The organism is Mesorhizobium sp. M0491, assembly GCF_040321265.1.
In the GTDB taxonomy this organism is placed as follows: Bacteria; Pseudomonadota; Alphaproteobacteria; order Rhizobiales; family Rhizobiaceae; genus Mesorhizobium.
Genome location: NZ_JAMYRE010000019.1, coordinates 1 through 57671 on the forward strand (window position 1 = coordinate 1; position 57671 = coordinate 57671).

At 63.3% G+C, this 57671-nt stretch carries 40 protein-coding genes (1 of these 40 running past the window's edge); 8 read left to right on the top strand and 32 right to left on the bottom strand.

Annotated features, from left to right (window positions below; all coding sequences use genetic code 11):
• Positions 1-1947, bottom strand: a 1947-nt coding sequence (locus NKI69_RS23275) for an Ig-like domain-containing protein (protein ID WP_352722591.1), incomplete at its 3' end; no start/stop codon positions are given.
• Between the two features lie 366 nt (positions 1948-2313).
• On the opposite strand from NKI69_RS23275, the gene NKI69_RS23280 reads away from it, so the two are divergent.
• Complete coding sequence (locus NKI69_RS23280; RefSeq protein WP_502895290.1) at positions 2314-3204, top strand: transglutaminase-like cysteine peptidase; 891 nt, start codon at positions 2314-2316, stop codon at positions 3202-3204.
• Positions 3205-3227: 23 nt separating this feature from the next.
• On the opposite strand, the gene NKI69_RS23285 is transcribed toward NKI69_RS23280, so the two are convergent.
• The 12 genes from NKI69_RS23285 to NKI69_RS23340 form a co-directional block, all read right to left on the bottom strand.
• Positions 3228-3866 (bottom strand): ribbon-helix-helix domain-containing protein, encoded by a 639-nt coding sequence (locus NKI69_RS23285; protein ID WP_128304952.1) that lies wholly within the window; start codon positions 3864-3866, stop codon positions 3228-3230.
• A complete protein-coding gene (locus NKI69_RS23290) occupies positions 3856-5145 on the bottom strand; it encodes an HlyD family type I secretion periplasmic adaptor subunit (RefSeq protein WP_352441934.1) in 1290 nt (429 codons plus the stop codon). Before NKI69_RS23290 ends, NKI69_RS23285 begins: the two co-directional genes overlap by 11 nt.
• 42 nt (positions 5146-5187) lie before the next feature.
• Positions 5188-7320: a type I secretion system permease/ATPase gene (locus tag NKI69_RS23295; protein WP_023809953.1), complete on the bottom strand. Its 2133-nt coding sequence runs from the start codon at positions 7318-7320 to the stop codon at positions 5188-5190.
• Positions 7321-7359: 39 nt separating this feature from the next.
• Positions 7360-8808: a TolC family protein gene (locus NKI69_RS23300; protein WP_352722592.1), complete on the bottom strand. Its 1449-nt coding sequence runs from the start codon at positions 8806-8808 to the stop codon at positions 7360-7362.
• Between the two features lie 421 nt (positions 8809-9229).
• The gene (locus NKI69_RS23305) at positions 9230-9793 is read right to left on the bottom strand and encodes an invasion associated locus B family protein (RefSeq protein ID WP_196815310.1); all 564 of its coding nucleotides are present in this window, start codon (positions 9791-9793) and stop codon (positions 9230-9232) included.
• Complete coding sequence (locus tag NKI69_RS23310) at positions 9763-10224, bottom strand: DUF4189 domain-containing protein (protein ID WP_127290328.1); 462 nt, start codon at positions 10222-10224, stop codon at positions 9763-9765. The genes NKI69_RS23305 and NKI69_RS23310 overlap by 31 nt, the downstream gene beginning before the upstream one ends.
• A gap of 38 nt (positions 10225-10262) precedes the next feature.
• On the bottom strand, positions 10263-10931 hold the full coding sequence (locus NKI69_RS23315; RefSeq protein WP_352722593.1) for a hypothetical protein: 669 nt from the start codon (positions 10929-10931) through the stop codon (positions 10263-10265).
• A gap of 13 nt (positions 10932-10944) precedes the next feature.
• Positions 10945-11502, bottom strand: coding sequence for an invasion associated locus B family protein (locus NKI69_RS23320; protein WP_352722594.1), 558 nt, complete (start codon positions 11500-11502; stop codon positions 10945-10947).
• Positions 11503-11509: 7 nt separating this feature from the next.
• A complete protein-coding gene (locus tag NKI69_RS23325; protein WP_502900190.1) occupies positions 11510-15898 on the bottom strand; it encodes a YadA-like family protein in 4389 nt (1462 codons plus the stop codon).
• 534 nt (positions 15899-16432) lie between these two features.
• Entirely contained in the window at positions 16433-16948 is a 516-nt protein-coding gene (locus NKI69_RS23330) for a helix-turn-helix domain-containing protein (protein ID WP_352722596.1), read from the bottom strand.
• Positions 16949-17138: 190 nt separating this feature from the next.
• Positions 17139-17627, bottom strand: a complete 489-nt coding sequence (locus NKI69_RS23335) for a hypothetical protein (protein ID WP_352722597.1) — start codon at positions 17625-17627, stop codon at positions 17139-17141.
• 437 nt (positions 17628-18064) lie between these two features.
• Entirely contained in the window at positions 18065-18268 is a 204-nt protein-coding gene (locus NKI69_RS23340; RefSeq protein WP_164779989.1) for a hypothetical protein, read from the bottom strand.
• Between the two features lie 305 nt (positions 18269-18573).
• Here NKI69_RS23340 and NKI69_RS23345 point away from each other — a divergent pair, with 305 nt between their 5' ends.
• From NKI69_RS23345 to NKI69_RS23355, 3 genes are all read left to right on the top strand, one after another.
• Entirely contained in the window at positions 18574-20037 is a 1464-nt protein-coding gene (locus NKI69_RS23345; protein ID WP_352722598.1) for a phospholipase D-like domain-containing protein, read from the top strand.
• A gap of 110 nt (positions 20038-20147) precedes the next feature.
• Positions 20148-20996 (top strand): endonuclease/exonuclease/phosphatase family protein, encoded by an 849-nt coding sequence (locus tag NKI69_RS23350; RefSeq protein ID WP_352722599.1) that lies wholly within the window; start codon positions 20148-20150, stop codon positions 20994-20996.
• Positions 20997-21058: 62 nt separating this feature from the next.
• Positions 21059-21394, top strand: a complete 336-nt coding sequence (locus NKI69_RS23355; protein WP_127290342.1) for a hypothetical protein — start codon at positions 21059-21061, stop codon at positions 21392-21394.
• Between the two features lie 181 nt (positions 21395-21575).
• Here NKI69_RS23355 and NKI69_RS23360 read toward each other — a convergent pair whose 3' ends face one another.
• Both NKI69_RS23360 and NKI69_RS23365 read right to left on the bottom strand, forming a co-directional pair.
• The gene (locus tag NKI69_RS23360) at positions 21576-28376 is read right to left on the bottom strand and encodes an MBG domain-containing protein (protein ID WP_352722600.1); all 6801 of its coding nucleotides are present in this window, start codon (positions 28374-28376) and stop codon (positions 21576-21578) included.
• Between the two features lie 10 nt (positions 28377-28386).
• Complete coding sequence (locus tag NKI69_RS23365) at positions 28387-30177, bottom strand: ShlB/FhaC/HecB family hemolysin secretion/activation protein (RefSeq protein WP_352722601.1); 1791 nt, start codon at positions 30175-30177, stop codon at positions 28387-28389.
• A gap of 367 nt (positions 30178-30544) precedes the next feature.
• Here NKI69_RS23365 and NKI69_RS23370 point away from each other — a divergent pair, with 367 nt between their 5' ends.
• Both NKI69_RS23370 and NKI69_RS23375 read left to right on the top strand, forming a co-directional pair.
• Positions 30545-31408 carry a hypothetical protein gene (locus tag NKI69_RS23370; RefSeq protein WP_164893012.1) on the top strand — a complete coding sequence of 288 codons (864 nt, stop codon included), beginning with the start codon at positions 30545-30547 and terminating at the stop codon, positions 31406-31408.
• A 152-nt stretch (positions 31409-31560) separates the two neighbouring features.
• Positions 31561-32427: a hypothetical protein gene (locus NKI69_RS23375; RefSeq protein WP_352722602.1), complete on the top strand. Its 867-nt coding sequence runs from the start codon at positions 31561-31563 to the stop codon at positions 32425-32427.
• Between the two features lie 44 nt (positions 32428-32471).
• On the opposite strand, the gene amaB is transcribed toward NKI69_RS23375, so the two are convergent.
• From amaB to NKI69_RS23400, 5 genes are all read right to left on the bottom strand, one after another.
• Positions 32472-33986 (bottom strand): L-piperidine-6-carboxylate dehydrogenase, encoded by a 1515-nt coding sequence (gene amaB, locus NKI69_RS23380; RefSeq protein ID WP_128304940.1) that lies wholly within the window; start codon positions 33984-33986, stop codon positions 32472-32474.
• 230 nt (positions 33987-34216) lie between these two features.
• A complete protein-coding gene (locus tag NKI69_RS23385) occupies positions 34217-35491 on the bottom strand; it encodes an RNA polymerase sigma factor (protein WP_023809970.1) in 1275 nt (424 codons plus the stop codon).
• On the bottom strand, positions 35488-35862 hold the full coding sequence (locus NKI69_RS23390) for a YciI family protein (RefSeq protein ID WP_023809971.1): 375 nt from the start codon (positions 35860-35862) through the stop codon (positions 35488-35490). Before NKI69_RS23390 ends, NKI69_RS23385 begins: the two co-directional genes overlap by 4 nt.
• A 107-nt stretch (positions 35863-35969) precedes the next feature.
• Positions 35970-37076 carry a DNA topoisomerase IB gene (locus NKI69_RS23395; protein ID WP_128304939.1) on the bottom strand — a complete coding sequence of 369 codons (1107 nt, stop codon included), beginning with the start codon at positions 37074-37076 and terminating at the stop codon, positions 35970-35972.
• Between the two features lie 99 nt (positions 37077-37175).
• Positions 37176-38105, bottom strand: a complete 930-nt coding sequence (locus NKI69_RS23400) for a glycosyltransferase family 2 protein (protein ID WP_245273162.1) — start codon at positions 38103-38105, stop codon at positions 37176-37178.
• Between NKI69_RS23400 and NKI69_RS23405 the strand changes: the two genes are divergently transcribed.
• Positions 38023-38199, top strand: coding sequence for a hypothetical protein (locus tag NKI69_RS23405; RefSeq protein ID WP_245273167.1), 177 nt, complete (start codon positions 38023-38025; stop codon positions 38197-38199). The two genes, NKI69_RS23400 and NKI69_RS23405, sit on opposite strands and share 83 nt — an antisense overlap.
• A gap of 58 nt (positions 38200-38257) precedes the next feature.
• Here NKI69_RS23405 and NKI69_RS23410 read toward each other — a convergent pair whose 3' ends face one another.
• The 4 genes from NKI69_RS23410 to NKI69_RS23425 all read right to left on the bottom strand — a co-directional run bounded on the left by NKI69_RS23410 (position 38258) and on the right by NKI69_RS23425 (position 46231).
• Positions 38258-39142 (bottom strand): transglutaminase family protein, encoded by an 885-nt coding sequence (locus tag NKI69_RS23410; protein WP_023809974.1) that lies wholly within the window; start codon positions 39140-39142, stop codon positions 38258-38260.
• A gap of 3 nt (positions 39143-39145) precedes the next feature.
• On the bottom strand, positions 39146-41557 hold the full coding sequence (locus NKI69_RS23415) for a circularly permuted type 2 ATP-grasp protein (RefSeq protein WP_352722603.1): 2412 nt from the start codon (positions 41555-41557) through the stop codon (positions 39146-39148).
• Positions 41558-41563: 6 nt separating this feature from the next.
• Positions 41564-44923, bottom strand: coding sequence for a transglutaminase family protein (locus NKI69_RS23420; RefSeq protein WP_023809976.1), 3360 nt, complete (start codon positions 44921-44923; stop codon positions 41564-41566).
• Positions 44924-45034: 111 nt separating this feature from the next.
• On the bottom strand, positions 45035-46231 hold the full coding sequence (locus NKI69_RS23425; protein ID WP_023809977.1) for an acyl-CoA dehydrogenase: 1197 nt from the start codon (positions 46229-46231) through the stop codon (positions 45035-45037).
• A gap of 137 nt (positions 46232-46368) precedes the next feature.
• Between NKI69_RS23425 and NKI69_RS23430 the strand changes: the two genes are divergently transcribed.
• The gene (locus NKI69_RS23430) at positions 46369-47280 is read left to right on the top strand and encodes a LysR family transcriptional regulator (protein WP_023809978.1); all 912 of its coding nucleotides are present in this window, start codon (positions 46369-46371) and stop codon (positions 47278-47280) included.
• Here the strand turns inward: NKI69_RS23430 and NKI69_RS23435 are convergent, their stop codons facing one another.
• The 8 genes from NKI69_RS23435 to NKI69_RS23470 form a co-directional block, all read right to left on the bottom strand.
• On the bottom strand, positions 47281-49605 hold the full coding sequence (locus NKI69_RS23435) for a Tex family protein (protein ID WP_023809979.1): 2325 nt from the start codon (positions 49603-49605) through the stop codon (positions 47281-47283).
• A gap of 128 nt (positions 49606-49733) precedes the next feature.
• Entirely contained in the window at positions 49734-50915 is a 1182-nt protein-coding gene (locus NKI69_RS23440) for a serine hydrolase domain-containing protein (RefSeq protein WP_023809980.1), read from the bottom strand.
• 36 nt (positions 50916-50951) lie between these two features.
• Positions 50952-52148, bottom strand: coding sequence for a serine hydrolase domain-containing protein (locus tag NKI69_RS23445; protein ID WP_023809981.1), 1197 nt, complete (start codon positions 52146-52148; stop codon positions 50952-50954).
• Positions 52149-52216: 68 nt separating this feature from the next.
• The gene (locus tag NKI69_RS23450; RefSeq protein WP_023809982.1) at positions 52217-53251 is read right to left on the bottom strand and encodes an ABC transporter substrate-binding protein; all 1035 of its coding nucleotides are present in this window, start codon (positions 53249-53251) and stop codon (positions 52217-52219) included.
• A gap of 23 nt (positions 53252-53274) precedes the next feature.
• Complete coding sequence (locus NKI69_RS23455) at positions 53275-54075, bottom strand: ABC transporter permease (protein WP_023809983.1); 801 nt, start codon at positions 54073-54075, stop codon at positions 53275-53277.
• Positions 54068-54988 carry an ABC transporter permease gene (locus tag NKI69_RS23460; protein WP_023809984.1) on the bottom strand — a complete coding sequence of 307 codons (921 nt, stop codon included), beginning with the start codon at positions 54986-54988 and terminating at the stop codon, positions 54068-54070. The genes NKI69_RS23455 and NKI69_RS23460 overlap by 8 nt, the downstream gene beginning before the upstream one ends.
• Positions 54989-54990: 2 nt before the next feature.
• The gene (locus NKI69_RS23465; RefSeq protein WP_023809985.1) at positions 54991-56085 is read right to left on the bottom strand and encodes an ABC transporter ATP-binding protein; all 1095 of its coding nucleotides are present in this window, start codon (positions 56083-56085) and stop codon (positions 54991-54993) included.
• Positions 56086-56226: 141 nt separating this feature from the next.
• Positions 56227-57671 carry the 3' portion of an amidohydrolase gene (locus NKI69_RS23470; protein ID WP_352722604.1) on the bottom strand. Its footprint extends 235 nt past the window's final position, so 1445 of the gene's 1680 nt are visible here — the last part of the coding sequence; its start codon lies beyond the right edge, outside the window; its stop codon occupies positions 56227-56229.

Here is a 57671-nt window from a genome sequence, read left to right on the forward strand (position 1 = left end):
CGTGCCGTCCGTCAGCACGTTGCCGCTCACGATGCCGCCCTCGACAACGCTGTTGGTGTCGGCATGTGCCGTCGGAATGTCGTCGATAATTTTCACGGAGAGCGTGGCGTTGGCGCTCTGCAGATCCTGGTCGGTCAGCGTGACGGTGAAGTTCTCGAAGAGGTTGTTGGTGCCCTGGATGGGGTCATGCCCCTCGTTGTCGAGCAGTGTGTAGGTGTAGCTCACCTCACCGGTGGCGGCATTGTAGCCTGTCACCGTCAGCGTGTTGCCGAGCGTCGTCGTGAACGAGCCGCCCGTGAACACGCCATCGGTGATGAAGGCGTTGCCGTCGATCGCCAGCGAGTGGATGCCGTCGGGCGAGGAGACGGTGAAGGTGCCGGCGCCGGCCTCGGCCGTGCTTGCCGGATCGGACCCAGGCCCGCCCGGCGTGCCGATATTCAACGCCGCCTCGTTGACGACGACGTCGCCGCCGGTGGCCTCCGGCGTCAGGTCGGTGATCACAGGCGTCGAGTTGCCGATCGAAATCGTCAGCGTGGTATGCGAGGTGTCGCCGTCCCCATCCTTGATCGTGTAGGTGAACACGTCGTTGACGCCGCCGGGCGTGCCGGCAGCGCGCACATAGCTGTAGGAGCCGTCCGCCAGCAGTGTCAGCGTGCCGTAGCTGCCCTGGATCGGCGCGTTCAGCGTGGCCGCATTGTCGACATCGGTATTGGTGTTGCCGGCCTGCACGCCAACCACAGTCGCGCCATCGGCGCCCTTGGTGTCGGCAACGCCGTCCGTCGCGTTGGCGTCGCCGGCATCGGTTCCGCCAGCCAGTACATTGCCTGTCGCCGGGCCGAACTGGCCGGCCGCGATGCTGTCGGTGTCGGCGTGCGCCGTTGGCACATCGTCGACGATGGCGACGGCGAAGGTGGTGCTGGCAGTATCGCCGTCGACATCCGTGACAGTGATGGTGAAATTCTCAGGAACCGTGTCGGTGCTAGGATCATAGCCGGGTGTCTGATCCGTATGGGAAACCGATTCGGTCACCGTATAATTGTATTCGATGGCACCGGTGCTCGGATTGAAGGAGACGATCGTCAGGTAACCGTACTGCCCTGGGATGTGCTGATCGACGCCGGTGACGGTGACACCGTTGATGACGATCGAGCCAATTCCATCCGGCGCGTCGATGCTGATCGTTCCAGTGCTGGACGTTTCTTTGTCGGTCGGCGCTTCGCTACCCGGAGTTTGCGCCCCACCGCCATCGAGGCCAGTTTCACTAGCCGCTTCGGTCGGGGCAAGCAGTGACGTGGCCGTCACTGAAACCTGCCTGTCGACGATCGAGGGAAACAGCTCGCGCCGCTCCAGAAGCCCGAACTGCAGAGCCGTCGGGGGCAACAGGGCCGACAGGTCGAACCCGTCGCCGATGCCGCCGGGGGGAACCGAGAAATCTCCGCCTGCGCTTGAATTCGAACCGCCCGGGCCGGCCGACATGGAGCCGTCGGCGCCGAAGGCGACATCGACATGGCTGGCTTCGAGTGCCGCCAGCAAAGCAACGCGCGGCACCTCGACGTCGCCGATGATGAAGGTCGGCACGTTCAGGGCGCCATCCTTGACCACGATTACCGAGCCGTCGGCCTGTTCGAGCAGAAGGTTTTGGCCATCGACCTTGATGTTGTCGATGGAGGCGTTGGCGGGAAGCCTCACCACATGGCTGGCGTCGGCTACGTATTCGTGCGGCGCAGCTGCCGGCGGTGCCTTTGCTTCCGCGGGGGCTTCTGGCTTGACAGGCGCTCCGCCGCCGACATCGACCGGCACCGGTTCGGACGCTGCCGGCGCGGGCTGCGTCGAATTTGCCTGTGCGACCCGGATCTCCGCCGGCGACGCCTGATCGGCGTGTTCATTGGACGCGGAATGCTCGTTCAAGGAAGCCGAAAAACTGTCCAACTCGATATTGTTCGTCATGGCTGAAACCCCTCCGATATTTACCGGATAGAGACAGCGGCCACTTCTACTTTGCAACTGCCCCCTAATCTATTTCATATATTATGATATGCATTGCCCGGCATTTTTTACACGTGGTAAACCGCAACAATATAACCTGATATATGTTGGTTTCTGGAGGTCTGGTTGACGGATGACTAGTCGGCATCTTTTTGGTGAACCAAAGTATAAATTTGAATAAAATTTTAGACAAACTGGATAAAGACAGTTGCTGGATATTTATCCACCTTCCTTTCCAATAATTTGAGACAAGATTGGTAGCGTCCACAGTCAAAGGTGGGCGTTATGAAAAAGCAAAAAACAGTTCCGGGAAAAACCCGGCTCCAGATGCTCCTGCTGGCAATCGGGCTTGTCGGCCTGGCGGGGCCGTCATTCGCGAGCGATATCGCCGCATCCGGCTGGCCTCAGGAGAAGGTCCAGACGCCGCCCTGTCTCGGCGGTGTTTCGCTGGCGAGGCCCCAGCCCAGGCAGCCTGCGGGCGCTTACCGGATCGGTCAGGTCATCAGCAGCTATGGCCCGGCAGATGCTGACCGCGGGGATGGCTCGTCAACGGCGCGAGATGACGCCGGGATAGATCCGGTGCAGACCGCGTCGATCATTCCGGGGGTCTTCGGATCGGTTGCCTTGTCCATGCGCAATTTTCCCGTCGCGGCGCGCTGGGCGCCCGTGTACCGGGCAATCACCGCTTGTTCGGCGGGCAGCCCCTGCGAGCGCAAGAGCACAGCTTTTGCCGGCATGGTCGCCGCCGCTCAAGGCAAGGGATTCAGCGAGAAGCTGTCCTTCGTCAACAGCAGCGTAAATCGCCTGATCGCCTACAGGAAAGATAGCGTCGTCTACGGCAAGCTCGACTATTGGGCGAAGCCTTCGGAGATTCTCGAGCGGCGAGCCGGCGATTGCGAGGATTTCGCCATTCTCAAGATGACGGCCCTGCTGAGGGCCGGCATCCCGACGCAGAGCATGGCGCTTGTCGTCCTCCAGGATCGCAAGCGAGGCTTCTTTCACGCAGTGCTGTCGGTGAGCACAGGCAGCGGCACCTTCATTCTCGACAGCCTCAGCAACACTGTGGTGCGTGACAGCGATCTCCCGGATTATGTTCCGCTTTATTCGTTCAGCACGGACCGGGCCTGGATCCACGGTTCAAGACCGGGCGGAGCCCAGATGGCTGACATCAAAGGCGGTTTCGCAACCGTCGCACCTGGCGAAGGTTTTCAGCCATAAGTTCTCGTTGGATTGGTGGTGATTCAACCGCCGAAGACGAACGCCATCAGCAGCTCTGGCTCGAGCACCGGAGCCCGCACCGCATTCAATTGCCCCCGGTAACGACGGTCACCCGCACCGATGACAAAGCCGGTGGCCACCGGCGATTCGCCATTGGCATCGAGCCGCGCGAAGATGTCGGCTACGTTGAGGTCCAATGCCAGCTTGAGATCGTGCCGTGCGTCATCGCTTGGGGCTATCGGCAATTGACGTTTGACCAGTTGCTGGAACGGCGCGTTGAACGACAGGATCTTCTTCGACGATGCCAGGGCAAAGGCCGGGGACGGGCAAGCGACGAGTATGGCGTTGATGGTGTTGATCGATGCAAGCCTTCGCAAGGTCAGGTTTTCATCCGCCAATCCACGCATGCAGGCCACCCGGATCGCGGATGTCAAATTGCCTGTCTGTGCCTGGCTTTCGGCGATCTCGTCGATGAGCATGCCGATCGTGCATTTCCTGCGTTCGGCCATCTGCTTCAGCGACAACCAGAATGCCCGCTCCAAGCGGATGCCGCGTCTTATGCCGCCACGCGCCACGACCCGAAATTCAAGCCCGAAATCCTCGGCCGCGACTGGCGGAAGCAGTCGCTCGCCATCAGGATGAGGGCTGGCGCTACCGCTCACTCATCGCCTCCTCGCGCGCCTTGTTGATCGGCTTCAGGAGGTAGTGCAGGATCGTCTTGCGCCCGGTCTTGATGTCGACCGAGCAGATCATGCCGGGAATGATCGAATAGGCCTTGCCGTCTCTTTGAAGGGTCGATTTGTCCGTCGCCACGCGCACCTGATAGTAGGGTTCCCCCGTTTTCTGATCGACCAGGCTGTCGGCTGTGATGTTGGAGACCTTGCCCTCGATGCCGCCGAAGATCGAGAAATCATAGGCGGTGACCTTGATAAGGGCCTCCTGGTCGGGACGGATGAACGCGACATCCCGTGGCGAGACCCGTGCCTCCACCAGCAACGTCTCGGAGGTCGGCACGATGCCGGCGACGACGGCGCCAGGCTGGACGAAAGCGCCGACCGTGTTGAGCTCCAGCGTGTTGACGATGCCATCCACGGGAGACCGGATGTCGGTGCGCGCGACCTTGTCGGTGGCCCCCCTTATGGTTTCATCCACTACCGAAAGTTCCGCCAGCGCCTGGGTAAGGTCGTCCAACGCCTCCTGCTGCAGTTGCAAGCCGAGTTCCTCGACCTGCAGCTGGGCTTCCGTGATCGACGATTTGATCTTCTTTATTGTTTCGCCGGCCAGGTTCAGCTGGCCGTTGAGCTCGGTCTGTTCGCGCTCTACCCGGAGCTGCTCGGTCCTTGCCATCAGGCCTTTCTTGACCATCGCGTCGACCAGTTTTGCCTCCTGGTCGCTGACGACCAGGTTCTTGGTCAGACGGTCGGAATTGGCCACCGCCTCGGCCAGTTCCCTCTCGCGCTGATCGAGGCGTGACTTGAGCACGGACAGCTTGTTGTCGAAGTTCCCGCGCCGGGCAATGAGCAGCTTCTGTTCATTGTCGCAAATCTGCGGAGCGACCGACTGAATGTCCGGCGGGCACGGAAATGGGCCTGAGAGATTGCCGGCCTGTTCGTATTTCAGCCTTGCTATGCGCACTTCCAGCGCGCGCGCCTTGGCCTGCTGCTCGCCAAGGCTGGATGTGTTGAGCGTGTTGTCCAGGCGGATGATGAGATCGTTCTTCTTGACGATCTGGCCAATCGTGACTGCGATTTCCTGAACGACGCCGGCCTCGCTCGCCTGAATGATCTGGGTCTTGGAAGCGGGTATGACCTTGCCATCGCCGCGTGCGATCTCATCGACCTCGGCAAAGGACGCCCAAGCGACAAAAACGACGAAGAGCGCTCCGATGATGAATATGGACGCCGACGCAAACAGCGGCGGTCGATCTTCCCTGGCAAGCATTTCCCACGCCCCAACGCATTGGATGCAGCAATAATTGTTTTGTCAGGCGCTTGTTTTCTGCAACGCCTGTATGACTTGGTCCTTCGGTCCGTCGGCAACGATCTTGCCCCGTTCGATAACGATCAGGCGGTCGGCCAGCTCAAGCATGCTGAACCGATGTGTGGAGACGATCAGCGTCGTGTCGCGGTCGAAAGCGACTTTGAGCTGCTTGATCAACTGGCGTTCCGAGGCAAGATCCATCGAGCCCGACGGCTCATCCAGAAAGACGATTTTCGGTTTGGTCAAAAGCAGGCGTGCGATCGCCACGGTCTGCCTCTGGCCGCCGGAAAGATTGGTGCCGCGCTCGCCGACATTCATGTCGTAGCCGCGCGGGTGGCGTGAAACGAAATCGTCGACGCCGGCCGCCTTTGCAGCTTCGATGATCTGTTCGTCTGTAGCCTCGGGGCATGCCATCAGGAGGTTTTCCTTGATGGTGCCCGAGAACAGGTCGCCGGCCTGCGCAACGATGCCGACCGCGGCGCGAACCTCGGACGGGTGATACTGGCGAATGTCGATCCCATCCAGCAGCAACTCACCGGAAGTCGGCAGGAAGAGCCGGCCGATCAGCCGCCCCATCGTCGTCTTTCCCGATCCTATGCGGCCGATGATGCCGATCCGCTCCCCTGGCTTCACCGAGAAATTCAGGCCGGTCAGAACCTCGTTCTCCGAGCCGGGATAGACGAACCCGACGTTCCTGAACACCATCGCCCCCTTGCGAATGGGGCGGTTGACGAAACCCACCGTGTCAGGTCGGTCTTCCGGTTGAGCCATGATCGAATTCACCATTCTCAGCGAGAGCATGGCCTGGCGAAACCGGGACAACGTTATGGCGATCTGGCCGAGCGGCGCCACGGCCCTGCTCGCCAGCATCACCGTTCCTATGATTGCTCCTGTCGAAACATGCCCTTCCGAGAAGGCATAGGCGCCGGCCACGACCAGGGCGACGGTCACCAGCTGTTGTATGGACTGGGTGATGTTGCCCGCCGCCGCCGAAAGCTGCTTGATCTTCTCGGACGTGTTGGCGGCGTTCTTGGAGTGCTCCCCCCATTTTCGCAGCAGATACGCCTCGGCGCGCAGCGACTTGATCGTCTCCAGCGTCGAGATGGATTCGACCAGCAGTGCCTGGCGCTGCGATGCTTCGTTCATCGAGGCGGCGACGCGCTTGCCGATGCGGCGCTGGGTGACCAGGCCGACGATGACGGACATCACGAAGGCCAGCGCCGGTATGATCACCAGCCAGCCGCCAATTGCATAGATCACAAGGAGAAAGACGAAGACGAATGCCGTGTCGATGAACACGCTTATGGTGTTGGAGGTGAAGAACTCCCTGACGAATTCATATTGCGTGACCCTGTTTGCGTATTCACCGGTCGAACCGGGGCGCGCCGACAGCGACGAGTTCAGCACTTTCTCGAACAGCAGATAGGATATTCGGAGATCCGCCTTGCGCCCGGCATAGTCGATGAGGGAAGCCCTGGCCGTCTTCAAAAGCAGGTCGAACAGGATGACCGCACCGATGCCGAGAGCCAGCACCCACAGTGTCGATATTGCCTTGTTCGGCAGGATCCTGTCGTAGACGTTCATGGTGAAGATCGGCGAGGCTATGGCCAGCAGATTGATGAACACCGCCGCCAGGACGACTTTCGAATAGGTGCGCCAGAAAGCGCCCATCGTCCCCGTGAGCCAATGTCTCCGCTCGATCCTGGCCGCCGAGCCGACCGACATGGTCTCGGCGGCATTGGCGTAGGTGATCGAGAAGGAAGCGCCGCCGCTGATGTAGCTGGCGGCCAGTTCCGATCGGCCGATCGCGGTGCGGCCGTCTTCCTGGGGCGCGGTGATATACGCATCGTCTTCGCCTAGAGCGAGCAGGGCAACGGGCAATTGGCTGACGCGAAAGACGATTGCGGGCAGATCGATACGCCCCCTGAGAAAATCCCGGTGGTTGAACTCGGTGACTTCCAGGCCGATGCGTTCGGCAAGGTGCCTGATGTCGTCGACCGCAATTCGCGTGTCCGAGAGCGGCACGCCGGCAAACAGCACGGTCTCCGCGCTCGGCCTGCCGAGATATCCGGCAACGGCTGAGAAACAGGCCTTGAACGCCTCCTTGGGGGAGAGGATGTTGGGTTGCTGGTTCACGATCTGCCCGTCAGGACGCTCGCTGGACCTTGCGTCGTCTTATTTCTTCCTCACCGGAGCGAGGATGTCGAAAGGCAGGTCGCTCTTCTGCTCCGACGGCGTCCGCGCATAGGTCTCGGTGTCCGCGGTTTCCGGTGCTGCGAACTCGGTGCGTGCATAGGCTGTCGCCTGCTTTGCCGGCTGAAGGTTCATCGTTTTCAGCAACTGTCCGGTCGCGGCCAGAAGCCGGTACTGGGCAAACAGCGATGCGTAGGACGCGGTATCCGCCAGCGTTGCCGTGTTGAACCGCGTATTCTGCGCGTCGAGCACGTCGAGCAGCGAGCGCTGTCCAACCTTGAACTGCTCGCGATAGGAAGCGACCAGCTTCTCATTGGCGGCGGCTTGCTGCCTCAGGGTCTTCGCCAGATCGGCTTGCCGGAAACGGCGATCCCATGACGTGCGAACGGCTTCCTCGATTTCGCGCTGCACCTGATGCAGCGCCAGGCGCTGTTCGCTGGTGCGGCGGATCTGCTCCTGCTCGTTGGCCTTGTCGATACCACCGCGGTAGAGATTCCACCGCAGGACCACGCGCGCCTGCAGGTCGCTGGTGTCGCCATCGTCGCCGTCAATGTCAGTTCCCGCCCGGGCGCGACCTTCAGCGATGATAGAGGGGCCGAATTTAGCCCGTGCGGCATCCACGAGGGAGGCCGCCGCGTCGATGTCGCTGTTGGCCATGTGCACGCGCGGATTGCTTTCGCGCGCCAACCCTATTGCCTCGTCAAGCGAGCGCGGGAGCGCGGCCGAGACATCGCCCGGCCTCGAAGGGCTGGTCAGTGGCTTTCCGACGGTCTTGAAGAAGCGGATCTTGGCCGCTTCCAGTTCCTCGGTCGCCTCCTGCATGCGCGCCTTGGCGGCAAACAGCCGTTCCTCGGCCTGCTGCCGGTCGGCCTCGTTCAGCGCGCCGCCCGAGATGCCTTGCCGGATGTCGCCGAGAATTCCCTGATGGAAGCCGAGATTTTTCTTCGCTTCGACAACGATCGAAGCCTGCAGCATGTACTCCAGATAGTCCTGGACAACGGACAGCCCGATGAATTCGGACCGTTCCAGCACCCGGAACGAAGCGCCGTCGACGCGCGATGCCTGACGGTTCAATTCGGCCCGCCTTGCGCCGCTGTCATAAAGCGTCTGCGAAACGGTAAGATCCGTTTCAGCCGGATAGAGCGCGTCGTCTTCGATGGAAAGGGAGCGCCGGGATGAATTGTCGAGCCGGCGAACGCCAGCCGATGCCTCGACATCGACACTGGGAAGATAAAGGCCCTTGGCCTGCCGCAACTCGAACTCGATTGCTTCGCGATTTTCGATCGCCTGTCCAATCTCGGGATTGGATTCCACCGCGACAGCCATCGCCTCCTTGAGCGTAAGCGCCTGAGCACTCCCGCAGCTCAGCATGGTGGCCGCCATCAAAAGACCAAGGCGCCTGCCTATGGTCGACATGTTTGTCGTATTCATCAATCCCACCCTAAAGTTTCCCCAGCGTCCTTTTCAGAGCGCTAACCAAGCCAAGGCCTGCCCGTCGGTGGATTATTCACAAATTCACGAAATATGTGAGCGATTATTGATTTAGAGGTCGCTAAATAGCCTTTTTGGGCAACAAGGCTGCGAGATGTAGCAAAAATAGCACATAACGTCGGCTCGCTACGGTTGTATCCGGACGACGCACTCTGCGGGATAACCCAAAAAACGGCAGGTCAGTGGGCCGATATGACCTGAATCATGCCATGTGGGTATGGCGGCTGTTGATGACCCAACCTGAAGTTGAGCCATTTTCAGGTACGCCCTCTCGGCAGCCGCGTCCCAAAATACTCCGTCGCGGCGGCCGGCGTGCGCGTCATGTCGCTGATTGCGGCCAAAAGCTGGGTCAGCGCGCACCCTAATTTGCGCTCAACGCCACCATGCGGTCGAGCGCCGCGGTCAGGCCGCGAAGCGAGACCGGGAAGCTCAGCGGGGTCTCGGCGTCCGTCGTCACATTGAGCTTCAGCACCGAGCCTCCCCTCAGCTTTCCAAGCGTCGGCCGATCGACGGTAAAGACGGAGACGCAACCCGTTGGCAGGCAGGTCCTGAAGCGCTGCGGGGACAGTGGCGGTTGATCGTCGATCTGCAGCGTCACGCCCGGGTCGAGCAGGATGCCGAAGGGCAGAAGCAAGGTAGCCGTCGTCGAGCCGTCCGGGCGTGCCGCGATCTCAACGGCAAGAAGCCTCTGCCCGTTCTGCTGGACCTGGTCTTGCGCGAGCGAGCACACTCTCGCCTTCTCGCGAACCGAACAGGTCACACTCCAGTCCTGATAGACTTCACGCAGCGATGAGGGTCCATCCGGGACAGCCGCCACCTGTTGCTGGGCAGACACCGGCGACATCAACGAGAATAGAATTGCCCCACATGCGGAGACGGCCTTCGGGCCAGGCTTCATGTGCAGACCCACTCGCGGATCTTGCATTTCTCTCCCGTCGCCTCGCAGGCCTGCAAAGCGAGATCCTCCGCTTCGCGACGGGTCTCGGCCGAGTTCACGCCCCAGGGCGTGAAACGGTTCTCCACCTTGTCTGCCACGGCGAGTGCACCGCAATGCTTGTAGGGAAAGCCGGTCTCGTCGTCATCATTCCAATGGCGATGGTTGCGGAAGACGGTGACGACGTTGCAGGCCTTTCCGCCCGCGTTCTCGCAATATTTCTGTGCGATGTCCTTCGCTTCCTGCCGCTTGTCGGCGCCCCAGAAGAAGCCGTATTTGCTATCGGCCTGCGAATAGGCAATGGCCGCCCAGATGCCTTTTTCCTCCTGTTGCGGCTCCGGTGGGGCCACAAGGTCGGCCGAGACGACTTGTCCGCTCCACAACAGGGTCAAACCCAAAACTGCCAAAGCCTGCAATCTCATGGTCGGCATCCTTTCCTTAACCTCAATCGCTTCGCGTCCTACTTCGCCGCCGAAGCGAGGGAGATCACCACACAGCTTTTGCCCGTCGGCAGGAGAAGCGCTTCACCGGCATTGCCGCCGAGTTCGTAGACCTCGACTTGCCCGAGATGGTCGGTAATCTTGCTGCCCTGCGGCAGGATGGATGCGATGTCGGCGCACGGGCTGGCGAATGGCGCCACCCGCACCATCGCCCCTTCGCAACCCGTGGCGGTGGGCGATGCGAAGACGATGCCGGCGGCCGGTCCGCTATAGCGTTCCGACGCATAATCCATGCCGACAAAGGCCTGAATGGCGTGCTTGTCGGCGGCCTGGTCGTTCCACAGGGATTTGACGCTGTATTTCGTGCCGTTCGTCAGAATCTGTCCGAGCGCCGGATAGACGGTCGAGCAGGCCTGCACACCGGCCTGCTTGACATGCTCGAGGAAGGGCGTGTCCGGAAGCATGGGGGCCGCCGCAGTTTCTGCGGGTGCGGCCGTCGCGCCGCCGACCAGATTGGCGATGGCGGCATAGTTCCCTGCGGCGAAGCCAAGGCCCGCCACGACCAATCCCAGAAGTGAATATCCGGCCACGCGTGGCCAGCGCCGCCTTGGGGACTCGGCCCGCCTCTGCCGATCCGCCTCGACGGTCGCAGTGCGTTTCGCGGACGTGAACTGGTCCTGCTGGCTCATGGTGATGCCCCGGTTATTTGAGTGGTGAAAGGGCCTCTGACAGCCCCTTGAGCGTTGCGGTCACGGTGGTCGTCTGACCGTCGACCGTCGGATAGGAGATCGCCGGTGTCGCATTCTGCGATATCTGTCGGCGCATGACGGGGCCTACCGGCAACATGCCGACGCAGACCATTTCGTTGCAGCCGTTCAGGTGCACGTCGATCGGCTGCTTCTGTCCATCGAACCTCAGCGACACCAGGCCATCGCTCCTGGCGTTCGGAGCGGTGCGCAGGATCATGTACGGCTTGCCGTCCTGGGTGGCGGCAAGCGACCAGCTGAAAGCCATCTTGCCTGATGCGTCCTCGATGATCTGCGAGACGTTGCAGACCTTCTTGCGAGCCTTGAGGTTCTCGTCGCAGATCAGCGTCCAGTTATCGAATGGGCGGATGGTGCGCTGATAGTCTCCGAGCTTCACCTCGGGCGGCACCACTACGTCCGATGGCTTGATCCTGTAGGTCGACGCGGCCTGCCCGGCGGCCGGCACGAGGCCGCCGCAGAGCGCCAGGCAGGTCAGGGCAACAAGTCCTTTCATTCCTGCCTCAGTTCAAGGTGAAGCTGATGCCGGCGCCGACACCGACATGCCCACCCGCGGCCGTGCCCGACAGATTGCCCCGGATGCGGCCGTCCTCGCTGGTGTAGCCAGCGCCGAAGGCGAACGCGCCTGCGTCCCGCCACAAGCCGCCACCCGCCGCGACGCTCAGCTTTCCGGGCCGGTCGTCATAGCGCAGCGAGGCGGCCGCAAGGCCTATTGCGGCCGCCTGCCGCGCCTCGTCGCGGATGCCGCTGATGTCCGAATTGAGCTGGCTGAGCTTCTGGTCGGTATAGTCGTTGGCCTGCTGCAAGGTCGTCACCGCCACCTTGTCGGTGTAGTCGTTGGACGTATCGATAGCGTAGGCCACGCGGTTGTCCGTATAGCTCTTGCCCGCGGTCAGGCCCTGGTTCATCTGGTCGACGTTGACCGCATCGGTCCCTTTGACGCCGGGCCCGACATTGGAGATGACGACGGGCGCGTTGACGTCGCCGCCCTGCAACGTGATGGTGTTCGTCTTGTTGCCGCCCTGCGTGTCATAGGTCACCGCGTTCTGGGTAAGGTTTCCGACGCCGGCTTTCAGATCCTCGATCGCCGTGTTGGTGGCGTAGAGCTGCGAGCCGTTGATCGCATCGGTGCTGCCGGCATCGACGCGGCCGGCGGCGACATTGGTGATCGTCCGCTCGGCGCCGGCGTCGCCGACGCTGACGGTTCCGGTCGGCGTCGTCCCGGCATAAGTGTAGGTCTTGCCGTTGATGACGGTGCTGGAGGTCCCGACGGCGGTCTGTGTCACCGAACCGGAACCGAGCGCCACATCGTTGGCGTTGTTGGCCTTGGCGCCTTGGCCGAGCGCGACGGCGCCCTGCCCGGTGGCCGTCGAGCCATGTCCCGCAGCCAGGCTGTCGGTGCCGCTCGCCACACTCTCCGGCCCGATCGCCACGGCGTTGGTGCCGCCGGCGATGCTGTCGGCCAGCGTCGAGTTGGCGTGGAAATATTTGATGCCGCCGCCATTGCTGATGCTGGTCAGCGCATTGTCGACGGCCGTGAAGCCGTCATAGACGGTGGAATAGTTGTTGCCCTGGATGGTGTAGGTCGGGCCGGTGATGGAGCCGTCGGGATTGACGGTCGTGCCGCCGCCGAACAGGTTGCTGACGTTTTGCGTCACGCCGCGCAATTGCGAGACGTTGACGCCGTCGGTATCGGCCGAGCCCGCCGCGACGTTGGTGAGCTTGCGTTCGGCCCCGGCGGCGCCGATCGACACCTCGCCGACCGAGGTCTGCGAACCGGCGAGCGCAAAGGCCGTGTAGCCGGCCTGCGCGCCGACGCTGGTGATGGACTGCGCGCCGAGCGCAACGCTGTTGATGAAGGTGCTCTGGGCGCCGGCGCCGAGCGCCACCGACTGGATGCCGGACGCCAGCGAATTGGTGCCGAGCGCCAGGCCGTCGGCCAGCATCACGTGGGCGCCTTGGCCGATCGCTGTGCCGCCGGGTGCATCCTGCTCGACAGTGGCGCCATTGCCGATGCCGATGCCGTTGTCGCCGTTGACGACCGTCGTCGGGCCGACCGCGACCGATTCCGCGCCGACCGCCAGCGAGTCGCCCGCCGCCGAATTGGCATGGAAGTATTTCGTCGACGTCACCGAGACGGAGGCGATGGCGCCCTGCAGCTGCCGAAGCGTTACCGCATCCTGAGATTGCGTGCCGTCGGCCACATTGGTGATCTGCCGATACGAGGTAGCGTCGCCGACCGAAACGGCGCCGAGCAGCGTCTTGTCGGTCGTGTTGTACTGGATGAAGTTGGCTGGGCCGGCGGGCAGTTGCCCGGTAAGCGGAGCGATCGCGCGATCGGAGACCGAACCCGAGCCAAGCGCCACGCCGCCGTCGATGCTGACATTGCTGTCGCGGCCGAGCGCCAGTGCGCTGACGCCGGTGGCGGTCGCCTGGTAGCCGACGGCGGTGGAGCCGACGCCTTGTGCGAAGGAATCGGTTTGCGCCAAGCCTGCCTCGTTGGTGCGGGCGTAGCGGATGCCCACACCATTGGCGTCGGTATAGGCGGTCGACGTGTCGCCGGCGATGTTGTTGATCGTCTTGCCGAGATCGGTCACGCCACTGCCGATATTGGCGATATCGGTCGTATTCTGCGTGACCTGCTGGTTGGTGGCGAAGAGCTGCGAACCGTTGACCGCATCGGTCGAACCGCCGTTCAACTGCCCGGCCGCGACATTCTGGATCTGGCGTTCGGCGCCCGCCGAGCCGACCGAGAAGGCACCGGCCGGGGTAGCGCCGGCGAAGGTATAGTTGACGCCGCCGATCGTTGTGCCACCCACGGCGGTCGTTGCGCCCGACGCCGAATTCAGGCCGATCGCCACGTCGCCGGCATTGTTTGCCACCGCATTGGGCCCGACCGCCACGGAATCCGCTCCAAGAGCCTGCGAATCCGCCAGGGTCGAGTTGGCATGGAAATACTTGATGCCGCCGCCGACATTGATGTTGCTGAGCGTGACGCCAATGGCGTCGACGGCCTGGTTGGTGGCGAAGAGCTGAGAGCCGTTGATCGCATCGGTCGAGAGCGCGCTGACGCGCCCCGCCGCCAGGTTGGTGAGCGTGCGTTCCGCACCGACCGCGCCGATGCTGACCGTCGAGAGCGGGTTGGTGCCCTGGAAGGCGTAGGTCGTGCCGTTGACCACCCCACTGGCCGTGCCGACGGCCGTGGTGGTCACCGAGCCGGAGCCGAGCGCCACGTCGCCGGAGCTCGCCGCCGCCGTCGCGCCATTGCCGAGCGCGACATTGCCCGCGAGGCCTGCCGCGCCCGCCGTGGAACCGTTGCCCAGCGCCACCGAGCCCTGCCCGATGGCCTTGTTGCTATTGCCGATGGCAACCGCGCCATTGGCCATATTGGCAGCCGTGGCGGTCGCCGTGCCGTCGCTGTTGGCGATGTTGTTGGCGCCGCCGGTGAAGGCGCCGGTGCCGCTGGCGAAGCTCGGATCGCCTATGGCGACCGCGCCGTCGCCGTAGGCAACATTGTCGGCACCGATTGCCACTGCCTTGCCGCCGCTTGCGTACGCGCTGGTGCCGATGGCGATCGCGTCGGCGGTGTCCGCCCCGGCGGCGGTGCCGATGGCGATCGCATTGACGTCGAGTGTCACCGCGCCCGCTCCGATTGCGGTCGAGCTCGCCGCTGCCGCGAAGGACGTCGTGCCGATGGCGACGGAATCGTCGCCTTGGGCAGTGGACGAACGGCCACCGGCGAACGCACGGGCACCGGTGGCCTTGGATGTGGAGCCAAGCGAAGTGGCGTACGCTCCGCTGGCCGTGGCGCCCAATCCCAGCGCACTGGCATTTGCGGCGGTCGCCGCGGCGTTGTTACCCACAGCCGTGGTGGAGACGTCCATGGCCTGGGCTCCAGAGCCCGCCGCGACCGAGCCTACTCCGCTCGATACGGCCGAATTGCCCAGGGCCAGCGCGAATTGGCCCGAAGCCGTGGCGACGTTGCCGAACGCTGCCGAGTTTATCGCCGATGCATTTGCCTGAGGACCAACGGCTGCGGCATTGGTGCCGGCGGCCTGGGCCTGGAAGCCCACGGCTGCCGAACTGGCGCCGCCGGCCGACGTACCTATGCCGAGCGCGGTGCTGCCGACGCCGCCGGCGTTGGCACTGACGCCGGCTGCGAGAGAATTGTCTCCTATCGCATTTGCACCCGTCCCGAATGAGGAGGCGTTTATGCCGCTGGCAGCGGACGCGTTGCCGACCGCGGTGCTGGCAGAGCCGCTCGCAATCGAGGTCGCGCCCATCGCTATGGCGGACGTTCCCGTTGCCTTGCTCCCGCGCCCGATCGCAGTGGAGTCAACCTGGGACGCCGTCACATCCGTACCGATGGCGATGGCACTCTGGGCCAGCGCTCCGGTTCCGGCGCCAGTACGCGAACCGAGATAGACGGCGTTTATCGCGGTTGCGGTCGACTGGAAGCCGACAGCGATGGCATTCTGGCTGTTTGCAATGGTGTTGGTGCCTTGGGCAACGGTGTCCAGTCCCGACGAGACCGCCTGGCTCCCGATCGCAATGGCGCGCGTCCCGGTGGCTTGGGACCCCCAGCCTCCGGCGAACGACGTGGCGCCGCTGGCCAGGGAGCTGACGCCGACGGCGGTGGAGTTGCCACCCGAAGCAACGGAGAAAGTGCCGAGCGCGCTGGCGCCGGCGTTGGTGGCACTGGCGTTGACGCCGATCGCTACCGTATTGACATTATTTGAGATCGTGCCGGAGCCCAGCGCTATCGCGCCGCCGGGACCTGTGGCCGACGCAGTCCGGCCGATGGCGATCGAGTATTGCGCCGACGAAACGGACTGGAAGCCGAGCGCTATGGCCCAGGCGTTGCTGGCGGTAGAGCCATTTCCGATCGCCACGGCCTCGCCGGCGGTTGCTGACCCGCCGCCGGCCTGATATTGTGCCTGCGCGGGCGTGGCGAGGCCGAGCGCGGCGATCGCCGCCAGGCCACCGATGATGCTGGCCGGGCTGACGGATGAGGCCAGCGCCGAACGTACACTGCCACCAGCGCCCAATGTTCCCAGACCCATATTCTTGCGGCCGAGGCCCAGCACACGGTGCGCCATGCGCAGCACCGCCATCAAGCGGCGGCGCGTCGAGCGTGAGCCATGATCGGCGACCGAGATCCAGTGCCCGGCGAAATGCGCCGCGCGACGCTGAACAAGAAGCGAGCCGTTCGAAATCTGATTGTCGGTCATGGTCCCTCTCCGCTGGCCGGCACGAAATGTCTGACAATTCCGTTCCACCGCAGGAAGACATGATTCCTGCCTACGGTATTTCACGAAATTGCTGCCTTGTGAGAAAAGAGCGCAGCAAATCCACAGAGGTTAACGGCTTGTTACCTTAGCCAATGCTTTAAAACCAAGAAACCAAGCAATGAAATAAGCGTCGCCTCACCTAACCTTGGCGTTAAGCTTCCCCATCCGTGCCTGCAACGGCGTCCTCTGCCGGTATTTCTTCATCACGGTGGTAAAATGGCTCTGACTTGAAAACCCGCTGGAGTGGGCGATGTCGGCGATCGTCATGCGGCTGTCCGCAAGCAGTCTTTCAGCGAAATCCAGCCGCAGGTCGAGGACGTACTGGTGCGGCGGCATTCCGAACGTCATCGAGAAAGCCCGCACAAAATGATAGGGGGAAAGCCCGCAAACCGCGGCCATATCAGCCAGCGCCAGCTTGCGCGTAAAGTTCTCGTCCAGGAATTGCTGCACGCGGCGCGCGGCGCGGACGGAAAGCCCGCCTTTCGCGTTGAGCGTCGGCTGTCGCGAGTTGGTTCCGGAAACCGGTCCGGGGAAACCATCATCGCCCGGCATTTTTCGGCCTCCCGATACGTCCCAGATGAGGTTCAACCCAAGGCTTCCTTCCATGTTCCCCTGAAAAACAATTCGTGATTGATCGAAGCTGACCGGCATCGCCACTCATCGGATCGTTCCGGCCGGACGGCGAACAATGCGCGGACTGCATGACATTCCAGAGGACTCCTGCGGAGCTTGGGGCAGATTTGCAGCGGGACGTATTTTGAAAAACTCAGCAAGCCTTGTAGAAAATTCCGGTCTTGCGTCGCGGGCGAGCAGGCGTTGCCATTTTGCCATGGCCGGGCCCTCAGTTCTTGAGGGAAGCATGCCCGGCCCCGGTCGGCGTTCTCACAGGCAGATGGCTCCGATCCGAAGAACCGGCGAGACAGGCGACTTCGGCAATCGGCAACTCACCGCAATGCGGCGGCACGCCGAACGTTGCTATGATATGGTTGGATGAAACCCCTGCGAAGGATGCCAATTCGGCGATGACTTTTCGCACGACGTTTTCGTCGAGATATTCCCGCACGCGCCGCGCCACGTATTCCGTGATCTTGTCGCTGCCGGGCGAGGCTCTCATTCCGCGTGCGGGCCTCAGCACAATTCCGGTGGAATGCTTCTTGGCCAGGAATTTCTGCGGGACGGGATCGCGGACGGAGTATATGACACTCCTCCGCGTGGTGGCCCTCCTGGGACCTGCGCTTTCAGGAATTATGTCCAGGACATATCGAGCTGTCCGTTCTCGATTGACGCCCCGGGAATCGCCGCTGTCCCGAGCATCGTCCGTATTTTTCATGCCTGGCCTCTGCCGCTTTGTCCGCTGCCTGAAATCCCCCTTAGCCCGACCCGGACCCAGCGTAACGCACATGCCGCGGATAGTGAACAACATCCGTACGCAAAGAAAAAATTTTGTTCGGGATAAGAGGAACCAGTCACAAGGGAGGGACTGGAACATTTTTCGACACCTTCGCCGGCGCATTGGCTGACGGAGCATCAACGAAAAACCCGCCTGCGCGGCGGGTCACTGGCGCAAATCAGCACCATGGGCGAATATGTACTATAGCTGAGGTCACCGAGTCAAGAAAAAATTCCTATCGTGAAAAGCTGCGTGCGCAAAAGTTGCCAACTGCCGCGAGGCCTCTGGTTGACCTGAATTCGGGGCCCTGCTTCAGGGGACAGTTTGGCCATTTCGGCGGCCATTCAACAATGTAGAGCTACCGGATTTGCCGCCGGTCATTGCAGATCGTCGCGACGATTCTCATACAAATCCCATGTAAGTTCCACAAAACCCAGAAGAACGTCTTCCTCGCTCCACCCGGCAGCGACGGCTGCCTGAACGATCTCACGGACGAGAGGCAGCAATTGGCGTTGGCATTCTGCCGACGTGTCGGCAGCTGCGTCATCGCCAGGAGGTCCATCGAAGTTGAATTTCATCATTCGGCGCCCCCCTCGCCGTCAATCAAAGTGTTTATATCACTAAAATCATTCCTCCTGATATACAATAGAGGTGGTACCAAAGCATAAGAGGCTTCGGAGGGCCCGGGCAGAACAGGACGATGCCAGGCTCTATGCTTCCCTTGGGTCAGGTTTGTCCTTCTGAACAGGATCTATCGGGGTGCTTCAACCCATCGATCTCTGCGGCTGGTCGAACTCTTCAGCCAGGGCCGCATGCCACCATCCGGCGAATGCGCGGCACGAGCGGCTGCATTGCCTTCTGCAACCGCTCGCTGGATAGTCTCGGCATGTTGGAGACCCTGGCGACTCACTGGCCGCAAATTCTGGCGATCATCTCCGTGGTGATGGCGACGGTCGGCATCGTCCATGCCGTCATGACCAAGGAAGATGTCCGCGCCGCCACCGGCTGGGTCGGCGTGATGGTGCTGTCCCCCATCCTTGGCGTGCTGATCTATGCCATCGCCGGCATCAACCGCATCCGCCGCGCCACGATCACCGCCCAGCGCCCGTTTGCCGACGGCGCGGTGTCCGCCAAGCACGAGCGCAACGTCGCTGTCGAAGAGGCCCTGATCGTCGAGCGCTACGGGCAACGGTTCACGGGCTTGCGGACACTGGGCGACAGGGTGGCGCGCCGCACGCTCAATCCTGGAAACGCAATCGATGTGCTGGAGACCGGCGACGAGGCCTATGCCGCCATGTGCGCGGCGATCGATGGTGCCGAGCGCAGCGTCCTGCTCGAGACCTATATTTTCGACAATGACGCCGTCGGCCTGCTCTTCGTCCAGGCGCTGGCCGGCGCCGTCCAGCGCGGCGTCACCGTCCGCGTGCTGATCGATGCCGTCGGCGCCCGCTACTCGGTGCCGAGCATCCTTGGGCATTTGCGCGAGGCCAACGTCCCCGCCGATGTCTTCAACGGCAACATCGTCATGGGCCTGCGCCTGCCCTACGCCAATCTGAGGACCCACCGGAAGATCCTGGTGGTCGACGGCATCGCCGCCTTCACCGGGGGCATGAACATCCGAAAAGGCTTCTCAGCCGAATTCGCCGGCTCCAACAGCGCCAGGGACACACATTTCCGGGTGACCGGTCCGATCGTCGCCGACCTCTTTTCGGTCGCCGCCGAGGACTGGCGCTTCGCCACCAACGAGGCGCTGAAGGGGGACACCTGGCGCCTTGCCCCGCTGTCGCCATCGCCAGGCGCACCGATGATGGTGCGGGCAGTCGCTTCCGGCCCCGATGCCAGCAACGAGACCAACCACAAGCTGCTGATCGGTGCATTCTCGGTCGCCCGCAAGTCTATACGCGTGATGTCGCCCTATTTCCTGCCGGATCGGGAACTGATCAGCGCGCTGATCACCGCCGGCAGGCGCGGGGTCGAAATCGACATCGTGGTGCCGGCGGTGAACAATCTTTTCCTCGTCGACCGCGCGATGATGGCGCAGTTCGATCAGGTGCTCAAACACTATTGCCGTGTCTGGCGAACCGAGGGACCGTTCGACCATTCGAAGCTGCTTTCGATCGACGGCGTGTGGGCCTATGTCGGATCTTCCAATCTTGATGCCCGATCGCTGCGGCTGAATTTCGAGATCGACCTGGAGGTGCTCGATGCCGGCTTTGCCAGCGAGATCGAGACGCGGATCGGGTCGGCGATTGCCTCCGCCGTGCCGGTGACGCTGGAAGCCTTGCGAGCCCGGCCGTTTCTTATCAGGCTGTTCGACCGGGTATTATGGCTCGGTTCACCCTATCTCTAAGGCGGAGGTGCGCTTGAGGAACTCGTCTGTCATGGAACATACGCCGAAATTGCCTATTTTCACTGTATCCGGCTTCTGAATTGAAACCAGCGAGGACGAGCAGCACAGAGATGCACAGAATTGGACGCAGCCTCCCGGCAAGCATGCTTCTGTCCCTTCGTGACCGCCGGATGCAGAAGGCTAACGCCGCAGCACTCAAGACGACAGCCACCACCGGCACGCTGGTTGCCTCCTACAATGTCCACAAATGCATCGGCGTCGACAGGAAATTCGACCCGGAGCGGATCATCCGCGTCATCCGCGAAATCGATCCGGATGTCATTGCGCTGCAGGAAGCCGACAATCGCTTCGGCGACCGTGTCGGGCTTCTCGACCTGCCCCGGCTCGAGCGGGAAACCGGCCTGATTCCGGTGCCGATTTCGGCCACCGGCAAGGGCCATGGCTGGCATGGCAACGTCCTGCTGTTCAAGAAGGGCGTCGTTCGCGACGTGCACCAGATCAAGCTTCCGGGACTGGAGCCGCGCGGCGCGGTGGTGGCGGAGATCGACCTCGATGGAAGCCGGACGCTGCGCATCATCGCCGCCCATCTTGGCCTGCTGCGCCGCTCGCGCTCCCAGCAGGCGCGCGTCGTGCTCGACCTGATGAACAGCCCGGACGAAAGACCGACCTTGCTGCTCGGCGACCTCAACGAATGGCGGCTCGGCAACCGCTCCGCTCTCAACACGCTGCATGCGACGTTCGGCCCGCAGCCGCCGGCGGTCCCCACCTTCCCGTCGAACCTGCCGCTGCTGGCGCTCGACCGGATCATGGCCAACAGGCACGGCATGATTGCCGCCATCAACGCGCATGACACGCCGCTTTCGCGCGTTGCCTCCGACCACCTGCCGCTTACGGCCTTCGTGCGCCTGGAGAGGGTGGACGATAACGCCTTGATGTCTTCCGCGTCGCAAAGCGTGTAAAATTAGGCGGAACGCCCGGTTCTTCCGCGAGTTAACATGTCTTGAACACGCAGGAGGACGAGATGAAAAAGCTGATTCTGGCTTCCCTGTTGGCATTGGCCGCGACAGCGGCGATCACTGCGCCGACGCAAGCGGCAAGCGTGACCATCCAGTCCGACGACGGCGACCGATATTTGTCGGATGACGATTCCGATAGTGGGATCGTTATTCGCCGTCATCACCGCGATCGCTATTATGACAATCAGTATGATGGCGACCAGAATGTTCAGTATGACAATGGCGAATACCGGTACGGCGAATATCGCCGCCATCACCGGCATCATCGCTGCCATATCGAACTGGTCAAGCATTGGCGCCATCACCACAGGGTGGTCGAAGAGGTCCGCGTCTGCGGCTGATCCCGATCGGAGCAACCGGCCGGCGAAAGCCGGCCGGTTTCATCGTGCATGATCGGCTGACGAAGTAGCGCTGATGTGAGAGGTGATAATTGACCGCGTCAAATCGTGGTCGCCCGCACGCTCACCGGACCGTGGCAAAGGCGGCAAGGACGGCCGGGTCCCAAGCGGCCATGGCATTAGGTCATAGGTGATATCGCCGTTCGGATTGGCGGCGTTGGTGATGCCGCCCTGGGCGATGGGATAGCTGCCCGACAGTCTCGCCGGCAACGCGGTCAAGGCGCCAACCAGCGCGTCCCCATTTTCTACCGGACCGAGGCAACGCTGCAGACGGAAGCTGCGTCCGCCACGCCCTGGCAGAAGGCGGGACCGTCAGCCGCGGGTCTTCGACCAGCGTTTGCGCATCGCCATCCACCGGCTGCCCGGTGAAGAAAACCCGAGCCGGCCCGCCGGCAGCATGGGCATCGGCGTTGTACGCGACCGTGCTGGCCGCATCCGGTGCCGGCACCGTGTTGGGCGGCGAGACCACCAGATCGGCACCGACATAGGCCAGCTCATAGTTGGCCGAGAGGGTCAGGCTCCCCTGTTCGATGGCATAGTTGCCAGCAGGGCTAGCGTGTGTCGCCTCAGTCGAGAGCGCGCCAAGGAAGGTATCCCCGTTGACCAACCCCAGACCGCCGATCGAATAGGTGAGTGGTGGATTGGGCATGCCCTGCGGCCGGCTCTGCGCATCCGCCACTATGGTGATCGCCCGCTTGCCGATGCTGAAGTCGGCATCGGCATAGCTGATCTCGTAGTTCGCATTGGCGCTGTCGGTGAGCGTGCCCTGGCCGATCGCGTAGGCTCCGGCGTTCTCTCCCAAGGCGCGATCGAGAGCGCCGACCAACGCCACACCACTGCCGAGATCGGTGCTGGTGTAGCCATAGGAGGAGGGGTCGGCATCGCCGTAAATCTTGCCCTGGCCCGAATTGGCCGTGACTGTCACGGCACGCCTGCCAATGCTGAAATCGGCGCCGACATAGCTGATGTCGTAGTTCGAGTTGGCCGCGTTGGCGAGTGTGCCCTGCCCGATCTGATAGGCGCCGACATCTTCGCCGGTCGTGCGGTCGAGAGCGCCAACCAGCGCCGCGCCATTGCCGAGATCGGTGAAGGTGTAGCCATAGGACGACGGATCGGCATTGCCGTAGGTCTTGCCCTGACCCGAGCTGGCAGTGACGGTCACGGATCGCTTGCCGATGCTGAAACCGGCACCGACATAGGTGATGTCGTAATTGCCGTTGGCAGCATCGCTGAGGCTGCCGCGGCCAATGGCATAGGTCCCGACATTCTCGCCCTCGGCGCGATCAAGCGTGCCGGCCAGCGCTGCGCCGCTGCCGAGATCGGATACTCCGTAGCCATAAGACAGCGGATCTCCGTCCCCGTAGATCTTGCTCTGGCCCGCATCGGCCGTGACCGTGATCGCGCGCTGCGTCACCGAAAGGTCAGCGCCGATATAGCTGATGGCGTAATTGCCGTTGGCAAGCGTGCCTTGGGTGATGCTGTAGCCGCCGACATCGGATGATGCCGTGGCGGTCGTTGCCAGCGCACCGCTCAGACTGTCGCCATTGGCGAAATCGCCCGAGGTCAGCTGATAGGTCAGCGTTGGATTGTCATCGCCATAGACACGGCTCTTGGCATCGGCCGTCACCGTAATCGCGCGCTGTGCCACTGACAGGTTTCCGCCGACATAGCTGATCGCGTAGTTGCTGTTGGCGAGTGTGCCCTGCGTGATGCCGTAGCTGCCGACACCGGATGCTGTCGTTGCCGAAGTCGCCAGCGCACCGTTCAGGCTGTCGCCATTGACGAAATTGCCTGATGTCAGCTGATAGGTCAGCGCCGGGTTGGCATCGCCATAAATGCGGCTCTTGGCATCGGCCGTCACCGTGATCGCGCGCGGGGTCAACGCGAGATTGCCGCCGACATAGCTGATCGCATAATTGCTGTTGGCGAGTGTGCCTTGCGTGATGCCGTAGCTGCCGACACCGGATGCTGTCGTGGCCGTTGTAGCGAGCGCACCGGCGAGACTGTCGCCATTGACGAAATTGCCCGAGGTCAGCTGATAGGTCAGCGCCGGATTGGCGTCGCCATAGATGCGGCTCTTGGCATCGGCCGTCACCGTGATCGCCCGTTTCGTCACCGACAGATTGGCGCCGGCATAGCTGATCGCATAGTTGCTGTTGGCGAGTGTGCCTTGCGTGATGCCGTAACTGCCGACACCGGATGCTGTTGTGGCCGACGTCGCCAGCGCGCCGCTCAGGCTGTCGCCATTGACGAAATTGCCCGTGGTCAGCTGATAGGTCAGCGTTGGAATGGCATCGCCATAGATGCGGCTCTTGGCATCGGCTGTCACCGTGATGGCGCGCTTCGCCACCGACAGATTGGCGCCGACATAGCTGATCGTATAGTTGCCGTTGGCGAGTGTGCCCTGCGTGATGCCGTAGCTGCCGACACCGGATGCCGTCGTCGCCGTTGTTGCCAGTGCGCCGCTCAGGCTGTCGCCATTGACGAAATTGCCTGATGTCAGCTGATAGGTCAGAGCCGGATTGCTGTCGCCATAGATGCGGCTCTTGGCGTTGGCTGTCACCGTGATGGCGCGCGGCGTCACCGACAAATTGGCGGCGACATAGTTGATCGCATAGTTGTTGTTGTTGAGTGTGCCCTGCGCAATGCCGTAGCTGCCGACACCGGATGCCGTCGTCGCCGATGTCGTCAGAGAACCGCCCAAGCTGTCGCCACTGACGAGGCTGCCTGTTGTGAGTTGATAGGTCAGCGTCGGATTGGAGTTGCCATAGGTACGGCTCTTGGCATCGGCCGTTACCGTGATCGCGCGCTTGGCGATGGTGAAATTGGCGCCGACATAGGTGATGTCGTAGTTCGAATTGCTGGTGTTGGTGATGCTGCCCTGGTTGATGGCATAAGTCCCGGCGCTGTTCCCTGCCGTGCGGCTAAGGCTACCGACCAAGGCCGTGCCGGCGCCGAGATCCGAAACGGTGTATGCATAGGATGATGGATTGGCATCGCCATAGATCTTGCCCTGGCCCGGCGTCACCGTCACCGTCACCGCGCGCTTGCCGATGGTAAGCAGGCCCCCGCTGTTGTAGGCGAAGCCATAGCCGCTCAACGCCGCGAGGTTGCCCGCGCCGACGGTGATTGCATAGGATCCTGCTCCGGCCTGTGTATTGCCCGGCGGATTGACGGACGTGACGCTTGGGCCGCCGCTGAAGGTCGTGGCGGCGGTGTCGCCGAGATAGGCGCCGATCACGCCTGCCTGGTAGCCCGCCACTGAATAGGTCAGTGCCGGCAGGGCGGTATCGCCATAGGTTTTGGTCGCATTGCTGGATTTGAAGGTCAGTGTCGGCTGATAGGCAAAGACATAGCGGTTGCCTGTCGCACTCACCGGACCACCCGCCGACGTGTTCCAGACGGCCGTGTTGCCACTGTCCAGATTGCCGAATGTATTGCCGGTGGGATTTGCCGCATAGATCAGCCAGCGTCCGCTGGTGGCGGCGACGGCGTCACTGCCCCGGTTGTTGACGAACAGGCCAGCGGCCGAGAGCACTGGATCCGTTCCGCTGATTGTCGCATTTGCCGCAATGGTCAAATCGCCCGTCGTCTGAAGCTTCACCGAACCGGTGGTGTTCACCCCGGTCGCCATAACCCCACGGGCGCTGGAAGCACTGGCGATCGTCAGGCTTGCGCCATCGCGCAGATCGACGGAACCGGCGCTGCCGGCGACGTTGCCGATCTGGTTGCCGGCGTTGGTCAGGGTGAAGCTACCCGTGCCACCGAGAACCAGCGACGCCGCCGTCAGGCCACTAGTCTGCGTCACCACGCCATTCGACGACAGCGCCAGCGTGCCGGTGCCGACCGACAGCGCCTGGTTGAGGGCGAAGGTGGCTGCTGCGGTTTCAATCTGGCGATTGGCGAAGGACAGGCTGCCGACAGAGGTTGACCCAATCGCCGCGCTATAGGCGCTGCTCAGCGCCGACAGCGAGGCGATCGAGCCATCCGCCTCGTCGAGCCGCCAGTCGCCATAGACGTTGAGGTTCGAGACATTGCTGCCGGACAGGCCGGTCCGGAAGGTCACGCCATTCTTGGCGCCCGAGTCCGCTTCGGCAACGGTGTAAGCGAGCACCGAGTTCGAGACCGCGCCGGCCGGCAGAGCGAGATAATAGTAGCCGTTGACGCCGGTCGAGACTGTGCCGAGGTTCACGCCGCCGGAGACGACGGACACCAGCCCGGGATTCTTTGTGTAATAGGGTTGGCCGGTACCGGAAATCAGCGGCGTGTTGCCGGCATCCTTGTAAGCAATTCCGGAGATCGCCTGGACGCCATTGGGGTAGAAGCTCTTCAGATAGGGATAGAGGCCGCCAGTCCCGCCGCCAAAGGCGGCACTCAGTCCATTGGCGCCGCCATTCTGGAAGCTGGAGGTCGACAGGCCGACGACATTGACATTGGGGCCGGTGGTGCCACCGCCGATCGCAGGCTTGGCGCTGGATGTGGTGTTGTAGGGGCCGGATGTCGACGTGTCGTACGCGCCCGTGACCACGCCATCGTAAAGGTTGTTGCCGATGAACGCGCCGACATTCCATCCGCCGCTGACCGCGCCGGTCGAATAGCTGTCGGTTATCCTGCCGCCCTCGCCGACAAACGAATAGCCATAATTCGATCCGACGAGGCCGCCGACGGCCGCGCCGCCGCTGCCGATATCGACAGCGCCCATGGCATAGACGCGATCGATGGTGCCGAAATTGTTGAAGCCCACCGCGCCGCCCGCGGCATTTGTGTCGCGTGCGTTGATGACCACTGTCGAGAAGCTGTCGGAGAGTGCGCCATCGTTCTCGCCGATCAGACCGCCTGAGGTGGACCCGTATTGCGTGGTGAACAGCTGACCAGTCGAATAACTCTGGGCCACCGTGCCGGCATTGAACCCGGCAATCCCGCCAAGGGTCCTAAACCCCCGGACCGTCACATTGGTGACGCCGACATTCTGGACCAGGCCGCCCGCGCCGATATAGCCGAATAGGCCGACATACTGGGCAGCGGACTGCGTCACCGACAGGCTGTCGACGGTGTGGCCGAGCCCGTCGAACGAGCCGGTGAAGCCGTTGCCGCCGTTCTGGATGTTGCTGTTGCCGTCGGTGCCCAGCGATATGAAGCCGAGACCGCTATTCCAGCTGGACGTGGAGCTGGCATCGATATTCTTGGCCAGCGCGTAGCTGCCGGTGAGCCCGCTGTTGATCGCCTGCAGGCCGTTGACATCATAGATCAGCGTGTAGCTCTGGCCGTTGACCGACAGCGCCTGCGCACCGGGCGTGCCGGTGAAGGTCGCCGATGCGCCCAAGGCATAGGAGATCGTGCCGCCGGTGCCGCCATTGTTGGTGATGAGCGCCAGTCCGCCGACGCCGCCGATCGTGGCGTTCGCATTGAAGACGATCGAATGAGAGGCGCTGAGCGTCAGCGTGTTGGCGTTCCAGGCGATCGGCGCGGCAATGGTGATGTCGCCGGCCTGCGAACCGCCGCTGCCGGTCGAGATGGTGACGTTGGCGGTTGCGAGAAGGTTCTGCAGCGTGGTGACGTTGATGACGCTGTCATTGGTGTTGGCGGACATGCTGCCGCCGGTGTTGCCGGCAGCGTTCGATATAGTGACGTTGTAGGGATCGAGCAGCAGATCACCGGTGTTGCCGAAGCGGGCGCACAGATCGACCTCACCGGTGAAGTCGAGGCGCTGCTTGCCGGACACTTCCGCGAAGCCGCCATTGCCGCCGTCATCACCGCCGCGTGCGGAAATCTTGCCGGCGAACTTTGTTTGCGCGTCCGACCAGACGATGACCGTGCCGCCAGTGCCGTTGCCGGTCGCATCGGCACTGATTGTCGTCTTCGCATCGATCTCGGTTGTGACCGCGCGTTGCAAGGTGCCCTTGCCCTGCTTGTCACCGCCGATCCTGACGCTGCCGCCGCCATCCTTGCCCGAGGCATCGACCTTGGCGGCTTTGAGCTTCAGTTTGCGGCCGGTGACCGTGACCTTGCCGCCCTTGCCGCCGGCCTTGGCCGAAGCGTCGAGCATGCCGGTGATTTCGACCGAGCCTTCATCGCCGCCGAGCACGATGGCACCGGATTGGCCAGACACCGTGCGTGCCTCGATGACACCGGACATGTTGACGGCTTGGCGTGCGGCATCGCGCACCGCAGCCGCCTTGAGTTCGACCAGCCCGCCATCGGCACTGATCAAGCCGGAATTGCTGACCAGCGCATTGCTGCCGTCAGCCTTGCTCGGCACGGAAACCTGCAGGAAGCCGTCGCCGGACAAATCAAGTGTTGCCTTCTCACCCGATCCGAGCCCGACCTTGCCAAGCGGCACGGTGATCGAGCCGGCATTGTCGACGCTGCCGCCGATCAATGCGGCATAGCCACCACGCCCGATGCTGATCGCACCCTGGTTGGAGACGGCGGCTGAAGCTCCCTTGCCCTCGAATTCCAGCTTTCCGGCCTCAAAATCCTCGTCGCTGATACCGAGCGAGGAGGCGACGAAGCCGGCGGCACTAACCTTGCCGGTCTTGGAGATGGCAATGCCGTTGGGGTTGACCAGGAACACCTGGCCATTGGCGTTGAGCTGGCCTGCAATGGTCGATTTGGTGCCGCCGGTGACGCGGTTCAGCATCGTTGCCGAGGATGATGGCTGGTCGATGGTGACTGTCGCGCCGGCACCGATCGAAAAACTCTGCCAGTTGACGATCGCCGAACTGGTCGACTGCCTGATGTTCAGTTGCGACGACGATGGGTTGGCGATGGTGACGCCGCCGGATGCTACGCTGCCGCCGGTCGGCAGTTCCTGTGCCCGCGCCGACGTGAAGCCGACAAGCGCCGTCGACGTCAAAAGCAGCGCCATCAACGGCGCGCCGGTGCGGTTCAGGTGCCGCCGTGGGAGGTGGGCTTTGCGCTGCATGGTCATCTCTCTAGAATTGGACGGCGCCGCTGAGCGAAAAGCGATCGCTTGTCGGCAGATGGTTGTCACGACGCTGGCGGCCCCATTCCAGCGTCAGGCTGGCGTTGGTCGCGTCGCCCGCCAGCGCGGTGCCGACCTTCAGGCCAAGCCCGTATGACGCGCCGACGATGTTGGCCGTCTCGAGCGCGGTCGGCATTTCGAGATGGACCTGGCCGACAGCGCCGAACACGTAGGGCGACAACGAAACGATGCCGCCAGTGAACGGCACGTACCAGGGTGAGGACAGCTCGCCGCGCAGCACATAGCCGGAATCGCCCTGCAGCGCGCCCGCGTCGAAGCTCGACAGACCGTTCGCGCCGACCAGCCCGATCTGTTCGGACTGCAGCAGCGGCTTGCCAAACGAGGTCTGCGCGCGGGCGTAGAGATCGAGGCCGAGATGGGTGGCCAGCGGCTGGCTGTAGCTGGCCGAGACCTCCAGCTTCTGGAAATCGGCGTCGGCGCCTTGACGCGACAGTGGCAGCAGCGGCGTCGCATCGGCGGCTGAACGCGCGCCGAGCCCATCGATACCGAAGGACGCAACGACGTTGCCGATGAAGACGCCGCCAAGCGGTGTGAACCAGATGCCGTCGAGACCGAGCCGGGCAATGCGCAGCCGGTCCTCGGCGATCGGCAGCGAAATCGGCGTCACCGCGTCGAGCGTGTCGTTCTGCACGTCGAAGGACAGTTCGGTGCTGATCGTAAGCGCACGGCTGCGGATCCAGGGATATCGAAGCCGCGCCGAATAACGCTCGAAGGCGCTGCCGAAGCCGAGCGTGCCGGGCTCGGCTGTCGGATTGGCCTGCGTGCGGCTGGCTTCCAGGTTGAGCGTCAGCCCGTCATAGCCGATCGGCACGACGATGCCCGCGGCATAGTTGCGATTGCGTGGGCCATCCGTGAACAGGCCACTCTCGCCGCCATCGGGGTAGCCGCCTGCCCTGACATAGACGAGTTCGCCGAGGCCGAGCAATGAGTTGAAATCGACGCCGATGCCCGTAGACCAGCGCTGCAACGACGGCGATAGCGAGTTGTCCACGGTCGCCTGGCCGCCGATCGGGCGATATTTGCCATCGATGAGCAGCACGCTGGCGCCTTTGGCTGTTCCGGCCTGCAAGGTTGAGCGCAGCCGGGCCCCGGGCGTATCGCCAGCCAGCAGCAGCTTGCGTTCGATCGCCGACAGCTTGATGCTCTTTTGTCCAACGAGCGGCGCCAGCGTTGCCTCGACCCGCCCGCGTATGCGCTCGGGCAGATTGCTGGTGTCGATCCGTTCGAGAAAGCCGTCGACGACGACCAGCCGGAGCCCTGCGCCGTCGTTGAGCTTCTGCGCCGGCAGCACCACCCGCACCAGCGCATAGCCGGCCCGTCCATATTCGGTTTCGAGTTTTCGCGCCGCGGCAAAGATTTCCGCCGCCGTCACCGTGCGATGCGCAAGGCCGGCAACGATCTTGCGTGTTGCGTCAGCCATGTCGGGCAAGCCGCCTTCGACCCTGACATCCCCGAGCTTGACCTTGAGCTTCCCGGCGCCCGCCGGCGCCTCGAGGCCCTCACCTTCGGGAATGGAAACACCTGCCGTGTTGGCTGCCGGCGGCGGCCGAAAGCTGGGCGGCGTGATCTGGCTGGCTGTCTGGGCAAACGCGCCGGCTTGAAGCCACAGGCACGCCGAGACGGCAAACAGGATCAACCATCCCTCACGGGCTGCCAGCCCGCCGAAAACTGGGTGACAGTCGTTATCCCTGCCAACCGCGATCTTGCCTGTATACTTCACTCAATCACTCGTCCTTCGCGGTATAATTCGGCAAAGCTTCGCCACCGCGCGAGATTTAATCGCTCGTTAATTGGCTTCTGCTTTCGAACTCACTTCCGGGAAGGCGTGCCCCCGCCGCTCGGATGTCGCGGAAACTATGCCTGGCTCTGGTGAACGTCAATTCAACGGGCGGCCCTCCGGCTGACTATTATTGGGAGGGGTTTTCCAAGCCATAGCAATCGGTTAGCGGATCCCATGAACCGGTCGTGGCCGGCCCATGTTCGGGTTGGGCTTGCTCTTCGCATTTGGTGCCTCTGGACACAGCTATCGAAGGCTGGAAAATGTGGACGCGACTCCGCTGTTGGAGTTAACTCGGAACATGAGGAGGATGGCGCTGAATCTGGAAGACATTGCCGGCCATCCGGCCCTGCATCGCTGTGTCCAGGCACAGTCGTTGGCGCTGATCAACATCTATGAAACGAGCCCGCGACTGGCTTCCATTTTCGCCACGCAGCAGCGTTGGCTGATGGGTCATGTCGGCCTTGCCATGCATTTCAGGCGCGATCCGCACGACCGCCGCAAGGAGCTGACGGTATCGCGTTTCATCGAGTTCGTACACCAGCACGCGGTGGCCAGCCGCAACACGGCGGACGCTTTCATCAAGGAGATGCTGCACTATCATGTCGCCGAGTATGTTTCGGGTGGCGACGGGCGCACGCACCCTTTGCAGCCAACGGCGGCAACCGTGCAGACTTTCACCGGCTGGGTCCTTGCCCATCTGCAGACGCTGGATCATCTCGACGGTGGCAACCGGCTGGCCAGGTTCCTGGAGCGGCCCGACATGGTTGTCAGGCTGCAGCCTCTGGTGGCGGACGGCCTGCTTGCCTCCAAGCCGGTGCGCGAGCCCAACCAGACTTTTTCCCTGTTCATCTGGCTCAACAATGGCGGCATCGTCATGGACTGGCTGATGTCGGGCATCGACCCCGATCATGCCGGCCTGGACCGGATTCCGACCAGCGTGGTTTCGATCGGAGATTTCGCCAGATGGCTCAAGCTGTCGCGGACCCACCTCGCCCGCAAGCTGCGCGCTGCCGAGGAACTCGGCAGCATCGGCTGGCTCGGCCAGCGCGGCCATTCGGTGATGTGGGTATCGAACACTTTCTACCAGGAGTACATGACCGTCCAGGCCGCCAAGCTGGCCATTGTCGATGCGGCCTTCGACGCCTGTTTTCCAGCTCCGGAAGACCGCTGAAGGATCGGCGCGATCGATATCTGCCCGGGCCGTGAACATTGTCTACTGGCGATCATAACCTGTTATAGAGCGGGCGCGTCTGGACACGGGCCTTGAAGGCTGAAAATGTGATCTGCGTCTTCGCGTTGGGGGGCTTGACGCACGGGGGGAGAATGGCGCTGACCTTGGACCATATTGCCGGTCACCCGGCATTGCATCGCTGTGTCCGTGCCCAGGCGCAGGCGCTTATCCAGACCTACGAGACGAACCCGAGGCTTGCCTCGATATTTGCCACCCAGCAGCGTTGGCTGATGGCGCATATCGGCCTTGCCCTGCATTTCAGACGGGAGCCCGATGACTACCGCAAGCAGTTGACGGCGGCGCGTTTCATCGACGTCATCCGGGAGAATTCCGTCGCCAGCCGCAACACCGCCGACGCCTTCCTCAAGGAGATGTTGCACTACAATTTCATCGAGCACCTCTCGGCAACTCAGGATGGCCGCATCCGCCCCATACAGCCTACAGTGAACACGCTGGACACGCTCGCCGGCTGGATGATGGCTCATCTGCACACACTGGACAGTCTCGACGGCGCGAACCGTCTGGCAACGTTTCTGGAGCGGCCCTATGCGCTCGCCAGGGTGCAACCGCTGGTGGCTGACGGGCTGATCTCCTCCAGTCCCGTGCGCGAGCCCAAGCAGACCTTTTCGCTGTTCACCTGGCTTAACAATGGCGGCGTCGTCATGGACTGGCTGATATCGGGCGTCGATCCCGACCATGCCGGCCTCGCTGCAATACCGACTGGCGTCGTCTCGATCGGCGATTTCGCCAAATGGCTCAAGCTGTCGCGAACCCACCTGGCACGCAAACTGCGGGATGCCGAAGACCTCGGCAGCGTTGGCTGGCTTGGCCAGCGCGGCAATTCGGTGATGTGGGTGTCGGGCGATTTCTACCGGGAGTACATGACCGCCCAGGCCGTCAAGCTGGCTATCATCGATGCCGCGTTCGTCAAGGCCTTTGACTCGCCAGCAGGCAGCTGACCGGTGGGCATCCCCCGTGCGGGATGCCCAAGCCGGCGAGCCCTTCAGTCGATGTCGAACGACACGCCCTGGGCGAGCGGCAGCGCCTTGGAATAGTTCACCGTGTTGGTGGCGCGCCGCATATAGGCCTTCCATGCGTCGGAGCCGCTCTCGCGGCCGCCCCCGGTTTCCTTTTCGCCGCCAAAGGCACCGCCGATCTCGGCGCCCGAGGTGCCGATGTTGACATTGGCAATGCCGCAATCCGATCCGTCGACACCCAGGAAACGCTCGGATTCCTGCAGGTCTCGGGTGAAGATCGACGAGGACAGGCCTGCCCCCACGGCATTGTGCTCTTCGAGCACCACGTCGAAATCCGAATATTTCATCACGTAGAGGATCGGCGCGAAGGTCTCCTCCGTGACCGGTGACACCTGGCTTGGCATTTCGACCAGCGCCGGGTGCACGTAGTAGGCATCGGGGTGGCCGTTCTCGACCCGCGTCCCGCCGGTCACCTTGCCGTCATGGGCGGCGGCTTCCTTCAGCGCCTTCTGCATGGCCTCGTATGCCGCCTTGTCGATCAGTGGCCCGACCAGCGAGGAGGTCTCCAGCGGATTGCCCACAGACACACTCTCGTAGGCCTTTTTGAGGCGCGGAACCAAGGCGTCGTAGACGCTGTCATGCACGAACAGGCGCCGCAGCGTCGTGCAGCGCTGGCCGGCCGTGCCCATCGCTCCAAACGCAATCGCGCGCAGCGCCATGTCGAGATCGGCGGTCGGGCAGACGATGCCTGCATTGTTGCCGCCGAGTTCCAGCACCGCGCGCGCAAAGCGCTTGGCCAGCCGCGGACCGACGTCGCGGCCCATGCGGGTCGAGCCGGTCGCCGAAACCAGCGGCACTTTAGGGTGATCGACCAGTATCTCGCCGACGGCGCGATCGCCGATCAGCACCGGCGCCAGGCCATCAGGTGCGTCCGCGCCGAAGCGCTTGACCGCACGTTTGAAGATGGCTTCGCAAGCAAGTGCGGTCAGCGGCGTCTTTTCCGACGGCTTCCACACCACAGCGTCGCCGCAGACCAGCGCCAGGGCGGCATTCCACGACCACACAGCCACCGGGAAGTTGAAGGCGGAAATGACGCCGACGACGCCGAGCGGATGCCAGGTTTCCATCATTCGATGGCCTGGGCGCTCGGTGGCGATGGTCAGGCCGTACAATTGCCGGGAGAGGCCTACGGCGAAATCACAGATGTCGATCATCTCCTGCACTTCGCCGAGCCCCTCGGACGGGATCTTGCCGACCTCGATCGAGACCAGCCGGCCAAGCTCGGCCTTGTGCGTACGCAGCTCCTCGCCGAGCAGCCGCACCAGTTCGCCACGCCGCGGGCCTGGCACCATGCGCCAGGCCTGGAAGGCCTTGTGCGCGGCATCGATCACCTTGGCCGCGTCAGCCGGTGAGATCGTCTTCAGCGCCGCGATCTGCTCGCCCGTCACCGGGCTGCGCACGATCAGGTCGCCGCCGACCAGCGTCTCCTTGGCCACACCCAGTTTCGCCAGCAGTTCGGTCGTTTCCTTGCCTATCGTCATTCTTGTCCCTTTCAGATCCAGTCGCTCATAATGCATGTCGCCCAAAAGTGCCCAGCGGTTTTGGGACAACGACATGCACAAAAGGCACGCCGGTCAAAGCCTGGCGCCATGCTGCCCGCGTGCACAAAGGCACCTCAGGCACGATCATCGCGTGGCATTACTCGGTTCAAGGGAAAATCACCACCCCGGCATGGTCTAAGCCCAAACTGCACGATTGAGCCAGATGGCGCTCAGTTTGCCTTCTTGGCCGCTGGGCGTACCGCACCGTCCTTGATCAGCCGGTCGATATGCATGCGGATATGGGCAGCTTCCGCCGCCGTGTTCGCAAGCGCTATGGCGCGGTCGAAGGCGACGCGCGCCTCGTCGCCCCGGTCGAGTTGCATCAAAAGGCCGCCCTTGAGACCGAAAAAATGGAAATAGCCGGAAAGCCGTTCTTCCAGCGGCTCGATCATGGCGAGCGCCTCTGCCGGTCCACGCACCTTCGAGACCGCGACGGCCCGGTTGAGCGTGACCACCGGCGACGGCTGCATCTGCTCCAGCAAGCGATAGAGCAGATCGATCTCGTTCCAGTCGGTGTCCTCGGCCTTTTCGGCCCGCGCATGCAGCGCGGCAATCGCCGCTTGCACCTGGTAGGGGCCGGGCTTGCGATGGCGCAGCGCCTTGTCGACCAGCGCCAGCCCCTCATCGATCATCTTGCGGCTCCACAGGCTGCGATCCTGGTCTTCGAGCAGCACGATCTCGCCGCTCTCGTCGAAACGGGCCGGTGCGCGCGCATGCTGCAGAAGCAACAGCGCCGTCAGCCCCATGATCTCCGGCTCGGTCTGGAACAGCCGCAGCAACAGCCGTGCCAGCCGGATTGCCTCCTCGCACAGCGGTGCGCGGGCCGGCGCCTCGCCGCTGTTGGTCGAATAGCCCTCGTTGAAGACCAAGTAGACCATGGCGGCGACGGCGGCGAGCCGTTCCGACCGCTCGACCGCGCCCGGCGTCTCGAACGGCACGCCGGCGTCCGCAATGCGCGCCTTGGCGCGAGTGATGCGCTGCTCCATGGCACTTTCGCCAACCAGGAAGGCGCGCGCGATCTGCTTGACCGTAAGACCGGAGACGATGCGCAGCGCCACCGCGATCTGCTGCGTTGCCGGCAGATCAGGATGGCAGCAGATGAACAGCAGCCGCAATATGTCGTCGCGGTAGTGCGCCCCGTCCAGCCGCTCGGCGATATCGCTCTCGGCGTCTTCCAGATCGGAAACCTGGTCTTCCTCCGGCATCGGCGCCTGCTTGGCGCGCTTGCGCACCGCATCGATGCCGCTGTTGCGACCGACGAAGATCAACCAGGCCGCCGGGTCGCGCGGCGGCCCGTTCTGCGGCCAGTTCTTCAGCGCCCTGAGGCACGCGTCCTGGAAAGCTTCCTCCGCCGTATCGAGATCGCGGAAATAACGCAGCAGCGCACCCATGGCCTGCGGGCGGGCGGCGCTGATCGCGGAGCTTATCCAGGCCATTTCGGTCATGCGGAAACCCTTGTTGGGTTAAAGACCGAAACCGGCCGGATTTCATACGACCCACCGCTCGGGTTGACCTCGGAAAGCTCGCGGGCGAACTCCACCGCCTCGTCGAGATCAGCGCATTCGAGCGTGTAGAAGCCGAGAAACTGTTCCTTGGTCTCGGCGAACGGCCCATCGATGACGACCGATTCACCCTTGACCTTTCTCAGGGTCGTCGCGGCGGTCGTCGGCAGAAGTCGTGCCACCGGGCCAAGCCGGCCGGCCTTGGCATATTTTTCCTGAACGCCGAGGATATTGGCCATGACCTCGTCGTCCTGTGCCTTGCTCCAGGAGCAGACGACATCTTCGGAAGCATAGCAGAGGATTGCGTAGAGCATGGCTGGTCCTTTTCTCTGTCAAAGGACGAAACAGTAAGACCGATCCCGACACGACGTCGATAAAAAAATCCAGATGTGGCGGATTTGGCCACAGCCGGCCGCGCTGGTCAGCTTTCTCGCGGTTTCAGCCATCGCAGCACGAGAGCTTCCTCGTCATCGAGACCATCGATGGAGCGTTTGCGTTTGTTGGCTTGCGCCATTTCATTCAGCAACCGCCCCTGCGACCACGCTTCGAAGACCCGCGGGTGGATATAGCATTTGCGGCAGACGGCACGCGTATTGCCCAGCCGCTCGGCAACCTTGTCGATAACGCTGTTCATCGCCCTGTTTCGCTGCGCCGGGCTTTGCGGCAGTTCCGTTTGGGCAAACAGCGACGCGGCGTGAATGGTGCCGCCCCAGGTGCGGAAATGCTTCGAACTGAAGGCGTCACCGACCGCCTCACGGATATAGCGGTTGACGTCCTCGGAGCGGACCGGCCGCCTGTTGCCGTCCTCATCGAGATACTGGAACAGCTTCTGGCCTGGCAGGTCCTGCGCGCCGCGCACAATCCTGGCGATGCGGCGGTCGACCAGCTTCAGCTTCCACTCCTTGCCCGACTTGCCCTTGAAGGCAAAGCGCAGGCTTGAACCGACAATATCCACATGCCGGTCGCGCAACGTGGTCAACCCGAAACTCTTGTTGTCACGGGCGTAGGCGGCATTGCCGACGCGGATCATCGTGTTGTCGAGCAGCCAGACGACCGCGGCGACGACACGCTCGAACGGCAGGCCACGACGGCGCAGATCGCTGTCGATCCTGTGCCGCAGGTCCGGCAGGCTCTCGGCGAAAGCAACCAGGCTCGAATATTTGGCACCATCGCGCTCTTCGGCCCATTGCGGATGATAGCGGTATTGCTTGCGTCCGCGCTGGTCCCTGCCGGTTGCCTGGATATGGCCGTCCGCGTCCGGCGAAATCCACACATCCCTCCAGGCCGGCGGAATGACGATCGCCTCGATGCGGGCCCTGGTAGTGTCCGAAACTGTCCCTCCGTCAGGTCCCTGGTAGGAAAACCCCTTGCCTGTTTTCAGCCGCCGGATACCGGGCTCAGCATCACTGACATAGCTAAGCGACGCATGGTCGGCCGAGCTTTGTGCCCCGTTTTTGGGCGCGCCATCTGGCGACACAGCATCCTGGCCAGCCGGTCGGCTGGGAGACAATCCGGATTTTTGCAACATGTCGGCTCCACGCGAATTCCGTAGATAAGCCACTGGCCGACCGCTGGTTCCACGCGCCGTCCGAAAAGCGTCTCGCGCCGATATCGTGTTGGCTGGCGCCTACAGAGCGCCTTCCAGCTTGATCGGCGGCGCGGACAAACGCCGCCGCGCCGCGAGCTTGAACCTGTAGCGCAGGCAGCGCCAAGCTTCTGAGCGCCGCTTTGGCGCGGCCGCGGCTACCGCCAGGAAGCGCGCCGCGGTGCCCAGATCGCCGCGCGCATAGTGGACCCGGGCGATCTTGAGGGCGACAAGGCCTTCCCTGGCCTTGAGGGCCGACAACGGGATGTTGCAGTCGGTGAGTGTGCGCAGTTCCCGGCGCCAGTCCAGGAAGCGCCGCACCGGGTTGATGGCAAAGCGGTCATCGGAACGTACCGGCGAAACCTCGTAGACCATGACAGGTTGCGAAACCATGGCGAGCGATGCCTTGCTCATCAGCCGTGCCCAGAACAGCGTGTCCTCGTCATAGGCCATTCCGATCGGGAACCGCGTCTCGCCGATCAGGGTCCGCGATGCCAGAACGCTGCCCACGGCGACCGAACGTATGTCGCCTTTGACATAGGCCGAAGCATTTGCCAGGCACGCAGCCTGGTAGCCGTTCGGCATCTTGATCTGCCGGTCCTGGCCGTTCACCCGTCGCCGGTAGGCACCGACGATCATGTCGGCCTCCGGCTGCTCCCGGGCCTTGCGGAGCAGTGCGCGCAACCCGCCCCGCAGATGCAGGTCGTCGGCATCGATCAGGTAGACCCAGGAATAGACCGCTTCGGCCAGCGCCAAATTGCGGGCACCGCCTGCATCGCGGCATTTGGCCGACAGCACGCGCAGCGGCAACGACAGTTGTGCCGCGGCCTCCCGCGCGATGGTTGCCGTCCCATCGGTCGACGCGTCGTCGACCAGCAAGATCTCGCCGATGATCTCGGCCTCGCTGCGTAGCGACGCCAGCGTTGCAGCGATGGTCGCCGCCGCGTTACAGGCAGGAATGACGACGCTGATTGCTCTCAATTACAAACCCTCGCGCCATGCGCTTGAGGATACAACTACCGTCACCCCGAAACGAATACAGACTAGCGGCCGCATCGGTATTTGAGAAGCAGTCTTGTCCATCCCGAATTGCGGCGCAAATACCGCTGCGTGTACGACCTGCTTCAGGCTCTTTCGAGCACGACGGGAATGACGTCGACAGCTTGCTCGCCAACCTGTCCCCCCGTGGTCTTGAGCACGCCGACGATCGGCGCCACGTCCGAATAGTCGCGGCCGTGGCCGACGGTGATATGGTCGTTGCTGGCCCGCATGCCGTTGGTCGGGTCGAATTCCTGCCAGCCTGCATCGCGCCCGCACCAGACCTTGACCCAGGCATGCATGGCATCGGCGCCTTCCAGCCGGGGCTTGCCCTTCGGCGGGATGGTGCGCAAGAAGCCGCTGACATAGCCGGCCGGAATACCGAGCCCGCGCAGGCCGGCGATCATGATGTGCGAAAAGTCCTGGCAGACGCCGCGCTTCAACTTGAAGGCATCACTGGCCCGGGTCCGCACCGTTGTCGCTTCGCCGTCATAGGTGAAATCGCGATGGATGCGATTGCACAGGCTCATGACCGTGCCGGCGGCAGAGCCGGCGATGCTGTCGCGTGCGTAAGCGGTGATCGCATCGTCGATGCCGGCATGGGTGCTGGCCGTCAGGAAATGGTGCGGTGCATCAGGTGCCAGAGACCGCACCGCGGCGAGCTCCTGCCTCAGCCGGGCGATATCGGGCGACACGTCGAGCCCGGGCTCGGGCCGAGACACCGACACGCGGGCGCTCATCCTGATGTCGAGCGCGTCATGCGCGTCGCGAAAGACGATCGAGGTGACATTGTTGCCGAAGAAATCGGAAAAGTCGGAACGCTCGTTGGGTGCCGGCGCAAAGGACAGGGATGCGGCGATGACACGCTGCACGCCCGGTATCGTCGACGGCAGTACGCGCACCTGATGACGACCGCCGCCGGCCGCCGCAGCGTAATCGTAATGCAGATGAAGCCTGATGTCGTAGAGCATGCTTTATCCGAAATAGGCTTTGGCGAGGCTGTTGTAGAGGCCGCCGATTTCATAGGCGAGGTCGTCCAGCGCCTTTGCGGTCATGTCCGAAGGCTCCTTGATGGCGATCTGGGTGTTGAGCTGCAGGATTTCCTTCGCCGCCGGCGACATTTGCCCCTCCCCGCCGAGCGACGGCAACAGGCCGATTTCGGCCTTCAGCCTTTCAAGTTGGAACAGGATGGAGCGCGGGTTAAGCGGATCGAGCGCCAGCAGGTCGATCACCGTGCGCCGACCGGCCTGCACCGGATATTGGCGGCGATGGGTCATCACGCTGTCGCCGATTTCCAGCATCATGTCGAGCGCGCCGTCCGGCGCCTTGGCGCTGGTCAGCCGCGACAGCGTGCGGGAGATCTGGATACCGCGCTCCAGCCGGCGGCCAATCTCGAGGAAGCGCCAACCGGCGAAGCGGTACATGTTCTCGTGCAGCAGGCCGGAAAAGCCGGCGAGCTTACGCAGGATGACTGTCATCGCCCGGGTCGCGTCGTCGCCGGGCGCGACCGTCGTTGCGAACTGATGGATGGTTTTCGACAGGTCCTTCAGCGCCAGCCAGCCATCGGGCGAGAAGCGGTCGCGGATCTGCCCGGCACTGTAGACCGCGCTATCCAGCGTGCCGATCAGCCCTGACGGGATCGCTGTCTCCACATCGATGCCGAAAGGTTCGAGATAATCCCTGATGTCGGCGAGCAGCGGCATATCCGGGTCGGAGGTTTCGGCCAGCCGCACATGGTAGGCGCGCAGGATGCGCACCGTGTCTTCCGAGCGCTCGATATAGCGGCCGAGCCAGGTCAGGTTCTCCGCCGCGCGACTGGGCAGGCTGCCGGGCCTGGTGCGGCTGAAACTGTCGCCTTCTTGCGGCAGCAGCGTCTCGCGCTCCACCGGTTTGTCGCTGACAACCCAGACATCCGCTGCCTGGCCGCCGCGCTGCATGGCGATCGCCGTCGGGTCGAGCGACAGGCCGATACGGGCAAAACCGCCCGGCATCACCGTCCAGCCCTCCGGCGTTCGCGCCAGGTAGACGCGCAGGCTCGCTGGCCGCGGCTCCAGCCAGCCGCCGACATAGACGGGCGTCGTCGAAAGCGTCACCGCTTCCTGGCCGACGAAATCGCCGCCATCACGTTCGATGCGCGCCACCAGTTCCGCCCGCTCCCCGGCCGACAGAGCCGAGCCTAGCTTCGTTGAATCGTCGTCCTCGAAGGCAAGCCTCGTCGACAGCGCCGGCCCGATCACCATGCGATCGATATTGGCCAGCACATGCGCGCGCTCGGTAGCTTGCCCGCACCACCATGTCGCGACACTTGGCAGCAGCAATTCCTCGCCACGCAAGGCCCGTGAAATCTTGGGCAGGAAGGCAAGCAGCGCGCGCGTCTCCATCAGGCCAGAGCCCAGCGCATTGACGGTAGCAACCGCGGCCTGGCGGATCGCCTCGACCAGGCCCGGCGTTCCGATCTGCGAATCCGGGCGCAGTTCGAGCGGGTCGGCGAAAGCGGCGTCGAGCCGCCGCCACAACACGCTGATCGGCATCAGGCCGGAAACCGTGCGCACCATCAGCCGGCTGTCGGAGACGGTCAAATCCTCGCCTTCGAGCAGCATGATGCCGAGGTAGCGGGCGATGTAGGCGTGTTCGTAATAGGTTTCGTTGAGCGGCCCCGGCGTCAGGATGGCGACGCGGCCGTCGGTCTCCTTGGCCATGCCGATCAACGCATCGCGAAAACGGCGGAAAAAGCCGGCAAGGCGGTGCACATGCATCTCGCCATAGATGTCGGACAGCGCGCGTGTGGTGGCGACGCGGTTTTCCAGTGCGAAACCGGCGCCGGACGGCGCCTGCGTGCGATCGCCCAGCACCCACCACTGGCCGTCAGGTCCACGGCCGAGCTCGAAGGCGCAGAAATGCAGGAAGTGGCCGCCGGCCGGCCTGGTGCCGACGACAGGCCGCAAATATTCGGGGCTGGCGGCGATCAATCCCGCCGGCAGGATGCCTTTCTCGACCAGCCGGTTCGGCCCGTAGATATCGGCGATGGTTTCCTCGAACAGTTCGGCGCGCTGCACGAGGCCGGCGCTGATCGCCGCCCACTCGCTCTCCTCGATGAGAACCGGGACATGCGCCAGCGGCCATTCGCGCTCATTGGCACCGGCCTTGTCGTAGACGCGGTAATAAACGCCGGCATCGCGCAGATACTGGTCGGCGCGGGCAAAGCGCTGGCCGAGCTTTTCAGCGCCGAGTTCCTCGAGCGCCTCGACAAAATGCTTCCAGACCGGGCGAGGATTGCCTGACGCATCGACCATCTCGTCGACGACGCCGTCGATCGGCTGGTAGTGCTCCAGCAGGCTGTGGGTCCGCGGCTTGCCGTGTCCCCTCTTGTGATTCCCCTTTGCCATCGCTGATCAGAGTCTTGCCGGCCGCCGAAGGTCAAGGGTCATCGGGAAATCTTCCGCCGGTTGTTCTTCACGGATCACATAGGCGGATGGCGTATGGCCGCGCGGTTCGAAGCGGGCGAGCCGCCGAGCTTCCGCCTCGTTGCCATTGACCGGAAAGGTGTCGTAATTGCGCCCGCCGGGATGGGCGACATGGTAGACGCAGCCGCCGACCGCACGCCCCGACCAGCGGTCATAGATGTCGAAGACCAGTGGCGTGTTGACCGGCAGCGCCGGATGCAGGCCCGATGCCGGCTGCCAGGCCTTGAAGCGGACACCCGCCACCGCCACTTCGCGATTATCAGTGACCTTCATCGGCACGATGCGGCCGTTGCAGACGACTGCGTGGCGCTCCGGGTTCAGCCCTTCGGTCTTGACCTGCAGCCGTTCGACCGAGGAATCGACGAAGCGCACGGTGCCGCCGATCGCGCCTTGCTCGCCCATCACATGCCACGGCTCCAGCGCCTGGCGCAGCTCCAGCTTGATGCCGGCATGCTGAACCTCGCCGCAGAACGGGAAACGGAATTCGAGCTGGGCGTCGAACCATTCGGGCCTGAATTCGAAGCCGTTGAGCTTGAGGTCGTCGAGCACGTCGAGGAAATCGGCCCAGACATGATGCGGCAGCATGAAACGATCGTGCAGTGAGGTGCCCCAACGCACGAAGCGGCCATCGAGCGGGCCTTTCCACGCACGTGCGATGATGGCGCGCACCAACAGTTGCTGCGCCAGCGACATGCGTGCATTGGGCGGCATCTCGAAGCCGCGGAATTCGACCAGCCCCAGCCGACCGGTCGGTCCGTCCGGCGAAAACAGCTTGTCGATGCAGATTTCCGAACGATGCGTATTGCCGGTGACGTCGGTCAACAAATTGCGGAACAGCCGGTCGACCAGCCATGGCAAGGGTGCGTTGCCCTGGTCTGGATGCGGCACCTGCGCCATCGCGATCTCAAGCTCGTAGAGCGAGTCGTGACGCGCTTCGTCGAAGCGTGGCGCCTGGCTGGTCGGCCCGATGAACAGGCCAGAGAACAGATAGGACAGCGACGGATGGCGCTGCCATTGCAGCACCAGGCTCTTCAACAGGTCCGGCCTTCGCAGGAACGGGCTGTCATTGGGTGTCGCACCGCCGACCACGACATGGTTGCCGCCGCCGGTGCCGGTGTGGCGCCCATCGATCATGAACTTGTCGGCGCCAAGCCGTGTCTGCCGCGCTTCCTCATAGATCGCCGTCGTCGTCGCCACGCAATCCTGCCAGTTGGAAGCAGGATGGATGTTGACCTCGATGACGCCGGGATCAGGCGCAACGCGGATGACGTTGAGGCGCGGATCGTGAGGCGGGCCGTAGCCCTCGATATGCACGGGAAGGCCGATCGCCTTTGCCGCGTTCTCGGCCGCCGCGACCAGTTCGAGATAGTCTTCCAGCGCCTCGACAGGCGGCATGAACACGCACAGCCGCCCGTCGCGCGGTTCGACCGAAAGCGCGGTGCGCACAGCGCCGCCAATCTCGGTGATCTCCTGCTCGACCCGCTCCTGCTGGCCGGTCGCAGCGGTGAACGATGCCGCCTGCTGGCGGCGCGCCATCTCGTCGGCGCCTTCGAGTTCGGCTGGAGTCGGTCCGGCCAGTATGGCTTCACGCGCGGGCAGCGGGCCGCGTGGTAGCGACGGGTCGACCGGCACGATATAGGGGAATTGCTCGGGCGGCACATAGGGCAACGTGCCGAGCGGCAGCCGGTAGCCGACCGGTGAATCGCCTGGCACCAGGAACAGCCGGCCGCGCCGCGTCTTCCATTTTTCCGAGCGCCAGCGCGGATCCGATGCCTGGCTGTTCCAGCGCTGGACGGGCAGCACATAGCCGGACGGTTTGGTCAGCCCGCGTTCGAACACTTTCGCCATGCGGCTGCGTTCTTCCGGATCCTCCAGCCTGGAGTTGGACGGATCGACATTGTCGGGCAGCTTGCCTTCCTTGAGCAGCCATTCGGCCGGATCCTCATAGGCTTCGCTGACCATGGCCTTGTCGATGCCGAGTTCGCCGGCAATCGCGGTGAGCAGGCTTTCGGCCTGCTTCGGGCCGATATCGGCCTCGCTCTTTTCGCGTGCGATCAGCGACGGATCGCTCCACACCGGCTGGCCGTCGGCACGCCAGTAGAGCGAAAAGGTCCAGCGCGGCAGGCTTTCGCCCGGATACCATTTGCCCTGGCCGTAATGGAGAAAGCCGCCGGGCGCGAAGCGCTCGCGCAGTTTACGGATCAGTTCGTCCGCCTTTTCACGCTTGGTGGGACCGACGGCGGCGGTGTTCCACTCGGCCGACTCGAAATCGTCGACCGACACGAAAGTCGGCTCGCCGCCCATCGTCAGCCGCACGTCGCCGGCAGCAAGCGCTGCATCGACCTTGTTGCCCAACGCGTCGAGCGCCTGCCAGCTTTCGTCCGAAAACGGCTTGGTGATGCGCGGATGCTCGGCGATGCGGTCGACCCGCATCTCGAAGCCGAATTCGACATTGGCGAAGCTCGCCATGCCGGAAATCGGGGCCGCGTTGCGGAAATGCGGCGTGGCGGCCAGCGGCACATGGCTCTCGCCGGTGAGCAGGCCCGAGGTCGGATCGAAGCCTATCCAGCCGGCGCCGGGAAGATAGACCTCGCACCACGCATGCAGATCGGTGAAGTCTGTCGCCGTTCCCGGCGGACCGTCCAGCGCCACCAGATCGGGCTTCAACTGGACCAGATAGCCGGAAACGAAGCGTGCCGCGATACCGAGATTGCGTAGGATCTGCACCAGCAGCCAGCTCGAATCCCGGCAAGACCCCTTTTTCGCGGCCAAGGTCTCTTCCGGCGAGAACACCCCGGTTTCCATGCGCACGATATAGGCAATCTCGCGCTGCAGCCGCGCATTGAGGTCGACCAGGAAATTGACGGTGTTGGCTGCGCTGCGATCGATGGTCTTCAGCAGCGCCGACAGCAGCGGTCCCGCCGGTTCCGGGGTGCGATAGATGGCGAGATCGTCGCGGATTTCTTCCGGATACTCGAACGGAAACGCCTCGGCCGACGGCTCGACGAAGAAATCAAACGGGTTGTAGACCGTCATGTCGGCGACGAGGTCGACCTCGATCTTCAACTCCGTCACCGGCTCCGGAAAGACGAAGCGGGCGAGGAAATTGCCGTAAGGATCCTGCTGCAGATTGACGAAATGGTTCGCCGGCTCGACCTTGAGCGAATGACTGAGCACCTTGGTGCGGGAATGCGGCGCCGGCTGCAGCCTGATGATCTGGGGCCCGAGAACCACCGGCCGGTCATATTTGTAATGGGTCAGGTGATAGACGGCTGCCAGAATTGCCATGAAGCCCCGGAATTCAGCGTTTCAACGATTTCGCCGAACCCTGACACATCAGGCCGCCATTCTCCAAGCAGAGATGTTGCGGTGCACCTAATTTAAGCAACGGTTGCCGGCTCAGAAAAACGCCTGTATCCCCGTCTGCGCCCTTCCCAGGATCAGCGCATGCACGTCATGCGTGCCTTCATAGGTGTTGACCGTCTCCAGGTTCTGCGCGTGGCGCATGACGTGGTAGCCGATCTGGATGCCGTTACCGCCATGCATGTCGCGGGCCTGGCGGGCGATGTCGAGCGCCTTGCCGCAATTGTTGCGCTTGACGATCGAGATCATTTCCGGCGCCATCTTGCCTTCATCGAGCAACCGCCCGACGCGCAATGATGCCTGCAGCCCAAGCGCGATCTCGGTCTGCATATCCGCCAGCTTCTTCTGGTAGAGCTGCGTTCCGGCCAGCGGCTTGCCGAACTGCTTGCGGTCGAGCCCGTATTGGCGGGCGCGGTGCCAGCAATCCTCGGCGGCGCCCATCGAGCCCCAGGAAATGCCGAAGCGAGCCCGGTTGAGGCATCCGAACGGTCCGCCAAGGCCCTTTGCGTTGGGCAGCAGCGCGTCCTCGCCGACCTCCACGCCTTCCATCACCACTTCGCCGGTGATCGACGCCCGCAGCGACAGCTTGCCGCCGATCTTCGGCGCCGAAAGCCCCTCCATGCCCTTTTCCAGCACGAAGCCACGGATCTCGTCCTTGCCGTTCTCGCCCTTCAGCTTCGCCCAGACGACGAACACGTCGGCGACCGGCGCGTTGGAAATCCACATCTTCGAACCGGACAGCTTGTAGCCGTTGGCTGTCCTCTCGGCGCGTGTCTTCATGCCGCCCGGATCGGAGCCGGCATCCGGCTCGGTCAGGCCGAAACAGCCGATCCACTCGCCGCTGGCAAGCTTGGGCAGGTACTTCTTGCGCTGCTCGTCCGAGCCATAGGCGTAGATCGGATACATCACCAGAGACGACTGCACTGACATCATCGAACGATAGCCGGAATCGACGCGCTCCACCTCGCGCGCCACCAGCCCGTAGGTCACATAATTAGCGCCAAGCCCGCCGAACTCCTCGGGGATATTGATGCCGAGCAGGCCGGCCTCGCCCATTTCGCGGAAGATCGCGGTGTCAAAAGTCTCGTTGAGGTAGGCGTCCTCGATCCGCGGCGCCAGTCTGTCGGCGGCGAAGGCCGCCGCACCGTCGCGCACCATGCGCTCGTCTTCCGAAAGCTGGCCCTCGATCAGGAACGGATCTTCCCAGACGAATGCATTCTTGTCGGCGGCCATGGCGTTCTCCCAACCAAGTGCATGTCGCTCAAAACGATGACATGCATGAAGCAAAATCTTGGCCCGTTCTATCGGCCTGCGCCTCGAAAAAATCAAACGAAATTGATTCACCGATCAATGAGCTATAGGAATGGATCATGAGTGTCCAACGCCGCCTTTTGCCCAACATAAGCGCCCTTGCCGCCTTCGAGGCTGTGGCCCGGCTGGGCAGTTTCACCGCCGCCGCCCAGGAACTCGATCTGACCCAGGGCGCGGTCAGTCGGCAGGTCAGGCTTCTTGAAGATCAATTCGGCCGCCGGCTGTTCGAACGCGACAGCCGCAATGTCAGGCTGTCGACATCGGGCGAAATCTACGCCGAGGCGGTGCGTTCGGCACTTGGGCAATTGCGTGATGCAGCCCTTGGATTGATGAGCAATCGGCATAGTGGCATCCTGAACCTTGCCATTCTGCCGACCTTCGGCACGCGCTGGCTGATGCCGATGATCCCCGATTTCGTCGAAAACAATCCCGATATCACCATCAATTTCGTCACCCGCATCGGCCGCTTCGACTTCGCCAGGGAGAGGCTGGATGCCGCCATCCACTATGGCCTGCCGGACTGGCCTGAGGCCGACTCGACACTGTTGGTGCGCGAAACGGTGGCGCCGGTCGTGTCGCCCGAATTCCTCGCCGGCCGCGCCATCGCCACACCGGCCGATATCGGCCGGTTGCCGCTGCTGCATATGGCGACGCGCCCTGGCGCGTGGACGGAATGGTTCGAGCATCAGGGCCTGAGCGCACCGACGGGGCCCGGCATGCAGTTCGAGCAGTTCGGCACCGCCGCCCAGGCCTGCATGGCGGGGCTCGGTGTGGCGCTGCTACCGCTGATCCTCATTGCAGGCGAATTGCAGCGCGGCCAATTGGTGCCGGCGCCAGGCCAGCCCATGCAAAGCCGCACCGCCTACTATCTCGTCGTCCCACACGACAAGCGCGGCCATCCGCCAGTCGCCAGTTTTCGCGACTGGCTGCTGGGCCAGGTCGAGAAGGAGCCGGCCGTTCTGGCGTGGTAACTACTTCCGCTTCAGCGCATCCGCCAGCGCCGCGCCGAACGCGCCTTGCTGTGCCGGCCGCTCCGGCTGGCGCTGAGGCGCCGGCGAACGCGGTGCCGGCCTGCCGCCTCCGGTATCGCGCGGCCCACCTTTCGACGCGCCCCCTTCGCCACCATCCTTGCGCATGGATAGCGCGATGCGCTTGCGCTTGATGTCGACATCAACGACGCGCACCTTCACCACATCGCCGGCCTTGACCACCTCGTGCGCGTCCTTGATGAACCGGTCGGCCAGCTGAGAGACATGCACCAGCCCGTCCTGATGGACACCGATGTCGACGAAGGCGCCGAAGGCGGCGACATTGGTGACGGTGCCTTCCAGCAGCATGCCGGGCTTCAGATCCTTGATATCGTCGATGCCGTCGGCAAACGTCGCCGTCTTGAAGCCCGGACGTGGGTCGCGGCCCGGCTTTTCCAGCTCTGCCAGGATATCGCGTACCGTTGGCAGGCCGAAACGCTCATCGACGAAAACGCGCGGATCGAGCGCCTTGAGTGCTGCACTGTCGCCCATCAACGACCGCACATCGCGCCCGCAGGCGGCGACGATCTTCTTGGCCACGCCATAGGCCTCCGGATGCACCGACGAGGCATCGAGCGGCTCGCTGCCATTGGCAATGCGCAGGAAGCCGGCGGATTGTTCGAATGCGCGAGGTCCGAGCCGCGGCACCTTGAGCAGGTCTTTGCGGCTGGCGAAGGGGCCGGTCGCATCGCGATGCGCGACGATCGCGTCGGCCAGAGACGCGCCGAGACCTGAAACGCGCGCCAGCAGCGGCGCCGAGGCGGTGTTGAGATCGACGCCGACGGCGTTGACCGCGTCTTCCACCACCGCTTCCAGCGAGCGGCCGAGACGGTACTGGTCGACATCATGCTGGTACTGGCCGACGCCGATCGATTTGGGCTCGATCTTGACCAATTCGGCCAGCGGATCCTGCAGCCGCCGGGCAATCGACACAGCGCCGCGCAACGACACGTCGAGGCCAGGGAATTCCGCCGCCGCCGTCGCCGATGCCGAATAGACCGAGGCGCCGGCCTCGCTGACGATCACCTTCAGCGGCTTCGGCCCACCATCCGCCGGCATGTCGGACAGCATGTCGGCGACCAGCCTTTCCGTCTCGCGGCTACCAGTGCCGTTGCCGATCGAAATCAGCTCGACCTTGTGCAAGCGGATGAGCTTGGCGAGTTCCGCCTGCGTGCCACGCACATCGTTCCTGGGCGGAAATGGATAGACCGTCGTTGTTGTCAGCACCTTGCCGGTGCCGTCGACCACCGCCACCTTGACGCCGGTGCGGATGCCGGGGTCGAGCCCCATCGTCGCGCGCGAACCGGCGGGAGCGGCTAGCAGCAAATCCTTGAGGTTTCGGGCAAAGACGTGGATCGCTTCCTCTTCTGCCCGCTCGCGCAGGTCGCGCATCAAATCGAGTGTCAGGTGTAGTGACAGTTTTATGCGCCAGGTCCAGCCGGCGACGTCCATCAGCCAGCGGTCGCCGGGCAGGCTGCCGCCGATGGCATAGGCATTGGCGATCATCCGCTCGACCGGCTTCACCGGCGAGGTGTCATCGGCATCGACCTCGATGTCGAGCGACAGCACTTCCTCGTTGCGGCCGCGCAGCATCGCCAGCGCGCGGTGGCTCGGCACATTTGTCCAGCGCTCGACATGGTCGAAATAATCGGAGAACTTCGCGCCGGCCTCCTGCTTGCCGTCGACCACCCTGGCCCGCATGAAGGCGCGCTCCTTCATGTAGCTGCGCAATTTTCCGACCAGATCGGCATTCTCGGCGAATTGTTCCGACAGGATGTCGCGCGCCCCTTCGAGCGCCGCCTTGGTATCGGCCACCTCTTCGCTGACATAGGCCAGCGCCAGTTCGGCAGGCACCAATGAGCGGTTCGCCAAGATGGCCTCGGCCAGCGGCCCCAGCCCGCGTTCCCTGGCGATCTCGGCCTTGGTCCGGCGCTTGGGCTTGTAGGGCAGGTAGATATCTTCCAGCTCAGCCTTGGTGGTGGCGGCGACGATCTTGCCTTCAAGCTCCTCGGTCAGCTTACCCTGTTCGCGGATCGAGCCAAGGATGGTGTCGCGGCGCGCGTCGAGCTCGCGCAGATAGGCAAGCCGTTCGGCAAGATTGCGCAATTGCGTGTCGTCCAGGCCGCCGGTGACTTCCTTGCGGTAGCGCGCCACGAACGGCACTGTCGCGCCCTCATCGAGCAGTTCGATCGCCGCGGCCGCCTGTTCGGGCCGCGCGCTGATCTCGGCCGCGATGATGGCTGCGATGCGCTTGATGTCGGATGCCATGTCGTTCCTGCTCTCATCCAAAGAGCGGCGACCATAGGCGCAGACGTCCGGCCCGCCAACCGCCGCGCTTCGATCAGCCCGGCGGGTCCACAGGAAAGCGTGCGCTAATGTGACGGCTCGGGCCCGGTCTAGACCATGCGGCTGAGCGCCTCGAAGAAGGCGACGATCTCGACATCGAGCGGATCGTCGACCGGCTCGGGCTGCGACGACATCTTGGCGATCACCACTTCGGTCCTTGGATCGACATACAGCCACTGACCATGGATGCCGATGCCGCAATAGGCGCCGCTCGGCAAACCGGTCTGGTACCATTTGTTGCGGTAACGGCCTTTGGGAAACAGCGGCAGCATCGCGCCGCGCTGCCAGGCGTCCGCACTGCCGCCAGTGCTGGTCGTGTCGCGTACCCACACCTCGGGCACGATGCGGCGGCCATTGGCCACCCCGCCTTGCCGCATCATCTCGCCAACACGCGCCAAGTCGCGCGGCGTCACCGAAATGCCGCCGGCAGTGCGCGCCGTGCCCTCCATGTCGACGCCGATCGAGGCTTCGCTGACAGCGCCGAGCGGCAGCCACAGCTTCTCGCGCATCAGGTCGCTGAACCGCTGGCCCGACGCGCGCTCGAGCAGCAGGCCGAGCAGGTCGGAATTCGGCGAGCGGTAGCGGAAGGTCTGGCCATGCGGCTCTGCAAGGCGTTGCAAGGTCAAAATGAATTCGCGCAGGCTCTCCGTGCCGCCGCCCGGATTCCACAGCGTGGCGCGACGATAGCGGGCGAAAGCGCTCTCCGGATCGAGATAGGCCTCCTCGAAATCGAGGCTGACGCTCATGTCGAGCACATGCCGCACGCTCGCATCGCCATAGGCAGAGCCGGCGGCTTCAGGGATGTAGGCCGTCACCGGCGCTTCCGGGTCGAACACCCCCTCGCCTTGCAATATGCCGGCGATGATGGCTGTCACCGACTTGCTGATCGAGAAGATGATGTGGCGGGCGCCGAAATCCATATGCGGGGCGAACCAGTCGCCGACGATCTTGCCGCCTTTCATCACCGTCAGTGCGTCGGTGCTCGAACGTGCGAGAAATTCAGCCACCGTCTCCGGTGTGCCGGCGATCACGACCTTTTCGCCGAGTAGGCCGCCCATATCGCGCACGGGGGTTTCGACAACGCCCGACGCCGCCGCCACGCGGGCGGTCGGCACCAGTTCGCCGAGATTCTGGAACGACCACCGATTGAACGGGTTCTCGCGCCAGTTGGCGAGCACCACCTGGTTGCGCCGGAAGCCATAGCGGGTCTCGAACACGGTCTTGCCGGTCATGGCGTTTCCTTCCGGGTCGTTTCTTCTTTGTGGGGCTCAGCGAAGTGCCGTGGCGATAGCGTGCACGGCCTTCAGCGTCGCTATGGAATAGGCACCATTGGCGAAATCCGGCCAGGTCGAAAGCTTCACCACGACCATTCCGGTGTTCCAGTCGATATGGATCATCTGACCGAACACGCCGCGGCACATCAGTGCGCGCGAGCGCGGGTCCTCGATCCAGAACTGGTTGCGATAGCTGCCCTCCGGCAGACTGGGGCTGAAGTCAGGCCCATGCCTGCCGTTGCGTGTTGCCTCGATCCAGTCGGCCGGCACGACGCTGCCACCATTGTCGAGGATCATCTGGCCGAAGCGGCCATAGTCGCGCAGCGTCGCGTTGAAGCCGCCATCCGCCACCGCATAGCCGGCGCTATCGACCGTGAAGCAGGCGCTTTCATCAGCGCCGAGCTTTTGCCAGAGTTCTTCCGAAACCAGCTGCGGAAGCCGTTTGCCCGTCACCCGTTCCATGATGAAGGCAAGCACGTCGGTCTCGATCGAGCGGTATTCGAATTGGGCACCATGCGGGCGGATCGTTTCCTTCAAGCCCAGGATCAGCTCGAACATGTGCGATGGCCAGCGAAAGGCCGGATCGCTGCCCGGCGGCACCGGCTTCCAGCCGGTGGCGACATCGACCTGGCCAATGTCCGAATAGCGGTCGGTGTATTCCTCGGAGAAGCGGACGCCGCTGGTCATGTCCAGCACATGCTGCACACTGGCGCCGGCCCAGCCGGTAACGCCGAGCTCCGGCAGGTAGTCCGTTACCGGTCTGGCCGGATCGATCAGGCCGCGCCCAACCAGTATGCCGAACACCGAACCGGTAAGGGACTTCGCCATTGACTGCGACAGGTGCAGCGTGCGCTCATCCATGCCGTTGAAGTAGCGCTCATAGGCGACCTTGCCGTCCTTGAGCACCAGGAAGCCGTCCGTATAGGTCTCGTCGAGCAGCCCGGCGAGCGTCGTCGGCGCGCCTGTGCTGTCCTCGACCGTCAGCCCGTCGAGATCGGCCTCGGCGCGTTCGAAGCGGTGGCGATGGCCATTGCCGCGCCAGACTTCGGCGGTCGGCAGAATTTCACGGATGTTCTGGAACGCCCAGCGGTTCCACGGCGGCCGGTCCCAGTCGAGCTTCGGCGGTACCATGGCGGGCGGCGAGCCCTGCATGATCGGCGGCCGCGGATCGGAATTGCGATAGGAGTCCATGACGGCCGAGTCCTTTGAACATGAAAACGGACCCGGCGGCGTGTGCCGCCGGGCCCGTCGAACCCAGTTTATTTCTGCAACTCGGTCCAGATCTTGGTGTAAATTTCCTGGGTCTCCGGCGAGCACATCTGCTGCAGCTCGCCACGTGGCTTGTCCGCGGCCGGAATGATGACTTCGGGCGCGTCCTTCATGTCGGCCGGCATGTACTTGTCCGAGCCGGTGATGGCATTGGCGTAGCGATGGAAGGCCGAGAGACCTGCCGCGTTTTCCGGGTCCATGATGAAGTTCTGGAAAAGCTTGGCGTTCTCGACGTTCTTGGCTTCCTTAAGAACGACGACGTTGTCGCTCCACAGGCCGAAGCCTTCTTTCGGATAGTTGTAGTGGATGGCCGGGTTGGCCAGCCGCTGGCGCAGCGCCGAGCCGTTCCAATCGCTGGTCGCCTTGAAGTCGCCGGCGCCCATCTTCTCGATGGTGTTGTATTCCATCGCGATCCAGTTCGGCTTGGCCGCCACCAACAGGTCGCGCACCTTCTTCAGCACCGCCTTGTCGTCGGTGCATTGCTGGCCGCCGACATACTTGATCGCGGCGAACATCACATCGCCCATCTCCGGAACGACATTGACCTTGCCCTTGAGCTCGTCAGGCGTGTTGAAGATGATACCCCAGCTATCGGCCGGCCCCTTGTAGGCATCGGTGTTGACGACCACGCCGATCGTGCCCCACGCCCATGGAACACTGTATTTGCGACCCGGATCGAAATCGGGATTGGCCCATTCCGGCGCCACGTTCTTGAAGTTTTCCATCTTGCCAGGATCGGTCTCCTGGATGAGGCCTTCCTTGATCCAGATCGGCACGTAGGTCTGCGACGGCACCGCAATGTCGAAGCCGGTGCCTCCCTGGCGAACCTTGGCCAGCGCGGTGTCGTTGGAATCGTAGTCGGTGATGGTCACTTTGACGTTGTATTTGGCCTCGAACTTCTTGATCACGTCGGGGCTGGTGTAGTTGCCCCAATTGTAGATGTTGAGCACGCCGTCGGCGCGGGCCAGGCCCGTCGAGGCGAGCAACGCCAACCCCATGGCGGTTGCTGTTGTCTTCCAGTTCATGGTTTTAACTCCCATTTTTCGGTTCAGTCTCGTTTCCTGCTGACGAAGAAAAACAACGTGACGATCGCGACCGAAAGCAGCAGGAAGGCGGTCGATATCGCGTTGATCTCGGGTGTGATGCCGCGGCGGATCTGGCCGAGCATGTAGGTGGGCAGCGTGTCCTGGCCGCCTGATTTGACGAACTCGGTGATGACGACGTCGTCGAGCGAGATGACGAAGGCCAGCATCAGCCCGGCCAGGATGCCAGGCCACAGAAGCGGCAGCGTGATGCGCCGGAAAGCCTTCCAGGGCGTCGCGTAGAGGTCGGCTGCGGCACGCTCCAGCGTCAGGTCCATATTCTCAAGCCGCGCCCGGATCGGCAAATAGGCAAAGGGAATGCAGAACGCCGTGTGCGCGGCGACCAGATAGCCGATGCCGGAATAGCCGGTGAAGATCTTGATGCGCGAGAAGAAGATCAGCAGCGCCACGCCGGTGACGATCTCGGGCACCATCAGCGGCTGGTTGATCGCCGCATATTTGAAGGTGAGGCCGGGATAGGGCGCGGTGCGGGTGGTGGCGAGCGCCGCCATGGTGGCAAAGATCGTGGAGAGCACCGCCGCGATGGAGCCAATCTGGAAGGAACGCAGCGTGGCATCGACGACCTGCGTGTTCTGCCATGCCGACTGAAACCATTTCAGCGAAAAGCCGCCCCATTCGGAGGTCGAGCTCGCCGCGTTGAAGGCATAGATGACCAGCACGATGATCGGCAGATACAGCACGATAAAGCAGGTTGCGGCGATCGCGGTGAATCCTGGCTGGTGCTTGATGGAAAAGTTCTTAGCCATGACGCACCCCCGATCTTCCGGCATTGCGCACATAGGCAAGCAGCGCCACCATGACGATGATCATGACGGCGATCGACAGCGCCGAGCCGAGTGGCCAGTTGCGACCCTGCCCGAACTGCAATTCGATCAGGTTGGACAGCATCATGTTCTTGCCGCCGCCAAGAACGCTCGGTGTCACATAGGCGCCAAGTGCTGGAATGAAGACCAGTATGGAGCCGGCGATGACACCCGGCTTGACCAGCGGAAAGATGATCCGCCGCAGCACCTGGAAGCGCGACGCGTAAAGGTCGTACCCCGCCTCGACCAACCGGAAATCGAGCTTTTCCATGCTGGCATAGATCGGCAGCACCATCAGCGGCAGGTAGACATAGGCCATGCCGATCAGGATCGCCGTGTCGGTGTAGAGTATCTGGATGGGCGCCGAGATGATGCCGAGCTTGAGCAGGATCGTGTTGATGATGCCTTCGTTGCGGATGATCTGCAGCACCGCGAAGGTGCGGATCAGGAGGTTGGTCCAGAACGGAATGGTGATCAGGAACAGCCAGAGATCGCGGGTCTTTTCGCTGCGCGTCGCCATGAAATAGGCGGTCGGGAAACCAAGCACCAAAGTGGCGATCGTCGTCACCACCGAGAGCTTGATCGAGCGCAGGAAGATGGTGACGTGGGCGGCGGCGATCGAAAGCGTGTCGTCGAAGATATCGCGTTCCAGAAACACCGATATCCAGGCTTCCGGCGAGAACTGCCACTTCACGTCGCCATAGGAGCCTGGCGTCAGGAACGAGTAGACGAGCACGATCAGCAAGGGGCCGGTCGCGGCGAGGAAAATGACCAGCAGCGCTGGCGCTGACAAAAGCCAGCGGTCACGGACATCGCGCCGCTCCGCTGCCTTGGCGACTTCTTCCGCGGTCGCCATCGTCAGTCCTTCAGGACCTGAGCGGCATCGCTGCCGATGAGGATGCCGACTGCGTCGCCCTTCTCGAAACCGCAGCCCGCGCTGCGCGTGTTCTGCTGGCGTACGGTGAAGAGTTCGCCACTGTCGAGATGAACATGGATGTGGGTGTCGGTGCCGAAATAGACGATGTTTTCGACCGTCCCCGACAGTTCGCCCTTGGCCTTGGTCAGCTTGGCGTGTTCGGGCCGAACCACCACCGTGGCGTTGGGTTTGGGCTGGAAACTCTGGGCCACGGTCGCCTCGATGGTCGCACCGGATTTGAGCGTGGCGCGCGCCTTGCCGTTGGCCATCTCGCTGATGGCGGCGGTGAGGAAGTTGGTTTCACCGATGAAGTCGGCGACGAAGCGCTCCGCCGGCTTGTCGTAGATATCCCAGGGCGAACCGACCTGCAGGATCTTGCCCGATGACATCACCGCGATGCGGTCTGACATGGTCAGCGCTTCTTCCTGGTCGTGGGTGACGAAGATGAAGGTGATACCGGTCTCGTGCTGCAGCCGTTTCAACTCGATCTGCATCTCCTTGCGCAGCTTGTAGTCAAGCGCCGACAGCGGCTCATCGAGCAAAAGCACCTTCGGCTGCGGCGCCAAAGCGCGGGCCAAAGCCACGCGCTGCTGCTGGCCGCCGGAGATCTGGCTGGTGCGACGACCAGCGAGTGCCTCCATCTTGACCAGCTTCAGCATCTCGGCGACGCGCGCCTTGATCTCCGCCTTCGGCTTGCCCAGCATTTCCAGGCCAAAGCCGATATTGTCGGCGACCGTCATGTGCGGGAACAGCGCATAGGACTGGAAAACGGTGTTAACCGGCCGCTTGAAGGGCGGCAGCGGCGCGATGTCCTGGCCGTAGAGCAGGATTTCACCGGCGGTTGGAAAGTCGAAGCCGGCGATCAGCCTGAGCAACGTCGTCTTGCCGCAGCCGGATGGCCCCAGCAACGTGAAGAATTCGTTCTCCCGGATAGATACCGAGACCGTGTCGAGGGCAGCTACCTGCCCCTCACCTGATCCGAAAATTTTGCTGACGTTTACTACTTCAATCGCATTCCGATCCGGTTTGTCCGGCACGATTACGCCTCACTGTTGACCCCGCTCTTGCTGGCGGAGCTCTTCCCCTGTTCGATGTGACCACATGGCCGGTGGGTTGGCAAGCCCGGCATTGGGTCACAGTTCAATCAGTCATTGAGGCCTGCAAGCCCCATGCCATAGTCAGGCCTGATAGGTGACCTTGCCGCCGCAAATCGTCGTCACCGGCCGCACCTTGTGCAGGTCGGCCGGGGCGGTGTTCTCGATATCCATCGACAAAACCACCAGATCGGCCATGTAGCCTGACTTCAGCGTGCCCTTGCGGTGCTGGGCGAATTCGGCGTAGGCGCCCTCGATCGTGTAACCGGCGATCGCTTCATGCAGTGAGAAACTCTGGTCCGGGTCGCTTTCTGCCCACGGTTTGCGCAACACTGCCGCCTGAATGCCCAGGATCGGATCGATCGGCGACACCGGCCAATCGGATGCGAAGACGACATGCGCGCCGGCATCCTTCAAGGTCCGCCAGGCATAGCTCAGCGGCCAGCGCGCCGGCCCGATGCGCGATACCGTCGGCTCCAGCGGAAAATCCATTGCGCCGGGCGGATGCGGCGGTTGCATGGAGGCAATGACGCCGAGTTCGGCGAAACGCGGCACATCAGCGGTGGTGGTGACCTCGATGTGCTCGACGCGGTGACGGCTGTCGCGCTTGCCGTTCGCCTTCTGCGCCGCCTCATAACCGTCGAGCACCGCGCGCACCGCGCCGTCGCCGATCGAGTGCACGGCGATCTGCAACCCGCGTCTGTCGACCGCGACGGCTAGATCGATGAATTGTTGCGGCGTGAACAGCGGCTCGCCAACCCAGTCCGGGCGGTCGGCATAGGGCTCGACCATGACAGCTGTCCAGGAATCGAGAACGCCGTCGTAGAACACCTTGACCATGCCCGACGACAGCCATTCGCTGTTGTAGCGTTCGGCCATATCGGACGCCTTGTCGAGCATGTCGAGCGTCATGAAATTCTTGTAGTGGAACGGGATCTTGACGCGGCAGGGCAAACCTTCCTCGGCGTCGATCTCGGCCAGCAGCTCAAGTTGATAGAGATTGCCGTCCATGTTCTGGATCGAGGTGATGCCGTGGCGGGCGCACCAGGCGAGCCCGCGCCGCATGATGTCGCGGTCGGCGTCCCGCTCGGCCGTCGTCGGCATCGGGTCCGGCTCGCCGCCGGTCGACAGCCCCAGCCGCACCCGGCCTTCGCCGGCAAGGTCGAGCACCGGGCCAAAGGCCTCGCCTTCGCGCAATTCACCCGCGGCCAGTCCGTCGTCGCCCATGACGATCTCATTGCCAGGGCCGAGCGTGCGCCCCTGCAGGATGCCGGCCATTTCCAGCGCCTTGGTGTTGGCCCACATGGTGTGATGGTCGGGCGCCGCCATGCAGAACGGTCGATCGGGCAAAATGGCGTCGAGGTGATGGCGCGTCACGCGCTCGCTGCCGAGCACGGTGTAGTCGACGCCTTGGCCGACCAGCATCGTCGCGTCGGGCCGGGTCGGCGCATAGCCGCGGATCGCCTTCTGCAGCGCCTCGAAGCCATGAATACCGGTGAGTTGAAGGTGGGCAAGTTCAGCCCCGCCCG

Coding starts and splice junctions, on each gene's coding strand:
- NKI69_RS23280 (WP_502895290.1), top strand. CDS start 2,314: ATGCTCCTGCTGGCAATCGGGCTTGTCGGCCTGGCGGGGCCGTCATTC.
- NKI69_RS23290 (WP_352441934.1), bottom strand. CDS start 5,145: ATGCTTGCCAGGGAAGATCGACCGCCGCTGTTTGCGTCGGCGTCCATA.
- NKI69_RS23300 (WP_352722592.1), bottom strand. CDS start 8,808: ATGAATACGACAAACATGTCGACCATAGGCAGGCGCCTTGGTCTTTTG.
- NKI69_RS23305 (WP_196815310.1), bottom strand. CDS start 9,793: ATGCAAGATCCGCGAGTGGGTCTGCACATGAAGCCTGGCCCGAAGGCC.
- NKI69_RS23310 (WP_127290328.1), bottom strand. CDS start 10,224: ATGAGATTGCAGGCTTTGGCAGTTTTGGGTTTGACCCTGTTGTGGAGC.
- NKI69_RS23315 (WP_352722593.1), bottom strand. CDS start 10,931: ATGAGCCAGCAGGACCAGTTCACGTCCGCGAAACGCACTGCGACCGTC.
- NKI69_RS23320 (WP_352722594.1), bottom strand. CDS start 11,502: ATGAAAGGACTTGTTGCCCTGACCTGCCTGGCGCTCTGCGGCGGCCTC.
- NKI69_RS23330 (WP_352722596.1), bottom strand. CDS start 16,948: ATGCCGGTCAGCTTCGATCAATCACGAATTGTTTTTCAGGGGAACATG.
- NKI69_RS23335 (WP_352722597.1), bottom strand. CDS start 17,627: ATGAAAAATACGGACGATGCTCGGGACAGCGGCGATTCCCGGGGCGTC.
- NKI69_RS23340 (WP_164779989.1), bottom strand. CDS start 18,268: ATGATGAAATTCAACTTCGATGGACCTCCTGGCGATGACGCAGCTGCC.
- NKI69_RS23345 (WP_352722598.1), top strand. CDS start 18,574: ATGTTGGAGACCCTGGCGACTCACTGGCCGCAAATTCTGGCGATCATC.
- NKI69_RS23350 (WP_352722599.1), top strand. CDS start 20,148: ATGCACAGAATTGGACGCAGCCTCCCGGCAAGCATGCTTCTGTCCCTT.
- NKI69_RS23355 (WP_127290342.1), top strand. CDS start 21,059: ATGAAAAAGCTGATTCTGGCTTCCCTGTTGGCATTGGCCGCGACAGCG.
- NKI69_RS23360 (WP_352722600.1), bottom strand. CDS start 28,376: ATGCAGCGCAAAGCCCACCTCCCACGGCGGCACCTGAACCGCACCGGC.
- NKI69_RS23370 (WP_164893012.1), top strand. CDS start 30,545: ATGGCGCTGAATCTGGAAGACATTGCCGGCCATCCGGCCCTGCATCGC.
- NKI69_RS23375 (WP_352722602.1), top strand. CDS start 31,561: ATGGCGCTGACCTTGGACCATATTGCCGGTCACCCGGCATTGCATCGC.
- amaB (WP_128304940.1), bottom strand. CDS start 33,986: ATGACGATAGGCAAGGAAACGACCGAACTGCTGGCGAAACTGGGTGTG.
- NKI69_RS23385 (WP_023809970.1), bottom strand. CDS start 35,491: ATGACCGAAATGGCCTGGATAAGCTCCGCGATCAGCGCCGCCCGCCCG.
- NKI69_RS23390 (WP_023809971.1), bottom strand. CDS start 35,862: ATGCTCTACGCAATCCTCTGCTATGCTTCCGAAGATGTCGTCTGCTCC.
- NKI69_RS23395 (WP_128304939.1), bottom strand. CDS start 37,076: ATGTTGCAAAAATCCGGATTGTCTCCCAGCCGACCGGCTGGCCAGGAT.
- NKI69_RS23405 (WP_245273167.1), top strand. CDS start 38,023: ATGATCTCGGCCTCGCTGCGTAGCGACGCCAGCGTTGCAGCGATGGTC.
- NKI69_RS23410 (WP_023809974.1), bottom strand. CDS start 39,142: ATGCTCTACGACATCAGGCTTCATCTGCATTACGATTACGCTGCGGCG.
- NKI69_RS23415 (WP_352722603.1), bottom strand. CDS start 41,557: ATGGCAAAGGGGAATCACAAGAGGGGACACGGCAAGCCGCGGACCCAC.
- NKI69_RS23420 (WP_023809976.1), bottom strand. CDS start 44,923: ATGGCAATTCTGGCAGCCGTCTATCACCTGACCCATTACAAATATGAC.
- NKI69_RS23425 (WP_023809977.1), bottom strand. CDS start 46,231: ATGGCCGCCGACAAGAATGCATTCGTCTGGGAAGATCCGTTCCTGATC.
- NKI69_RS23430 (WP_023809978.1), top strand. CDS start 46,369: ATGAGTGTCCAACGCCGCCTTTTGCCCAACATAAGCGCCCTTGCCGCC.
- NKI69_RS23435 (WP_023809979.1), bottom strand. CDS start 49,605: ATGGCATCCGACATCAAGCGCATCGCAGCCATCATCGCGGCCGAGATC.
- NKI69_RS23440 (WP_023809980.1), bottom strand. CDS start 50,915: ATGACCGGCAAGACCGTGTTCGAGACCCGCTATGGCTTCCGGCGCAAC.
- NKI69_RS23445 (WP_023809981.1), bottom strand. CDS start 52,148: ATGGACTCCTATCGCAATTCCGATCCGCGGCCGCCGATCATGCAGGGC.
- NKI69_RS23450 (WP_023809982.1), bottom strand. CDS start 53,251: ATGAACTGGAAGACAACAGCAACCGCCATGGGGTTGGCGTTGCTCGCC.
- NKI69_RS23455 (WP_023809983.1), bottom strand. CDS start 54,075: ATGGCTAAGAACTTTTCCATCAAGCACCAGCCAGGATTCACCGCGATC.
- NKI69_RS23460 (WP_023809984.1), bottom strand. CDS start 54,988: ATGGCGACCGCGGAAGAAGTCGCCAAGGCAGCGGAGCGGCGCGATGTC.